This is a genomic window from Archaeoglobus fulgidus DSM 4304 (assembly GCF_000008665.1).
Taxonomy (GTDB): domain Archaea; phylum Halobacteriota; class Archaeoglobi; order Archaeoglobales; family Archaeoglobaceae; genus Archaeoglobus; species Archaeoglobus fulgidus.
This window is the reverse complement of record NC_000917.1, coordinates 1,321,291-1,376,064: the sequence shown is the minus strand read 5'-3', so window position 1 is coordinate 1,376,064 and position 54,774 is coordinate 1,321,291. Positions and strand designations below refer to the sequence as shown.

Here is a 54,774-nt window from a genome sequence, read left to right as displayed (position 1 = left end):
CTGAGTTGCGCAGAGCTTGTATAGCTTCCTCTTGATTTCAATGTCTTCGGGAATTACGATTTCCTCTCTCGAAATTTCCTTCGGCTCAAACTCGTAGTGCTTGATGATTTTTCTTCTGTCCGCATCGAAGATAATTATGCCCTCCGCCTGAAGCGTCCTCCTCATGAACCTCGCAAAAAACCTCCCTGTTACGTCCTCAACTGTGTAGGGCTCGGAAACAAGCTCCTCGTGCCACCTGCTCTTCAGATTCTCCCACTGCTCGATGGGCGGGGAGAAGGCTATGATTATTCCACCCTCCTTGATCGTCTCAACGATTATTCCCAAATCGTTGGGATGAAAACCTTCGGTGAAGTCTATCAAAAGGGAGGAGTAGGTCTGGCCAAGCACCTTCGGCGAGTCCTTGTAGTGCAGAAACTCCCCCTCAAAGTACTTTCGGGTGATATCAAGAAAATCGCTCCTCCCCGCAATGAGGAGGTTGTCCTCGTTCATCCTTTTTCTGTGCTTTTTGTAAATCCTCTTGGCTATTTTAACAACCCTGTCGTTGAGCTCCTTTGAGCATAGAATGACCATAAACCTGTGTCGATTGCTGGCAGCGATTTCCGCCGCCTTTGAAACCTCTTCAAGAAGACTGCGAACGGTCATTGGGCATATTAGGTAAGGAGGGTTAAAAAGCTATGCTGGTGAAACTGGCCAAAGCCAAAAGAAAAAATAATCAAAGACTCCTCTCAAAGACCTTCAGCGCCACCTCCGCAGACTTTCTGTCGTAGATTACAAGCGCGACTTCCTTGACAGCCGAACCCTTGAAGTTCTTCACAGCTTCGAGGAACGTCTCAACAACCTTTTCCAGATCACAGCCGTATATCCCAGCGCTCACAGCAGGGAAGGCTATGGATTCGACGCCCATCTCCTCCGCCTTCTCCAGCGGGCCAAGAAAAGCCTTGTAAAGCTTCTCTTTCAGTTCTTCGCTCCACATGCCGCTGCATATCGGCCCCACGGTGTGGAAAACGTACTTTATTCCCCTCTCCTCGAGGTTCATGGCCGGTGTAACAACGACCTCGCCGTGGTCGATGTAGTCTCTTCCAAACTGCTCTCTCATGGCCTTTTTGCTGATTTCCGTGTAGAGCCCGGCATCTCCTGCACACGCTTTTGCGATGGCATAAGCCACCCCTCCGCCGTGCTCCAGCCTCTTGTTGGCCGCGTTGACAATTGCCTTTGCCGGGTATTGGGTGATGTCCCCCTGAGCGAGCTTCAGAGTGATGTCCCCAACCTTGGCCTCAAAAAGCACCTCCATGATTAAAGTACGCCGTTCCATCAAAAAGGTCTTTCGCTAACAGTTGTAGTGTCTCCTCACCCTTTTCACACCTTCAACTTTCAGCAAGTCCTCTTCACTGCCAGAGTATCTGACGATGTAGTCGTAGTCGTAAAAAACCTCGTGCACCTCCTCGCAAATTTCCTTCAGCTTCTCCAAGGCTTTCTCCCTCTCAAGATGGTTGACCCAAACTTCGAGGTACATGGCTGCCCTAAGCCGCACTCCTTTAAATCTTTTCGATTCTTTTTAAGGTTAATTTTGCATTCGGAATTGAAAAATTCGAAAATCGAGAGAAAGTTTTATAGGAGAGGGAATGAAGTTAATCATATGAAACCTGTTGAGTTGAAAGACGGCGTATTTTGGGTGGGGGCAATCGATTGGGATGAGAGGGATTTTCACAACTTCGTTACGGCAAGGGGGCTGACGTACAACTCCTACCTCATAGTGGATGATAAGGTGGTTCTCGTTGATACGGTAAAGCACAAATTCGTGAAAGAGTCTATGGAAAGGATAAGAAAGCTTGTGGACCCTTCGCAGATAGACTACGTCATCGTTAACCACATTGAGCCGGACCACTCAAGCGGTTTGCCGGACACGATGAGGATTGCGAAGGATGCAACCGTAGTTTGCACGCAGAGAGCAAAGGATGGAATCTGCAAGTACTACGACTGCGACGGCTGGAACATTCAGGTTGTCAAGGGAGGAGACACACTGAAAATCGGAAAGAGGACCTTAACGTTCATAGACATGACCATGCTCCACTGGCCTGACAGCATGGCAACGTACATAAACGAGGACAAAATCTTGCTGTCAAACGATGCCTTCGGGCAGCATGTTGCAAGCGAATACAGGTTTGATGAGGAAATCGGAGTTGAAGAAGCGTTGAAGTGGGCCAAAGTTTACTACGCAAACATTCTCATGCCCCTCGGAGGGCTGATTCAAAAGAAGCTGAAGGAGATAAAGGAGTCGGGGCTTGAGATTGACATAATCGCCCCAAGTCATGGAGTTGTGTGGAAAAATCCCGGAAGGATAATCGAAGCCTACGACCGCTGGTCAAGATTCGAGCCAACAAACAAGGTCGTTATCGTCTTCGATTCGATGTGGCACTCGACGGAGAAGCTTGCGATGGCAATCGCCGAAGGGGCGGGAAGTGAAGGGGCTGACGTCAGAGTGATGCATATCAGGAAGGATTACTGGACTGACATTGTTACCGAGATCCTCGACGCCAAGGCAATTGCTGTTGGCTCACCCACAATCCACAACGGCCTGTTCCCGACAGTTGCCGGCTTTCTCACATACCTTAAGGGCCTGAAGCCACAAAATAAAAAAGCTCTGGCTTTCGGCTCCTACGGCTGGAACGGGAATGCGGTCAAGGAAGTTCAGAAGGTGCTTGAGGAGCTCAAGTTCGAGACCCTCGAACCGTTCATGGTGAAGTTCAAGCCATCCGAAGAGGAGCTGCAGAAGGCTTTCGAGTTAGGAAGGGAGCTGGCACGATGATTGTAGGAATAAGCGGAAGCCCGCGCAGGAAAGCAACGGAGTTCGTTCTCGGCGAAGCTCTGAAAATGCTCGAGGAAAGGGGCTTCGAAACCAAATTTTTTACCGTCAGAGGTAAGAAAATAAGCCCGTGCCAGCACTGCGATTACTGTCTGAAGCATAAGGAGTGCAGAATCAAGGACGACATGTTTGAGCTTTACGAGATGCTGAAAGATGCGAAGGGCATAGTGATGGCCACTCCCGTCTACAACGGCGGTGTTAGTGCGCAGATTAAGGCTGTAATGGACCGCTGCAGGGCTTTGGTGGCTGCGGACTACGACTTTTTCCGGGGAAAGGTTGGGATGGCCATAGCCGTTGGGGGAGACAGAATTGGAGGACAGGAGCTGGCGATACAGCAGATTTTAACCTTTTACATTCTCAACGGAGTTATTCCAGTCAGCGGGGGCTCTTTCGGCGCAAACATCGGGGCAACCTTCTGGAGCAGGGACACGCTTGAAGGTGTTAAAGAGGATGAGGAAGGTTTTAGAAGTCTCAGAAAGACGGTTAAGAGGTTTGCTGAGATGTTAGAAAAGATGGAAGGTGTTTGAAATGGAGGAGAAGAAAAAGAAGAGGGTTGCGTGGGGAATAACTGGAAGCGGAGACAGGTTGCCGGAAACTGTTGACGTGATGCTTGAGGTTAAAAAGGAGTTTCCCGACGTTGAGATTGCAGTTTACCTGTCAAAGGCAGGGGCCCAGGTTGTCAAATACTACAAGCTCATGGACACACTGAAGGAGAACTTCGGGGCTGTTAGAGTTGAAATAGACGCAAACACTCCCTTCCTCGCCGGTCAGATTCAGGTTGGAAGGTATGAGTTCCTTCTAATTGCTCCTGCAACGTCCAACACCGTTGCGAAAATTGCGATGGGCATAGCTGACTCACTTCTCGCCAACGCAGCGATAATGGGGCTGAAGGCCTACGTTCCGCTTTACATAATGCCCTCCGACTACAAGGAGGGGGAGGTGATTACAAAGCTTCCCGACGGCAGGGATTTGAGGCTGAGAGTCAGGAAGGAGGACGTTGAGCACGTAAGAAAGCTCGCCCAGATGGACGGCGTGACAATTTTGGAGAAGCCCGAAGACATACCCAAGGTGTTCAGAAAACACTTCGGAAAATCTTAATATTTTTTTGTCCTGAGTTTCCTCATGGCTAACGATAACCTTTACTCCGAGTTTTATGAGGACAAAGAAGGAGAAATAATATTCGTCACAATTTTCGTTCCCGAGGAGAGGGAGAACCTGATAAAGATGTACGAAGAGTTCAGCCCTGATAGGCGCTGCTGTGGACTGCCGCCTGCCACAAGGAAGGGAATAGAGGTTTGGATTGACGGCTTGCACGAGAACGGCTACGGCTTCATCGCGAAGAGGGGAGATAAAATTATAGGGCACATTGCTGCCGTTCCGGTTGGCGAGGAGGCGGAGTTTGCAATTTTCATGCATCAGGACTACGAGGACAGGGGGATAGGCAGTGAGCTGATAAGGTTCGCCACGAAGTTCTTGAGGGAAAAGGGGATAAAGAAGCTAAAGGCCATAACTGAGAGAACAAACAGAAGGGCCGTTGAAACCTACAGGAGGCTGGGATTTAAGGTAGCGGAGAGGGATGCGGACTACCTCGAGCTTGAAAAAGAGATATGAAGCTTTTTGAGATTGAGAACGCCGTGGATTGCAGGATAATTGGCAGAGTGAACAGGTTTGTGGTGGATGTTGAGGTGGATGGGAGGAGGGAAAGGGCTTACATAAACAACACGGGAAGGCTGAAGGAGCTCATTTTTGAGGGTAATGTGGGGAAATGTTTGACCAAAAGAGGTGGAAAGCTCTCGTACAGGCTTTTTGCTGTCAGTTGCGAAGGCGGTTACGCTCTGATAGATACACAGCTTCAGATGAGAGCCTTTGAGGTAGCCATTCCGAAAATAAGCTGGCTTGATGGAGAGGTTAGGAGAAACGTTAAAGTTGGAAACTCCATAATCGATTACCGCATTGGAGAGAGCTACGTGGAGCTTAAAAGTGCTGCCCTCAAGAAGGGAATCTATGCGATGTACCCCGACTGCCCCACCGCAAGGGGTAGAAAGCACCTCAGGCTGCTTGAGGAGATAGGGAAGAGGTCAAGAGCTTTGGTTGTGTTCGTTGCGGCATTGCCATCAGTGAGGGCCTTCATGCCCAACAGAGAAGGGGATGAGGAGCTTTACAGGCTGATAAAGCGGTCTAAAAACGTCGAGTTCAGGTCGATTCAGGTTGAATACCTTAACGGGAAGGTTTTTCTGAGGAATCCAGACCTGAAGGTTGTGATTTAGGCAGCCTGATAACGAAAGCCGCTCCCTTCCCCTCTAAAAGCTCTATGTCTCCCCCATAGCTTTCTATCAGCTTCTTCACGATGTACAGGCCAAGTCCGCTTCCCCTGCCGGTTGTGAAGCCCTTCTCAAAAACTTTCTCCCGGATTTCCTCAGGTATGCCCCTGCCGTTGTCTCTGAAAATCACCTCGCAGTGGTCTCCCTCATCCCTTACCTCCACGCTAACTTCGGTGGCTCCTCCGTGCTTCACGGCATTTCCGATCAGATTCTCGAATACGCTGTAAATCCCATCGTTCGCCGTGATTACCGCATCCCCTTTCAAGTTCACTTTAACGTCGAAGCCCTTGGAGACCTCCTTTATCACCTCCGAAAGCCTGTAGGACTTCTTATCCTCAGTGGTTGAGGATTCAAGCTCTCTTATTTTGTGTATGAGCCTGACTCCGGATTCGATGCTCTCCTTAATTTTCTCAAGATACTCTGGCTTGAACTCCTCCTCCAGGAGTTCGCAGTAGGCCTGCATCCTCGTGAAGATGTTCAGAATGTCGTGGCGGAGCATGCTGTTCAGGAACTTCAGATACTCGTTTAGCGATTCCACCTGCTTCTGCAGCCTGACCCTCTGGTTAACGTCGGTGTAGGCGAGCAGGCAGTAGGGCTCTCCCCCTATCTCCGCATACCTCGCTCTCGCCTCCAGCCAGACTTCTCCCTCGGTAGCAGACAAGCCTCGAATGGTGATAGCCGGGTCAGGATTCTTCCTTTTCTTAAGAAAAGTTTCAAGAACGTATTGGAAAAGCTTCTCGAAGTCTTCAGGCGGGAAAAACTTTTCCGGGTGTTTGGTAGCCTCCTCAAAGCTGAGCCCGCTTCGCTCAAGAAGGACTTTGTTAACGTAAACCACCTGCCCTCTACTGTTGATTATAATCATCGCGACAGGAGCCTCGTCAACCACTGTTTTCCAGTCCATTGAGAGTTCCATCGAACATATGTTCGACTGTTTGTTTTTATAAAGCTTTTTATTTGGGATTATGTCGTTTGGGGATTATTTCTCGCTAAAAACGCCTTTTTTTAAAAGTATAAACTCCACAGTAGTTTTTTGCTTAAGTAGTTTTCTTAAGCGATTTCCGGTTTTCAAACTTATAAAAGCGGAAAAAGGCTTTTATATATTATAAGCCAAAGTGGAAATCATGGATGAGATTAAAGTTAACCTGCAGAAGGAGGTTTCGCTGGAAGAGGCTGAGAGGTATGCAAAGAACATAGCGTCAAAGTACGGTGATGGGATTCTTTTATCGGTGCACGACTCAAAGACAGGGTACAGAGCGCCGGAGGTTTACTGTTGCGGTGAAAAGCCGTGGGAGGTTTACGCGTGCAACAGAGGCGCCAATCTGAAGATTTCGGTAAACCAGTTTGAATTTTACTTCAGGATTGAGGTTGAGGGACAAGCAAAATATTAAATTCAGCCCCGGCTATGAGGCGTTAGGCCGGGGTTGCCGAGCGGTAAGGCGCACGCCTGGAGAGCGTGTGGGCGTTCGCCCGCGTGGGTTCGAATCCCACCCCCGGCGCTGTTGTATCTTGGCTGTTGAATCTTACCGGAAAATTACTTCTGTGGAATTTCCAAAAAAGCAAGCATAAAAACTCATGTTTTATTCGTATAATAATCAATCAAAAAAGAAAGGAAAACTTTAAATAGTAATTATTTATCGGGAAATTCATGATGCGGAAATTGCTGCTCGGTCTGTTGGTGTTGGTGGTTTCGGCAGCACCTGCAATGGGGCTGATTCCCGGCGATTGGACGGGTGACGGTAACAACCTCGATTTGAGTGTTTTGCAGCCAGGCGACATTCTGCTCTGCAGGGGCTGTGCGGGATGGCTTGAGGACACGTTTGGCAACATCGTCGGCCATTGGCACCACGCTGCGATGTACATAGGCAACGGTCAGATGGTTGAGGCGTGGAAGGATGGCGTGAGGGTTGTTTCGGTCAGCATGGCGAGAAATGCTGATGAGGTTGCTGTTTACAGGGTGAAGACCAGCAATGATATAAAGTCCAAGGCCGTTAGCTGGGCCCTCACGAAGGTTGGCCTTCCCTACGACTACAAGTGGCTGACCTACGTTGGAGGAAAGGAGGTTTACGGAAAAAGCTACTATTGCAGCGAGCTGATCTGGGCTGCTTACAAGGCCAATGGTGGGCCCGACATCGACCAGAATCCGGGATGGAGCTGGAGGTACGGATACAACGTAGCTCCCCAGGAGCTTGCTGACGACGGAGACACCTACCTAGTAGCATACTCTTCCTAACTTTTTTCGAATTATTTTCTAAACGACTGCACCAAAATCAAAGCTTTATTATTCTCAACCAGATTGTTTCTGTGAGTGGCCCGCCTGAGGACAGAGAACTTGAGCTGAGGGAGCACATTGAGGAACTCAGAAAAAGGTTGTTGAGGGTATGTATAATCCTGATTGTAGCGGTATCGATTTCTTACTACGTTTCCTACCCGTATCTGCTGGCCTTCTGGTACTCGCTTGTTGGAGAGAACCCAATCTACGTGTTTTCCCCCATTGAATGGGTCGTGATCAGGCTGGGCTTCTCATTAATCACATCCCTTATCTTCCTGTATCCGTACGTTATCTACGAGCTCTACCTTTTTGCCAAACCGGGGCTTTACGAGCACGAAAGGAGGTTCTTGAAGGCCATTCTGATTCCAAGCTACGGAATATTCCTCTTCGGAACATTTTTTGCCTACAAGTTCGTTGTTCCGACAATTTACAGCATTGCGTTAACAAGTGCTGCCGACCCCTACCTCTCTGCCGAGAAAACGCTGACAAACGCCTTCAAGCTGCTGATTTCCTTCGGGTTCTTCTTCCAGATACCGCTTTTCATGGTGCTGTCCGACAGATTTGGTGTGGTAAAGTACTCCACCTACAGGAGCTTAAGAATTCCCGTCTACATCCTCATCCTGGTTTTTATAACAAATCTGACGATGGATTTTACAGGTTTAACCCAGATTGCCAGCCTTGCCCTTTTCATTATCATGTACGAGGTGGGACTTTTACTGCTCAGGATTCTGTCGGGAAAAGACGAGAAAGGTATTTTAACAAACCGGGAAGCTGAGAGCCAATGAGAGTCAAACTCTACGGTCTGGAAGGAGAAGCTTATCTCAAAGACGGAAGCGTTGTTCGCTTAAGGCCTGTGAACGAGAAAGATTATGAGGGCCTAAAGGACCTCTATCTCTCGCTCTCTACCGAATCGCTAAAAATGAGATTCTCCTACACTCCAAGCGAGGAGGAGGTCTGCAAAATCGTAGAATCTTATCTTGTCTGCAGTGAGGACGAATTCGGAATTGTAGCTCTCTTAGGAGACAAAATTGTTGGGCACGCAGTTTACAGAAAAACTTCCGGAGATTCCGCGGAAGTGGGGTTTGTGGTCAGGGAAGAGTTTCAAGGGAGGGGTTTGGGAACGATACTCCTCGGAGCGCTTGCAGAGATTGCGGAAAAAAGAGGAATAAAGATTTTTGAAGCTGATGTGAGGGCGGACAACTACGCCATCATTGAAGTCTTCAAGGAATCGGGATTTCCGGTTGAGATAACACCAATGGGGGGGAAGATAAGAATTAGGATGTCAACCTCTTTGACGGAGAATGTGATTGAGTACTTCGAGAAAAGGGAGAAAATCGCAACTTTCAACGCTCTGAAGCACTTCTTCAACCCGGAATCGGTTGCAGTAATAGGCGCTTCGAGGGATGTTGAGAAGGTCGGGGGAAGGACCTTCTACAATCTCCTCACATACAGGTTCAACGGTGTCGCTTATCCCGTAAACAGGGCTGCCAAGGCGATAATGGGTGTGAGAGCCTACCCGACAATCTCCGAGGTGCCTGACGAAGTTGAGCTTGCCGTCCTTTCAGTTCCGGTGAAATACGCCCTTGAAGTCGCCGAGGAGTGCGGTAAAAAAGGGGTTAAGGCCCTCCTCGTCCTGACCGCTGGTTTTGCTGAGGTTGGCGGAGAGGGTGTGGAGAGGCAGAAAAAGCTGGTGGAAATCTGCAGAAAGTACGGAATGAGGCTGATTGGGCCGAACTGCATGGGTATCATCAACACGGCTCCCGAAACAAGGCTCCTCGCCACCTTTGCCCCCACCCCACCGAATGAGGGGAGCATAGCCTTTGCCTCGCAGAGCGGTGCGGTAGGACTCGCCTTAATGGACAGGGTTAACAACTACGGCCTCGGTTTATCGTACTTCGTCTCACTTGGCAACAGTGCAGACATTACGAGCAACGACCTCATAGAGTTCTGGGAGGAGGATGGGAGGACGAAGCTGATAATGCTCTACCAAGAATCCATACCCAATCCGAGAAAGTTTGCAAGGCTGGCTAAGAGAATTTCGAAGAAAAAGCCGATACTCGCCATCGCTTCAGGAGTAACTCCCGCAGGAGCAAAGGCGGTCGCGTCACACACCGGAGCCATTGTTTCGTCGTCAGGAATAGCAATTGATGCGCTTTTCAAGCAGACAGGCATAATCAGGGCAAGCTCGATTGACGAGCTCTTCTCAATCTCGGAATTCCTTCTCCATCAGCCGTTGCCCAAGGGAAACAGAGTCTGCATCGTCACGAACGGTGGGGGGCTGGGCGCAATAACCTCTGACTGGTGCCATCAGGTAGGCCTCGAAATCGCCGAGCTGAGTGAGAGAACGCAGGAATCGCTCAGAAATCTTTTGCCGGAAATAGCGAGCGTGAAGAACCCCGTTGACATGACCGCATCGGCAGACGTCAGAATGTATGGACAAACGCTGAAAACAGTGGCGGAAGACGAGAACGTTGATGCGATAATTTGCATCTTCGTCGCTGCGGTGAGTGAGGAGAAGAGCGAGGAGGTCGAGAAGGCGGTAATCTCCGCCGCAAAGTACGCAAATTCCGTAGGGAAGCCTGTTGTTTACATCTACATAAGCAGCGACTCGAAGGATGGCGTCATAGGTGATGAGGTCAAGGTTCCGGTTTACGTCTTCCCGAACACAGCGGCAAAGGTTCTTGGGAAGGTTGTAGAGTATGCAAAGTGGAGGGAAAAGAGCGTCGAGCCCGTTCCAACATTTGAGGTGGACAGGGCAAGAGCGGCGTCGATAATCGCGGAGGCAATAGGCAGGAGGGAGTGGCTATCTCCGCCTGAGGCTTTCGAGCTTCTGAGATGCTTCGGCATTTCGTTCCCTGAGTACGAGTACGTGAAAACACCCGAGGAGGTTTACGAAGCCGCGAAAAAGTTTGGAAGGGTGGCGCTGAAGGCTCACGCTCCAAATCTGATACACAAAACCGAGAAGGGGGCTGTGAAAGTAAACCTCACTCCGAAAGAGGCCAAGAAAGAAGCCGAGGAAATGCTGAAAAGAATTGGTGAGGTCGAGGGCTTTCTCGTGCAGAGAATGAGCAGAGGAGTGGAGATGTTCGTAGGTGTCGCCGAAGACCCGTCCTTCGGGCCTTTGATTACGTGCGGGGCTGGGGGAATTCTTGTTGAGCTCATGAAGGATGTCTCTGTGAGGGTTACGCCGATAACGAGGCAGGACGCGGTGGAGATGGTCAGGGAGCTAAAGGCATACAGGCTTCTTGAGGGATACAGGGGTGGGGAGAAGGCCAACGTTGAGGCTTTCATTGAAACGATACTCAGGATAAATTACCTGATAGAGGAGTTTCCGGAAATCGTTGAAATGGACTGCAATCCGGTCATGGTGAGTTCAAGTGGTGCGGAGGTTGTTGACGCCAAGATTCGCATAAGGCGCAACAGTTAAATACTTACTTTTTCACGTTTAATAATGAAACCTTGGTTCAGGCACTGGCCCCCTCTTTTGACAAAAACACTTGACTACCCAAGGGTTCCCCTCTTTGAGTTTGTCGAGACGTCTGCGAGGAGATTTGGCGATAAGGCTGCAATAATCTACTATGGCAGGGAGATAACGTACAATGAGCTTCTTGACGCTGTTGAGAGATTTGCCACTTTTTTAAGCAATGCCGGGGTTGAGAAAGGGGACAGAGTGGCAATCTACGCCCAGAACTCCCCGCAGTTCGTAATCGCATTTTTCGGAATAATGAGAGCCAATGCTGCTGTCGTGCCAGTTAATCCGATGCTTGTTGAGAGGGAGCTTGAGTACGTTCTGAGCGACTCTGGCAGCAAGCTTGTTGTAGCAACTTCAGAGCTTGCAGGCAGGGTTCTGCCTGTGGCAAAGAAGCTTGGAATTCAGGTGGTTTGCGGAAACCTCTCTGACTTCATACCCGAGCAGCCCACACTGCCAGTTCCAGACTTTGCCAAGCTAAAAATTGACGTTGAGGGGACAACAAGCTGGAGTGAGGCAATGAAGGAGAGAAATCCGCCTGAAGTTATGGTAGGAAGCGATGACCTTGCCCTGATTCCCTACACAGCGGGCACAACTGGGTTACCGAAGGGCTGCATGCACACGCATTTTACAGCAATAGCAAACGTTCTGAGCTCAGTTCACTGGTTTAACCTCACCCCCTCAGCCATATCACTGGCAACCCTGCCGTTTTTCCATGTCACAGGAATGGTGCATTCAATGCTCGCTCCGGTCTACATAGGTGCCACAATGGTCTTGCTTACGAGATGGGACAGGGAGACAGCTTTGCAGGCGATTGAGAGGTATCGCTGCACCCACTGGGTGAACATAACGACGATGGTAATTGACCTGCTCAGCGACCCGAAAATTGCTGAGAGGGATTTGAGCTCTCTGCTTGTAGTTGGTGGTGGGGGAGCGCCGATGCCCAAAGCCGTGGCTGAGAAGCTGTATCAGCTTACGGGGATAAGGTACATGGAGGGTTACGGCTTAACCGAGACCATCTCCCAGACGCACATGAACCCTCCCCAAAATCCAAAGCTTCAGTGCCTTGGCATTCCTGATTTTGGTGTTGATGCCCTCGTGATTGACATCGAGACGGGAAAGCCGCTCCCACCAAACGAGGAAGGAGAGATAGTTGTTTCAGGGCCTGAGATTTTCAAGGGATACTGGAACAAGCCTGAGGAGACGGAAAAGGCATTTATTGAGATAGATGGGAAGAGATACTTCAGAACGGGAGACCTCGGCTACATGGATGAAGACGGCTACTTCTTCATTGTTGACAGGATTAAGAGGATGATTAACCGTTCTGGCTTCAAAGTCTGGCCTGCAGAGGTTGAAGCGGTTCTCTACAAGCATCCCGCAGTTAAGGAGGTCTGTGTTATAGGAGTTCCGGATGAGAGGGTTGTTGAGGAGGTTAAGGCCTTCATCGTCGTCAATCCTGAGTACAGGGGCAAAATCACAGAGGAAGAGATAATCCAGTGGGCGAAGCAGCAGATGGCCGCATACAAGTATCCGAGGATTGTAGAGTTTGATGATGAGCTTCCGAAGAGCGGGGCTGGTAAGATTTTGTGGAGGTTGCTGCAGGAAAGGGAGAAGGAGAAATTGGAGAAGGGAGGTGGTTGAATGTATAAGATAATGCCTTTGAAGGTTGCTGAAATAAGCGTCCCCCTTGGAGTAACTATCATGATGGGGGACATGAGAGTTATGGCCACTGGACCCGTTTACGTCTGGGTTATTGATGGCGGGGATGAGAAGATAGTTGTGGATTCAGGAGTTGAGGAGGCTAAGAACGGAATGTTCCACGGATTTCCGGGAAAAGGTGGGGGAGAGAAGGGTTTGAGAGAGGCTATGGAGAAGGTAAATCTAAAGCCTGAGGATGTTGACAAGCTCATAATCACGCACCTTCACTTCGACCACGCTGCCAATGCCAAGCTTTTCACCAATGCGAGGATTTACGTGCAAAAGAGGGAGTGGGAGTCTGCCCTAAACCCTCCTCTGCACTACCGCCAGACCTACGATTCAAGCATGCTTTATCCACTTGAGGAGATGGACCTCTGCTTAATTGACGGCGATGTGGAGATTGCCGAAGGAGTTAAGGCTGTGCTGCTGCCGGGACACACCAAGGGGCTGCAGGGAGTAGCTGTGGAGACGGAGAAAGGGACATACCTGCTCGCTGCAGACCACTTCTACACCTACTTCAACTTCTTCCCGCCAAAGCAGCCCATTCAGATGACCGACACTGCAGGAAACACCGTTGAGATTCCCACCTCACCCCTCCCCTTCCTCCCGCCGGGGCTTCATGTTGACCTATCTGAGTGGTACGAAAGCTGCTTTAAGGCGTTGAGTGTGGCGAAGAAGGCAAACATTCTTCCCGGCCACGACCCGAGCCTTGAGGGCAGAGTTTTTCCATAATTTTTCGTATTAATTTTTAATAAATGGAAAGATTTATCATTACTTCTTCCTACAGTTTATTATGGGTGGTGCATTCGCTCAGGGCGGAAGTGCGATGACGCCCGACATGTTCATACATATTGGCCCCTTTGAGGCACTCTTTCTCTTAGCTCTCGGCTTCTTTGGCGGGATGCTGAGCGGTTTTATCGGAACTGGAGGAGCTTTCGTTTTAACTCCGGGGATGATGTCCATCGGCACTCCCGGGCCCATTGCTGTTGCATCCAACATGTGCCACAAGTTCCCCAAGGCGATGATTGGTGCTTACAGAAGGTATAAGCTGAGGCAGCTCGACCCGAAGCTCGCTCTTTTAATGGCCACCTCTGCTATTTTTGGCGTTCAGGTTGGTATTCAGGTTCAAAAGCACATTTATGAGCTTTTAGGACCTACTGGAACGAATCTTTACGTAAGTGTTGCTTTCCTAATTGTTTTACCAACTGTTGCGGCAGTTCTAATAAGGGATGTCGTGAAAGCGAGGAGGATGGGAATTTCTGACCTCGAACCTCGCTTTGCAGCCAAGCTGGAGCAGAAGTTCAGAATCCCACCAGTGATTAAGTTCAACATCGTCGGGAGGGAGCAGTCTGCGTGGCTAACCATCCCTCTCGGCTTTGGAACGGGATTTCTTGCTGCAACCATTGCTGTTGGAGGATTTATTGGAGTGCCTTCGATGATTTACCTCATTGGCGCTTCGAGTGCTGTTGCCAGTGGAACTGAGCTGGGTATAGCCTTTGTGATGGGCTCAACTGGAACATTCACGTGGATTTACTTACTCGGAGCGGTGGATTTGAGACTGACAACGCTGATTCTTGCAACGTCTCTCATTGGTGTGCAGATTGGGGCTGTTGGAACAACCTACGTGAGACAGTACTACATTAAGATGGCGATGGCGACCGTGATGCTGCTCGTAACGCTCAGCAGGGCTCTGGCTGTTCCGGGCTATCTGGTTGAGCTGGGTTGGGTGGAGCTGGATGAGAGTGTTGTCAATCTGTTAAACGCCTTCGTGCTTCCAGTAATGACCGTAGCCTTCCTTTCGTCAACTCCAATAGTTCTCTACCCGATGATGAGGGTAAGGAGAAAGCTTGCAAGGGCGGGAATTCTCGACAGTTCTCTTGACGGCATTTCCGTTGGAAAATTCAACTGGAAAAGGATTGGTATTTTTGGCCCCCTGACGGCCCTGAATTACTTCATCCTCTTCCACGATCCGGACTGGTGGCCGAGGTTCGTGACTTCGATACCACAGCATGAACCTCTCACCGCAGCTCTGCTTTCTATCGGGGTGATTCTATTTGCCATTTACTGGAGCTTCGTTCACGGCAGCTTTGCCTACGGTATCCTTGATTTCATAAGAATAGCACCTTTAAAGAGAGAGGTGGCAGATATAATTGCGAAAGACGGTATATCGGGTTTGGAGGCGTGGATAGACTACATGGAAAGGGAATTTGGGAAGGATAAGTGGCCTGTCTGGTGAGTGTTCAGCTATGCACAAACAACCAGAAGATTTATCTTTAGCCTCGCTTACAATCACATCAGATGGAAGCTGTTGAGGAGACGGATACCAACTCGAAGCTTGCTGATACTATCATGGAAAACCTGATGAAGGTCTATACCATCGAGGAAATCATGCAAACGGTAAGGAAAAACAAGGATAAGTCGGTTTACCTTTGCGTGAAGAGAAGTAAGCCCGAATCACCGAAGATTTATGTGGACTCCAACGGGAATCACTGCTACCGCTGCGATGAGACACTTCTCGTACCAATTCCGAAGAAGTTCGTCGTCCTTGAGCCCGACAAGCTTTACTTCGAGATGACTCTGAGGGCAAACATAATGCTCGCTTTGAACGGGGCAGAGGAGAAGGAGTTGCACCACTAACTTTTTTAAATTGCCCCCTGTCCTTCAACCATGCGATACAGTGTCGGAGTACTTGGGGCTACCGGAATGGTGGGGCAGAAGTTCATCCAGATGCTTGCAGAGCATCCCTGGTTCAAGCTGACGAGCCTTGCAGCGTCGGAAAGAAGAGTGGGGAAGAAGTATGGTGAAGAAGTGGACTGGATAGTCTCCAGAGAGGTTCCGGACATTGCCAAGGACATCGAAATGGTGCCAATGGACCCTAAGCATGTGGATGCTGACATCGTCTTCTCAGCGCTGCCCTCAGACATCGCAAGAGAGGTTGAGCCGAAGTTTGCCGAGGCTGGATTTGTCGTTGCGAGCAATGCATCAGCCTACAGAATGGCTGAAGACGTCCCCCTTGTCATTCCTGAGGTGAATCCCGAGCATCTCGGCCTGATTGAAGTGCAAAAGAAAAACAGGGGCTGGGATGGCTTCATCGTGACGAATCCCAACTGCACGACCATCGTTCTCGTCCTCTCGCTGAAGCCGCTGATGGACCTCGGCCTCAGGACTGTGAGGGTTGCTTCAATGCAGGCCTTGAGCGGTGCAGGTTATCCTGGCGTCCCCTCCCTCGCCATAACCGACAACGTGATTCCCTTCATAAAGGGTGAGGAGGACAAAGTGGAGGAGGAGCCGCTCAAGCTTCTCGGCAAGTTTAACGGCCGGAAGATTGAGTTTGCGGACATAAAAGTCTCAGCCTCCTGCCACAGAGTCCCCGTCATTGATGGTCACACTGAAGCTGTCTGGGTTGAGTTTGACCGGGAGGTGAGCGTTGAAGAGGCCAAGGCAGCCTTCGAGTCCCTTAAGCCCCTCGACCTGCCAACTTCGCCAGAGAAGGTCATAATTGTCAGGGAGGAGCCGGACAGGCCCCAGCCCAGACTCGACAGGGATGCTGGAAACGGGATGAGCATCACGGTTGGCAGGATAAGGAAGGATGGTGAGAGGGGGCTGAAGTACATAGTATTGGGCCACAACACCGTCAGAGGAGCAGCGGGAGCAAGCATCCTTAACGCTGAACTGATGATAAAGGAGAAGATTATCTAACAAAACTGAAATATATTTGAACCACTTCTATTTTTTGAGGTGCTTGGTTGCAGCCAGAGAGAGAGCTTACAATATCTTCTGCACTTAAGCAGGTTCTTGTTCCCTTAGCCCTCTGCCTTATTTTCGACTTAGGGGCCGGTATCTTCCTTGGAATCAGCTTCGAAAAGCTTCTCACAACCTACCCCGAAATCCTCATCGTGATTCCGGGTTTGATGGGGCTGAGGGGCAACGTCTTCGGCTCTCTTGGCTCAAGGATTTCCACATCCCTCTACCTCGGCTCGTCAGATCCAACAATCAAGGATGAGTACGTCTCAAAAAACGTCTTTTTCAGCATCTGGGCTGCGACGATTCCCGCCCTAATTCTTTTCCTCATCGCTGCGCTGAAGTTCTTCGGAAAAGAGGGGTTAACAACATCTTTTCAGGTGATTCTCGATTCCAGCGTTGTAATTTCTGCAATTCTCGCTGTTATGACTGCATTAATTGTAATCGGAAGCTTCAGGAGAGGTCTTGACCCGGACAACATAATGGGCCCAGCAGTAACGACCTTCGCAGACTTGGTTTCAATACCCTCAATCGTGCTCTTCATCTTCCTTTTTGAAAGGTACACAGGAGCGTGGATTTCAACCGTTGCATGCGTAATTGCTCTCGCAATGTCTGTTTACCTTTCAATAAGGGGAGGGTATGACGGAAAAGCGTACAAGGAGACGCTTTTGATAGTTTCCCTGCTCGCGCTCATCCAGAGCATTACTGGTAACGTTCTGCAGGAGTTCAGCGAAGTGATACACAGGGCGTTGTTTCTGAGCTTTGCCTATCCTGCGGTAATAGGGAGCATAGGAAACTACGGGAGCATTATGGTTGCGAGAACCTCAACAAAGCTGCATCTCGGGGAGTTGTCGGTCGGAAAGCTAAGCGATGCACCCTACGTGTTTCTCACCTCAGTGGTGATAGCTCCAACAATATACGTTCTTGCCTCTCTTTTCGCCAGCACGTTTACAGGAGCGCCTTTTCCAGAAGCGAAAGATTTCCTTTACTTCATGATTGTTTACCTTGCATTAGCTGCCTTCGTTCTGCTCTTCTCAACAACGCTTTCAATCTGGCTTCACAGAGTGGGTGTTGACCCAGATAACGGCGGAATCCCACTCACCACAACGCTAACAGACATCGTTGGAACAACAGCCGTTGTGGTTTTGGCATATTTAATTGCATAAAGTTTTTATTTGAAGACCACCAAACACATTACAATTATTAGGAGGTGTTGTACATGGACGACGAATGTCAAAAATTGCTGGCAGAGAAAGAGGCTATTATCAGAGAACTTCAAGAAAAAGTCAAGGAGCTTGAAGCAAAGTTAAAATCCTACGAGATTAGAGAAGTTTATAAAGGAATAATACCCGATGATGTTCTGGAAGAGTTCGTGAAGCTTCCACCAGAACAGATGATCATAGAAATAGGGAGGTATCTGAGGGAGAAAGGGTCAACAGGACAGGTTGAGGCCAAGAAAACAGTTAATGACGTCAGGCAGGAAATAGCCTCGGTCGAGGAAGAGGTCTCAAAAGCCGAAAAAGAAATTGAAAAAACAATATCAACCATAACGGGTGCGGCAAAGACGAAGGTTGGTGTTGACCTCACCTTCACACAAAAGTACGATTATGAGGGAAGCGACGTTGCTTTTCTGGCGGAGGACATCATGAACGCCATTGGCGTCAAAGAGGGTGAGTACGTGAGCGTTAAGAAAAATGGAACCGTGAACCTGAGGGTTTTACCCTACTCCAAGGAGGGATTTATTGTTGTCCCCACGTGGGTTAGGGAGAAGCTTGGTGTTAAGGTTAACGACTTTGTGGAGGTGGTTAGGAGATGAAGTTGACGCCCCAAATTGTTTTGATAGTGGTTGTTGCAAGCCTTGTGCCCCTGAGCGTTCTTGGTTATCTTACCATAGCTGGGATGACATCCTCTGCTGAAGAGGCGAAGCAGGGCGTTACAACAGTCAGCCAGGAATACCTGACCAAGGCCGGTGAGGAAGCTGTCAGGATGAAGGCACAGGATTTGGCCTTGGCAGTTCAGACCTACATTGAGGCAAAGATGAAACTCGAGAACAAAACCATGCTCACAACCTTTGACTTAATTCAAGACCCGAAGTTCAGAAGTCTTGGAGCACAACGCTGGGGTGCGAAGGAGTACACCTGGGTTGGTGCTGGTAACAAAGTTGCGGGTAGGGATGTGGCAGTTATCCTAACGCATCCCGCCTTCACCGGACAGTACGAAAAGTACCTTGGTGTTGACGTTGCGATGCTGAGATGGAACGAAACAATGCCTGAGCTTTACAACCTGCTCCTCAAAATAACCGAAAACCCTGAAGCTCCAAAGCCGGTTTGTGGCTATTACCACTGGGATGACCCCGAAACACCTGAAAAGGAAGAAATTCCGAAATATCTCTGCCACTATCCCACGACCATAAAGGTCTATGACCCGATTTCCAAGGGTCAGCTGTGGGTTGTTGTGGGAACCTCAGCCTACATCGACGGTTACTTCCAGTACCTCACCCAGAACCCCGCCAATCCTGCAGAGAACATCGCCAGTGAGATAAGCAAGAGTGTTGAGGGTGCAATTCAGCAGGTTTACTACGCTTTGGGTATTGCAGCGGCAATTGCTATAGTTTTCGTCATCGTTCTGGCGGTGTTCACAACCTCGACCATTACGAGACCCATAATCGAGCTGAGCAACACTGCCGACAAGATTGCCGAAGGAAACCTTGAGGCTGAGGTTCCGCACCAGAACAGGGCTGATGAAATCGGTATTCTTGCAAAGAGTATCGAAAGGCTGAGAAGGAGCCTCAAGGTCGCCATGGAGAGCCTTGAGGAGGCACTGAAATGATAACCTACAAAAAACTTTTAGATGAGCTCAAAAAGGAAATCGGGCCGATCGCAAAAATCTTCCTGAACAAGGCAATGGAAAGTTTGGGCTACGATGACGTGGACGACTCAAACTACAAGGAAATTCTCAGCGTTCTGAAAATGAACAAGGAGCTTAGGGAGTATGTCGAAATAGTCGAGGAAAGGCTTGAAAAAGAGGGTTAAATACTCTCCCCGATTAGCCTCTCCATTTCGGAGAGCATCTCATCTATTTTTTTCCTCGGGATGAAAATGACCAAAGATTTTGCAGCGCTTCTAATTTCGTCAAACCTCTCCACAAGCTCCTCAGCCGACTTGCAGTCGTTTATCACATCAACAACCTTCTTGGACATTTTTCCGAGATAAAGCTCGGCCGTGCTTATAAGCGAATTCTTGAGGGATTCGAAATCGCCGGGAGCAGAGGTTGTGGCGGCAATGACATCGTAGCTGCCATCGAGGGCGTTCATGATTATCTGGTCGATCTCTTCTTCGGAAGGCATTTTTATTCCGTACTTTTTGAGAATTGCTTCCCTCTCGTCGGGGGTGGTTATAATCTCCTCTGTCAGCCCACCCTCTACCTCAACCTCCGTTTCGGGGAGGTGCTCCACCACAGCATTCCTGTTCCACTCGAGAGCCTTTGCCACCTTTCCTTCATCGAGGGCGTAGACGTCAACAACACAGCTTTCAAGGCCGAGCAACTCTTCAAGCGCCTTTTCTCCTACGATTTCACTTTTGCTTATCACCCTCTTGATACCGGCAGCAACAATTTTACCGTTGCTAAAAAGTACCTTGGCCCTGGAAAGCTCTCCTTTTTTGTACGAGACCTCCAAATAGCCGGTAAACCCCGTAGCGGATAATTCCTTAAGAATGTCTCTGAAGTTCCCCCTCTTGCCAAGCTCCACTACCTCTCCCTTCGGAATCATCATAGCTCTACACCATGGCCGTTATTTTTTCAACCGCCTTTTTGATTTCTATTTTCAGCAATCCATAATTGGTTTTCTGGTCGGCAATTATGCCGAAGATTAAGTCCCCCGCCCTTGAAGCCACAATCCGGTCTTTTTTACCGTCTATCATCAAAAGCTCCGGCTCATCGGAGGATATTTTACTCAAAACTTCTGAGGCTTTGTTAAAAGCGTCGGCAATCAGGGCAGCATAGACCTCATCATCGTCAGAAAAAATCGACTCGGCCTCGATCAGGGCCCCCTCAGCATCAACGATGTACACACCTTTAACACCATTAACACTGAGCATATCGGCTATCACGTTTTCGAACATGTTATCACCAGCAATAAAAGTGTTATAAAAATAACTATTTAAAAGTTATGTCAAGTTAAATCCTCTAGAAATTGCGGTTTGAAGAATTCCTCCCCTTCTGAAGGCCAGAGCGTAGGCTACGGTAATTGTGACAATCACTCCAACCAGCATCCCTGCCTGCGTGGTGAGGTGCAGCGAAATTACTGTCGCACACGCGGCCATCAGAAAAGCCACGAAGACTCCGAGGAGATATATAGCAACTCCCTTCACAGCCAAACTGGAGGCTCTTGCCCCATCCAAACCTGCAAGAATGTGACCGTTCCTGAGCCAGATGTAGCCTCCAGCAATCATCGGGACTATCGTCGGCAGGGCCATTGCGTAAAGCGTAATGGCAACGTTGCTCGTTGCAAAATCCACCCACATCGTTCTCCCCGGCTCCCATGGCATGCCCGTCACCGTGGGGTCCCAAGTGAACCTCTGCCATCCCGTTCCATCCCATCCGTGAGCCAAAACGAAGAAAAAGGCGAAGTATCCGGCTATCCACTGGATGTGGGCTGCGTAATCTCTCCCGGACCTTATTAGCTTTGCTGCAACCCAGAAGCCGATTACAGCGAGCAAAGCGTCTCCAGAAATGAAAGCCGTAACATAGGCGGTGGGTATCTCGCTGAGAGAATTCCATACATGCATGGTTTCCCAGTGTGGGAAGCTCCAGAGAAGCCATATTGCCTCAGGAACGAAGATAGCTGAAATGTAGAACAGAAGGGCAGCCATATACGCGTTTCCGAGCAGACTCCTTTCCTTCTTCAACTGCTTGGCCGCGTTCGATAGTGTTTTCAACAATAAGTTGTTGGGGAATGCAATGGAAGTAATGAGAGGTGTTAGAGTTATCGAGGGTATGAACGGGGGGAGATTTCCCTACTGCAACGTTGTCGTGGTTGGGGATGTGGTTATCGACGCCGGAGCAGGACTTGAGGTTATGAGGAAAGTCAACGCGAGCTTGCTAGTCCTTTCCCACCTCCACCCTGATCATTCCAGTGGTGCATGGCTCTTTAAAGACGTCCTGGCTCCTGCGGAGGGCAGGATTACGCTCGACACCCTCGCAAGGCGCTTTGTTGCACCCGATTTGGTAGAAAGCTGGAAGAGGTTTATAAGCGCCGCCACAGGGCTGAGGGAGTTTGAGTGTGAAAGATACGAGGAGGGTGTTGTTGTAAAGGAGCCCGAAATAGTTGCAGTACCCGTTAAAGGTCACACCATGGACCACCACGTTTTTCTGATCGAGCAGAAGGTTCTTTTTGGGGCCGATGTTGATTTAACCTCCTTTGGACCCTTCTACGGGAATCCAGAAGCAGATCCCTACCTCTTTGAGAGGGAAATGGACAAGCTCCTCGACATCGACTTCGAGATTTTCGTGTCGGCCCATTCGAAGCCAGTATTCGGAAAGGAGGAGGCTGAGGGAAGAATCTTGGAGTTCAAGAGGAAGATAAAAGAGAGGGAAGAGATAATTCTAAGTCTTCTTGAGGAACCGAAGAGCTTGGATGAGCTCGTCGAGCTTTCCCCCATTTACGGGAGAAAGCCCTACGCAAAGGAGATACTGGACTTCTTTGAGAGGGTTATGATTGAGAAGCACATCGAAAAGCTCGAAATGGAAGGGAGGGTAAGAAAAGAAGACGGGAAGTACGTCAGAGTCTGATTACGCTGGCTCCCAAGGACTCAAGCACTCTGAAGTAGCCCGGAAACGAGACAGAAACGACCTCCGCATTCCTGCATTTCACCTCCCCGAGAAGGCCGAGGAGTGAGAAGGCAAGGGCCATTCTGTGGTCTCCGAATGAGTCCACCACTCCCCTGAACTCCCCCTTGCCCCCTTTTATGATTAATCCATCCTTCAGGGGTTTCGACTCAACACCCAAGGCCTTCAGGTTCTGATGGATTCCCTCTATCCTGTCTATCTCCTTTATCCTCAGGTGCTCGGCGTTGTAAATTCTCGTTTTTCCTTTGGCCACAGCAGCCAGAACGGCGATTGTTGGCACGAGGTCGGGGATGTCAGAAGCGTCAACCTCAACGCCCTCCAGCTCCGACCTCTCCGCTCTGATGACACCTCTCTTTTTATCCCACTCCACGCTGCCACCCATTTCCCTGCAGATGTCGACAATTTTTCTGTCGCCCTGAGCGGACTCGAACATGCCCTCCAGAACGACCTCTCCTGCAATCAAACCAGCAGCGATGAGGTAGCTTGCAGAAGAGAAGTCCGCCGGGACGTCATATCTCCGCAGCTTGAAGCTCTGTGAGCCGGGTATGTGGTAAAAATTCCCCTCTCTCTCAACCTTAACGCCGCTCTCCCTGAGAACGTCGAGAGTCACGTCTATGTATGGCTGTGATTTCACCTTCTCCACCCTAAGCGAAGAATCGCCCTCAGCCAGCGACAGCGCAAAGAGGAGGGAAGAGACGAACTGTGAGCTCGGAGCTTCAATCTCCACCTCTCCTCCCTTAATCACCCCCTGAACCGAGAAGGGTGGTGTGTAAGGCTCCCTACCCTTGAACCTTGCACCGAGTTTGGAGAGTGCGAGCACAAGCTCCCCGTTTGGCCTCTTCCTCAGAGACTCGTCGCCATCAACAACGCTTCTGAAGGGCGACAGGGAGAGAAGACCTGTGAAAATTCTCAAGGTCGTTCCCGAGTTCGCGAAGTTGAAGTACCCTTCAGCTTCAACACCATCAACTCCGCTGAAAAGCCACTCGTTTCCTTTTTTTAGCACAGCCGCTCCAATTCTCTTACATGCATTGAGCGTGGAAATCGTGTCCTCGGAGATTAGCGGATTCACAACTCTTGCCGATGGGGAGAGGGATGCAGCTATGAACGCTCTGTGCGTGTAGCTTTTGGAGGCGGGCGGTTTCGCCTTCCCTCTAATCTCGCCTTTCCTGACAATCACATCCATATCTGCTCAGCCTCTCCAGCATCTTTTTCTTTTCAAAATCGCCGATTTCGGCCTGCTTAACAGTCTCGCGCATGAACTCAATAATTTCATCGTAAATGTCCCTTCTTACCGGAAAGGGCACTCCGTCCTTACCGCCAACAGCAAAGCAGTACTTTGCCGGATCAGTCTTGTCGTACTCAGTGTTGTAAATAATCTCAGCAACAAGGGCGAGAGCTCGAATCGTCTCTCTCCCAAAGCCCCTAATCAAAAGCAACTCCTCGAACCGCTCCGGCTGTAGGTTGTAGGCCCTCTCAACCACTTTCCAGTCGAGCTTTTTAGGGACTCTCAGCCCTTTTCTCCACCTCAAAACCGAAATCATCCGCTCGTAGTCCCTCCTGAAACTTCCGTCCCTGACAATATCAACACAGAGCCTTTTAGCATCTCTGCTGATGTCGGAGAGCATGTTCACAACTTCATTTTCTCTTCTCTCGGTAATGATTCCTTCGTGCACGTTTTCCAGCTCGGGAACGCTTGAGTAAACGTTCCAGTGGTATCTGCGAGCCATTCTTTCAGTCTCGTTCATCCCCTGCTGAATGACGGTGAAGTACCTCGGCGTGAATATTACCGCGTGATGGTAGAGGGAGTAGCCGTCGATGAGAGCAGCGTTGTCAGCCTTTGCCGCCAGCCTGCTGAACTCAACCAGCTTTTCCCCATCAGCCCCGATCTGCTCAGAGTAATTCATAATCTCCTCTGGTGTTTTGAGAGCATTGCCTCCCTTGCCCCCTGCAATCCTTATGTCGAATTCCTCGTTGTTGATTACCGCTTTCAGAACTCCTGTAAGGACCGTCGTAACACCACTTGAATTCCAATCAAATCCGAGGACGTTTGAAAGAGACTGGAAGAATATAGGATTGGAAAGCCTTTCGAGAAACTCCCTTTCTCCGTATTCGAGGACTATTAGCTTGACTATGGGCTTTGCCAGCTTTTTCATTCTGCTGAGCAGCCAGTGAGGTGCCTTTCCGTGGTGCAGGGGAAGATAGATTTCCTTCATATGTCCACAACGACGAAAGCAACGTATCCCTTATCTGTTTTCTCCACTCTGAACTTGTGCAGAGTTATCGCCTTGGGCTCAACCTTGACCATTTCGGCGCTGAACCTCCCTCCCCTGAGCTTTCCCGACGCCTTGACCCCATCACCCTCCTCAACCTCAACCTCCACATCCTTTGCGGCGAAGAATTCGGTGTCAAAGAGGTAGAGCAGCTCGTTCAGCCATCTGTAAAGCGTGATCTCCACATCCTCCCCCTCGCACTCAACCCCAACTTCCCTTTCTATTCCAATTCCTGATGTGTCAACAAAAGCATCATAAAAGGCGAGAGCAGCATTCTCGAATAACTCCCTCAAGTTTGAACCGTAAACCTCGAAGGCTATGTCTGCGGTGTGGTCTATGAATCTGTATTTCATGTTAATTCTTCACACAACCTGCTATAATACCTTTCTGAACAAGCTTTAAATACATCCGGCTCTTTTTTTAATCATGGAGTTTGTTTTCGGAAAGAAGGTTTTTCAGTCAGAGGTTAGAAAAGCCTCTGATTTAAAACCCGTTCTTGCTTTTCCCGAAGCACTTAAGGAAGATTTTGACGCTTACTACATGTTCAGGGATTCCTTCAAAACAGACGAGGAGGCGGAGATTATCAGAAATGCAGGGCTGAGATACGACTACACGGTTATACCGCCAAACAACATAGGTGGAGAGAGCATTAAAACTTACGGCCACTATCATCCGGAAGTTGTAAGGGGCTTTACCTATCCTGAAGTTTACCAGGTGCTTGAGGGAGAGGCCCTTTTCATACTGCAAAAGCCTTCAAACGGAAAAATCGAGGATGTGATAGTCGTTGAGGGGAAGAAGTGGGACACAGTAATAATTCCACCAAACTACGGTCACGTGACCATTAACCCGACTGAGAGCGATTTAATCACCGCAAACTGGGTGTGCAGGAACTTCAGCTCCATCTACGAACCCTACACGAAGAGGAGGGGCGCTTGCTACTACTACATCAACGGGGAGTGGGTCAGAAACAGGAACTACGATGATGCTCCAGAAATAAGGTTTGCGAAACCCAAAAACGTGCTGGATGTTAAGGGGGACATGTACGACCTCGTTTACACCATAGAAAAGCTAGAATTTCTGGTCAAGCCCCACGAGCATCAGGAAATCTTCGAAAACGCTTTTGAAGTCGTCTAAAAAATTTAAGGTAAATTTAAAATTTTTACATCGAGAGAGCGAGCTTAATGTCGTCCGCAGTGACGGTCTTTCTGCCAGAGTGCTTCGCAATTTCCACAGCTTTCTTAGCAACGGTAATTGCGTAGTCCTCAAGCACTTCGACCATCTTTTCCACTGCATCTGCACTTACTCTCTCAGCCCCAGCCTTCCTAATCAATCTGTCAACCGGTGCCATCGGCAACTCAGCCATCCAACACACCTCCTATCTCTTTTCGATACAAAATTTAGTATTAGGTATATATATACTTTTCTATCGAACTTCCATCAGAACAATATTTTCTCAAACATGTGATGTCTGCAAGCCCCTAAATGGGAACGAAGTTAAGATGTTGATGCAATGTTGGGATGAGGGAAAAATGAAAATCGCAGAAAAGAAATATATCTAAAAATTTTAAATTTTTACAAAAAATTAACCAAAGAGGGCTCCGAGCCCCTCGATGGCCTCTTCTTCCTTGACTTCCTCTTCCTCCTCTTCCTCCTCTTTGGCCTCTTCTTTCGCTTCCTCCGCCGGTGCTGCCGCTGCAGCTGCTGGCGCTGCTGCCACTGCCATCGGCATTGCTGCCTTCTGGATGGCCTCGTCGATGTTCACACCCTCAAGCGCGGCAACAAGGGCCTTGACTCTGGCCTCATCCACTTCCACGCCCGCAGCTTCAAGAACTGCCTTTACGTTGTCCTCGGTTATCTCCTTACCAGCGGAGTGCAGCAGGAGAGCCGCATACACATACTCCATTCTCAACACCTCCTTTTAACCAAATAATGCACCTAAACCTTCAATTGCCTCCTCTTCCTTCTCCTCTTCTTCTTCCTCCTCTTCAGGTTTTTCTTCCTCTTCCCTTTCCTCTACTGACGGAGTAGCCTGAGCCGCAGCTTCTGCGATTCCGGAAAGCATTGACTTGAGCTCCTCGTCCAAGGCCTCGTCTGGTAGCAGTGATGCGAGGGAGAGCATCTCCGCATGGGCCTTCATAAGTATGTCTTCCATCACTCCCTTCTCGAAGATTCCTGCGTTGATTGCAAGGTTTCTGGCATCCATCACAGCCTTCATTATGAGTATCTCGGCAGTCTCTTCAGTGACGTAAGCGGAGTTAACGGCAAGGTTGAGCGCCATCTGGTACGCTCTCTGGAAGTCTTCAAGCACCTTCTCAGTATCTATGGCCAGCGTCTCAGGTGTGAGAATGACTCCGGAATCAAGCATTGCCTTAACATCAAGCCCTATTTTGATTGGCTTAATGTCGAGCCTTTCTAACGCTCTGGCAACTTCCGGCCTAACGACCTCTCCGGCCTTTACGACGGTTGTGGTGGCCTTAACGACAACTTTGCCCTTCTCAATGGCAACGGGCAATCCTGCCATCTGAAGCTCAGCCATCAGCGGGCCGGGAGGTATTGGCGTTGGCCCCTCGTTGACGACGACATCGACAGGAGAAACCTGATTCGGCTTGAGCGGAGAGGGAACCTTAGTATCCTCAATCATTCTGAAAAGCCTGAAAGGATTTTCGTCCGCAGTAATTATGGCAATCTGGTCTCCCAGATAATCTTTAAGCTTGAGGTAGTCCCCTCCGAGGGCATCAAGCGCCCTTTCAAGAAGGGTGTTCTTAACGACCTTTATCTCGGCTTTACCCCTAAACTCCCTCCTTATTTTTTGCATCTGGCCAGCAGGTACGTTTCTGAAGCTTACTATAGCCACAACTGGCTTTGACGAAATCATCCTCTTGATTTCCTCGACAGCCCTAACCTTATACTCTGGAGGAGAGCCTCTAACTGCGGCCATTTACACCACCCTCACTGCAGGACCCATTGTTTTCTTCACATACACTGACTTGACAACCTGCGTGGGATTCTCATACTTGTTTTCCACGACTTTTAAAATTTCCATAGCATTCTCCGCTATCTTCTCGACGTCCATGTTCTCGCTGCCGATGGGTGCGTGGAAAGTTGTCTTATCTCTCGTCCTTATCTTCACAGAGTTTCTCAGTCTGTCAATGAAGGGCTTTGGGTCAGCGAGCGGGGGAATCGGCTGCGGAATCTTGCCCCTCGGCCCCAAAACAGGGCCGAGCTTTCTACCGATTTCGGGCATCAGCGGAGCCTCGGCAATGAAGAAGTCGATTGAATTCGCAAGCTTCTTCGCTCTTCTCTTGTCCTTCGCAAGCTCATCGATCTCCTCTGGAGTAATAACAACGTCTGCACCCGCCTCCTTAGCCTTCAGGGCTGTGTCACCCTTCGCAAAAACGCCGATTTTCCTTGGCTTCCCCAAGCCATGAGGTAGGTTTACGACAGTGTCAATTCTGTTCTCAGGCTTCTTCATGTCCACATTTCTGAGGTTAACTGCCATCTCAACCGTTTCTACAAATCTCCTTTTCTTTCCGTTCTTAATAGCTTCCTCTATCGACTTGACAAGTTTATCCTTATCCACTATCATCTTACCACCCCGTAGTCCCAGCGGCCGTAGCCTCCTACGGACTCCTTAGGGAGTAGTGGAGAGGTATTTTAAGTTATCGGTTCTCTGAAATGGGCAGATAAAATTTCAAAATTAAAAAGCACAGACAGAAGGGGAAACGTTTTAATTCCTCTTATAAACTGCCGCCATGCTCAACGATGTTGTCAGAGACGCAGAGGGTGAAAAGGTATTTCTGCTCGGCAATGAAGCCATTGCGAGAGGAGCAATAGAGGCTGGAATTGACGTTTTTGCCGCTTATCCCGGCACCCCCTCATCTGAAATTGCCGATACTCTGAGCGATGCTTGCAGGCTTCTGAGAGGAAAGATGGATTTTTACATGGAGTACTCTGCAAACGAAAAGGTTGCCTTTGAGGTTGCCGTTGGAGCTTCTCTTGCTGGAAAAAGAGCAATGGCAACGATGAAGCACGTTGGAGTTAATGTTGCTGCTGACCCTCTCTTCAGCTTTGCCTACGTTGGTGCGAGAGGTGGGTTTGTGCTTGTCACCGCAGACGACCCATCAATGCACAGCAGCCAGAACGAGCAGGACAACAGGTGGTACGGAAAAGCTGCAAAGCTTCCTGTTGTTGAACCGTCAAGCGTGCAGGAGGCTAAGGACTATGCAAAGCTCTGCTTTGACCTTTCCGAAAAATTCGGCCTGCCAATGATTTTGAGGAGCTACACGAGGCTGAGCCATGCAAGCGGTGTCGTTGAGCTTGGAAAAATCCCTGAGAAGGAGTTCAGCAGGGTTGAGTGGGAGAGGCATCCCGAAACCGATGTGGTTTTGCCCGCTCATGCGAGAAAGTTGAAGCCAATTTTGCTGGAGAAGCTGGAGAAGATTGAGAGGTATTTCAACAGCTCTGAGATGAACTGGGTTGATGAGGGGGATGGGGATGTTGGCATTATTGCCTGCGGTCTGAGCTACGCCTACACCAAGGAGGCTCTCGAGAACCTGAATCTAAACCTGCCCGTTTTGAAGCTCTCGTCAATGCACCCTCTGCCAGAGAGGCTTATTGAGAATTTTGTATCCCAGATGAAGAAGGTCATAGTCGTTGAGGAGGTTGACCCATTTGTGGAGCTTCATGTTAGAGCGATGGGACTGGCCGAGGTTTACGGCAAGATGAACGGCTACATGCCCATGAACTATGAATACAACGTGGGGAGAGTTGAGACGGGGATTGCCAAGGCTCTTGGAATTAAACCGAGCAGAGATTATGAGGGCATTGTTGCAGAATCGCAAAAGCTTGCCGCAAAAGCTCCGCCAAGACCTCCAGTTCTCTGTCCCGGCTGTCCCCACTCGGCCTCCTTCTATGCGATACGGAGAGTTGTTGACGAGCTTGGAGATGCAGCTTTGCCCAGCGACATCGGCTGCTACACTCTCGGGATAAATAAGCCCCTTGAGGGGGTGGACATAACAATCTGCATGGGTGCAAGCGTTGGAGTCTCAAATGGCCTTGCTCATGTTCTTAACAACAAAATCATAGCAACGATTGGGGATTCTACCTTCATCCACGCTGGCATTCCACCGCTGATAAATGCCGTGTACAACCACGCTGATTTCGTGCTGGTAATCCTCGACAACTCCACCACAGGAATGACGGGACATCAGCCACATCCGGGGACGGGCTTCAGGGGATGCGGAGAGGCAGGAAAGGCTGTCAGGATTGAGGACATTGTGAGGGGATGCGGTGTTGAGTTTGTTGAGGTGGTGAACCCCTACAATGTCAGAAAGATGGTTGACGTGCTGAGGAGGGCTTTGAATCACGATGGAGTTGCGGTGGTTATTGCGAGGCAGCCCTGCGCGATACTTTGGTCGAGGGCGAGGAGAAGGGAGGGTAAGATTGTAACTTACAAGGTTACAGAGGACTGCACTCTCTGCATGGAGTGTGTCAACACCTTCGCCTGTCCGGCACTGATTTTTGACGGTGAAAAGGTCAGCATTGACCAGTCCCTCTGCGTGGGATGTGCTGTCTGCGCGAAAATCTGTCCGAACAGAGCGATTAAGCCTGCAAAAAGTAATTAAACTTTCTACCTATTTATTTCATGGCCAGACCATTGAGGGCCCTGATATTTGGCAGGTTTCAGCCCTTCCACCTCGGCCATCTTAAGGTCACGAAATGGGCACTTGAAAAGTTCGATGAGCTGGTTCTGCTGGTTGGTATGGCCAATGAAAGTCACACAGTCCTCAATCCATTCACGGCAGGAGAGAGAATCTGGATGATGAGAGAGGCTTTGAAAGATGAGGGAGTTGATTTAAGCAGAATTATAACCGCGACTGTTCCAACGATGAGCGTGTACGTTGGCCACGCTTTTTACATAATAAACCTCGTTCCGAAAGTGGATTCGATAATAACGAGAAATCCCGTTATAGCTCAGGTTTTCCACGACGCTGGACTGGAGGTTATTGCTCCCCCCGAATTTGACAGAAACCTCTACAGGGGCAGCTACATCAGAAAACTCATGCTCGAAGATGGGAACTGGAGAGAGCTCGTCCCCAAAAAGGTTGCAGCAATAATCGACGAGATAGGCGGAGTGGAAAGGCTGAAAAAGGCTGCTAGCAGGGATTAGCAAAATTTTTAATACCAGCGGTTTAAAGGCTGATGAGCCGCCGTGGCTCAGCTGGCAGAGCGGGTGATTCGTAATCACCAGGTCGCGGGTTCAAATCCCGCCGGCGGCTTGCAATATTGTTCCTTAAATCGCAAAGTTTAATTTTTCAAGGTAAAATGAGCGATATGAGGAGGCTGATGATTCTATTCTTGCTTGTAGGATTGGCAGTGGTTCTTAGCGGTTGCGCAACGCTAAGTGTTCATTCCAAGGTAAACAAGGACGGAAGCGTTGAGAGCTACAAACTGGTTATCAACACGAGCTCCTTTGTTTACGGACTGCTGGCTGAAGGTGCAAAAAAGGAGGGTTATGAGTCGCTGAGAGAGTCCTTCCTTAGTGAAATACCTGAAGAGATGAGGGATAAAGTATCTTACGACGAGGTGTGGTCTGGGGATCAGGTTTCGATAATTATCGAGGCAAGAGATTACGTTCCCGCAGATGACGACAAGGTTAAAATCAGGAAGGAGAACGGCTTCCTTATTTACGAGGACCTGTCTTTTGCCTCAGAGAACAACCAAACGAGCTCGAATGAACTGGGTAATGCTCTTCTCAGCTCATTCTCGCTCCACTACTACCTGGAGATGCCGGGCAAAATTGTGGAGTCAAATGCCAATGTCGTAAAGGACAACAAGGCGGAGTGGCATTTAACCGGTGCGAGTGCTTTTAATACAAGAATTTATGCAAAGAGCGAAGTTCCCGGAATTCCGGGATTTGAAGCCGCCTTAGCGATAGTAGGACTGCTGGCTGCAGGACTTCTTTTTGGGAGAGTTAAGGGGTGATTAAGCTCCTTATTTTATTTTATTGGCCAGAGTTTGGAATAGAGCTTTTCCCTTGACTTGTTCGACGAAATAAGCAGAAAAGAGCCGCTTAAAAGGCTTGAGGAAAAGCTAGAGAAAGACTGTTTACTGTTGCAGGAGAAAAAATTGGCAGCATTGCTGAAAAGGCTGAAATTTACGTTAAGGACGTCATCAGACCCCTGAGCGATCTAATTGGTGCGTTGGGCTTTCACCTGGAACTGCAGAAAAAGAGGGATATTGCAGTGCCGACAGATGAGGTGTTTTGCTCTAAAAAATCATTAAGATACATACTTTTTCAATCGTAAGTATTTTAATCAAAACGTATTGGCACGTATCATGGTTCCGAGGGTGATGAGCACGCAGCACCCAGACAACGCCAGAATTCCCTTCTTCGCAGCATCTGAGGTGTTGAACGGCGAGGATGAGGTAAGAGAGGCTTACTACGTTTTTTCTCACTTTAAGTGCGACGAGCAGATGTGGGACTTCGAGGGGAAGGAGGCAGATGCACACATTGTGAGAAAACTTCTTTCCAGCTACTACGACTTTTTCAGCTCCAGACCACTTGGCAAAGATTTCAGGCTCACGATGAGAGTTCCTAATCCCGAGATTGAGAAGGGAGAAGCCAAGCTTCTTGCAGAAACTCTCGAAATGATTCCTCGCAGTTACGACTACGTCAGAAGCTTGGGGATCGAGCATCCACCTATTTTCGAGGTTATTTTGCCGATGACGAGAAGTGCTGAGGAGGTTATGAAGGTTCACGCCTTTTACAGAGATTTTGTTGCAGGTAAGGGTCGATTTGAGCTGTTGGGTGAGAAAGTTTCAGACTGGCTGGGGGATTTTTTGCCGGAGGAGATAAAAGTCATTCCGCTCTTTGAAGACAGGGATTCGCTGATGAGAGCAGCAGAAATATCGGAGAGGTATGCAGAGTGGGCTGAGCTTGACGAGCTCAGAGTTTTTCTTGCGAGGTCGGACCCGGCAATGAACTATGGATTTGTTGCTGCGACAATCTACGTCAAAAAGGCTCTTTACGACCTTTCACAGCTCGGGATTTCCACGTATCCTATTTTGGGTGTTGGCTCGTGTCCCTTCAGGGGAGGGTTTTCTCCGAAGAACCTGAGTGTGCTGGATGAATTCCCGTCCGTTTACACCTTCACCGTCCAATCTGCCTTTAAATACGACTACGAGTTTGGGGACGTGAGAAGGGCGATAAAGAGGGCTAAGGAAGCAGCAAGGAGGAAGTCAGACTATGTTGACGAGGAACACCTTCAGGTGGCCGAAAAGCTGAAAGATGGTTACAGAAGAAGAATCGCCAAGATTGCGGAAATCGTCAACAGGATTTCTTCCAGAATTCCGAGAAGGAGAATGAGAAAGCTTCACGTTGGCCTTTTCGGATATTCAAGGGGAGAGGAAATTAAGTTGCCAAGAGCCATAACCTTCTGCGCGAGCCTTTACTCCATCGGCCTGCCGTCTGAGATAATCGGAATTGCGGAGATGAGCGACAAGGATTACGAAGCAGTATGCGAGGTCTTCAAGAACTTCGACGGAATGATGGAATCCGCAATGAGCCTTTTCAATCCTGAGAGCCTGAAAATTGTTGACCTCTCGATGGACTTTGAGAGAGCAAAGGAGCTTTTCGGCTATGAGCCTGATGAAAGACATCTGGAAAAGACAAACGAGATAATAAAGCAAATTGATGGAGATATTAAGAATCTGGTTGTCGAGGCAGGGATTTTGAGAGGATTTCTGGGATAGCCTAAAATCCAAGCCACTCTCTCTTCAGCTCATAAAAGCTCCCATCTGCAATGGACTCCCTTATCCTCTCCATCAGCTTAACGACAAAGTAGATGTTGTGGTAGGTTGCCAAGCGGAAGTAAAGAAGCTCATTTGCCTTGTAGAGATGCCTGAGATAGGCTCTGGAGTAGTTCTGGCAGACAAGGCAGTCGCAGGTTCTGTCAACTGGCCTGTTGTCTATCCTGAAGGCTGCGTTCTTGATGTGAATCCTGAACTTGTTCCTGACATTCCCTCCTTCTGCTGGAGAGACGTAGAGGTGCCCCCTCCTCGCCCATCTTGCTGGAGCTACGCAGTCGTACATGTCCACTCCTTTTTCAGTGCAGTTGAAGAGGTCTTCAATGGCCCCAATTCCCAGCAGGTGCCTCGGCTTCTCTTCTGGCAGAAGAGGAATAACCCAGTCGAGGATGTTCAGCATATCCTGCTTGCTCTTGCCAAGAGAACCGCCAATGCCGTAGCCCGCAAAGTCCCTCTCGGCCATGAACCTCGCCGACTTCTCTCTCAAATCCCTGTACTCTCCTCCCTGCACAACGCCGAAGAGAGCCTGTCTCCTGTCGTAGTGCTGCAAACACTCCTCAGCCCAGCGGTGCGTGCGTTCCAGAGCCTTCTCTGTATAATCTCTGTCTGAGAGCGGGGAAGTGCACTCGTCGAAGGCGAAGATTATGTCGGAGCCGAGGTTGGACTGAATTTCCATGGATTTTTTTGGCGTAAGCTCAACTATCCTGCCAGACTTGGGGTCTTTGAACCTCACACCTCTGTCAGTAACAACTGCAAGCTTTTTCCTCTCGTTCTCCGCTTCCCTCAACCTTTCCTCCCTCAACTCCTCAAGGAAGATGTTGTTTGCAATCTTCCCCACTCCGTGCTCCATTCCAAAGCCGAGGGAGAAGGCCTGAAATCCTCCTGAGTCGGTCACAATGACTCCATCAAAGTTCATGAACTTATGCAGCCCTCCAAGTTCCTTGATCAGCTCATCACCCGGCCTGAGGTGGAGGTGGTAGGTGTTGGCCAGAATGACCTCAACCCCCATGTCCTTCAAGTCCCTGTTGTCCAGACCCCTTATTGCCGCGAGAGTGGCAACGGGAATGAAGACGGGAGTTTCAAAGCTGCCGTGCCTCGTCTTCACCTTCCCGACTCGCATTCTGTCGAGAGTGTGCTTTATCCTGAATTTCAGAGGCATTCGAACTAAATTGACAGAAAACTTAAAAGATTATTCCCTTTCGGTGACCTCACAAAATCTTTTATTTTCAAATAGCAACAATAAACGATGAGAGTTTCATCCGGTGTTGACGGCCTTGATGAAATTCTCAATGGTGGATATGTTAAGGGGAGAGCTTACCTGATAAGGGGAGAGCCGGGCTGCGGGAAAACAACCCTTGGACTGCATTTTTTGATTGATGGTGTTGGAAGAGATGAGGATTCGAATTGACATTTCAAACGAGCAGAACAGAAAGATGCTCGTTGACTTTCTGGGCAAAAGATACGAGATAGCGGAGGATAACTTTGACTTGCTGATTATTGATGGAGTTACGCTTAAGCGGAAGTGGAGGGAGATAGAGAGAATTAAGGCTGAAAGCAGAGCTTTTCTGCCAGTTCTGCTTGTTACGACAAGGAAGGATTTGAAAATTGCGGAGAAACACCTCTGGAAGAGAGTTGACGAGCTAATTATTGAGCCAGTAGATAAGCTTGAGCTTCTTGCAAGAATAGAGATTCTTCTGAGGGCGAGAAAGCAAGCACTACAGCTTGAAGAGCACGCAAGGATTATGGAGATCGAGCTTGGCACCCTCTTCGAGACAATCGCCCATCCCATCGTGGTGATTTCTCCAGAGTTTGAGATTTTGCATGCGAACAGATATGCTCAGAAAATCTTCAGGGAGCAGGGCATAGAGAATGCCATCGGTAAAAAATGCTATAAAGTTTTCCACGGCAGGGAGGAGCCAGCGGAGAACTGCCCATGTGTTGCAACGTTCAGGAACCATAAACCAGAGACGAGGGAGATTGAGATTTTTGGCAGAATGTATGCGGTCAGCACCACGCCAATTTTCATTGACGGAGAGCTGAGAAAGGTTGTGCATCTCGCATTTGACATAACAGACTTCAAGAGAATGGAGAGAAGGCTGGAAAGGCTTTACAAAGCCAACCTGCTTCTGCATGAGGTCGAGAGGGCAATTCTCTCTGCTGATGAAACTGAAGAGATTCTGAAGATGACTGCTGAAAAGCTGGCTGAGATGCTTCCAGTAAGGGGGGTGGGAATAACAGTTTTCGAGAATGGCAGAGCGAGGGTTGTGGCTGTGACTGACAAAAAGATGCCCGGATTCAGAGAGGGTGAGATGATAGCGGGAGAGGACGTGGCAAAGGTGATGCAAACGCTCTCACAGGGAAAGCCGTGGGTGAAAAGAGTTGAAGGCAGGGGGGAGGGAGAGAGGAGGCTGATGGAGCTTGGAATTAAATCCTACGCCCTCATTCCTATAGTTTCAGATTCCCTTCTTGGCTCAATAAACGTTCCTTCTGAAGAAGAGGATGCCTTTGATGAGGAAACAATTCAGATTCTGATGGAGGTTGCTCATTCTGTTGCCCTCGCAATAAGGAGTGCGAGGATGAGGGAGGAGCTTGAGGAGAGTGAGGAAAAGTTCAGGAAGCTTGCAGAACATTCTCAGGTGGGCATTGACATAATTCAAGAGGGGGTTTTTGTCTATGTCAACGAAAAGTTTGCAGAAATATTGGGCTATGAAAGGGAGGAACTGATAGGAAAGAGTCCAGTAGATTTCATCCACCCGGATGACAGGGAAAAATTTGAAAGGAATTACAGAGCCAGAATTCTTGGTGAAAAGAATCATGTCAATTACAGACTCAGAGTTCTGACTAAGAGTGGTGAAGTGAGAATTATCGACGCCTATGGCTCAAGAGTCATACTGAGGGGTAAACCCGCAATTGTCGGGGTATCGGTTGATATTACAGAAAGAGAAAAAATGAGACAGGAACTCGAAAAATACACTCAGGAACTGGAAAAACTTGTCGAGGAGAGAACGAAACAGCTTGCGGAAAGCGAAAAAAGATACAGACTGCTTGTTGAGTCGCCAATCGTTGCCTTCTGGGAGGCTGATAGCAATGGTGTCTTCAGATTCGTCAACGACCGCCTTCTTGAAATGTCAGGTTATTCGAGAGATGAGGTTGTTGGAAAGATGACGATGTTCGACCCGATTGCTCCCGAACAAAGGGAATGGCTGGCTGAGAGGATAAGACTGCATAAAGAGCACAAGCTCTATGGGGATGTTGTTGAGGCCGAGCTTGTGAAAAAGGATGGGTCGAGGTTCCATGTTCTCGTCTCTCCAGCACCCATTTACGACGAGAAGGGGAACCTTGTGAGGATTGTTGGGGCGATGATTGACATAACCGACAGGAAGATGGCTGAGGAGAAGCTTAAGCAAACTCTTGAGGAGCTTAGGAAAGCCAACGAAGAGCTTGAGGCTTATGTCCATGCAATTTCACACGATTTGAGGGCTCCATTGAGGAATTTGCAGGGGTATGTTTCAGCACTTGTTGAGGATTACGGGGAGAAGCTTGAAGAGGATGCGAGGTTCTACCTTTCGAGGCTTAAAGCTCTAACGGAAAAGATGGATGGCCTCATCAACGACCTGCTTGAGTATGCGAGGGTTTCCAAGGCAAAGGCTGAGGTTAGAAGGGTTGACCTCAATCTGATTGTTGAGGACGTGCTCGATTACCTTAAGGATGAGATAAGGGGGAAGTCCGCTGTTATTGAAATTGAAAAGCTTCCAGCGGTGAAGGGGGACAGGAAGCTCCTCTTTACGGTAATGCTCAACCTGATAAGCAATGCCATCAAGTTTGTTGAGGAGGGGGTGAGGCCAGAGGTTAAGGTGTGGGCTGAAGATGTCAACGGGAAGGTGAGAGTTTACGTTAAGGACAACGGCATAGGCATTCCTGAAGAGTATCACGAGAAAATCTTCAACATCTTCGAAAGGCTTCATGGCGAGGAGGTTTATCCCGGAACTGGAGTTGGTTTGGCGATTGTCAAAAAGGCCATGGAGGTTATGGGAGGCAGATATGGGGTGAGGTCGAAGCCGGGAGAAGGCAGCATTTTCTGGATTGAGCTTGAGAGGGGCTGAGTTTATGGGATGGTGGAAGGTATTTGCACTCTTTATCGGGATTTATTTCCGGTGAAGTTATGAAAGCCGGGAAATCATTAAAGGAGTTTTCAGGAAAATTCAGTAAGGAAACTGCTGAGGCGGTTATCTCAATTAGATTAACAGGAAAATTGCGGAGGAACTCGGATGATATGCCTTGATACCAGCGTCAGGATGTGGACACGAGCGAACTTGAAAGGAGAGCCAAAATTTGCTTAAGTGTTGTAACTTTTTCGACCTCCTACTCCCTTGATGCAGGCGTAGTTGTTCTTGCATTTCTTGGCATTCAAAGGTTCAGAAGATCGTCGAAAGGGGCAAAGATTCCAGAATTCCTGTGGGTGACTTGGCAAAGTTTTATTAAAGTACTCTCTCTACTCAATGGTTTTGTCCAACATCAGAAAAGATATATATTTATTCGTGTATGCATATATTAATGCATGAAAACTATTTCGATAAGAGACGATGTTTACAGGAAGCTTCTTGAAATGAAAGACGAAGAGGATAGCTTCAGCGATGTGATAGAAAAACTATTGAAAAGAAAGAAAACAGACATTAGAAGGTATTTCGGGGTTTTGAAGGACAGTGAAGTCCTCGATGAAATTGAAAAGAGCTTAAACGCAAGGAAATCAGCGAGGTTCAGGGTATGATTGTTCTTGACACGAGCATCATCATAGATTACTTCAGAGGCGTTGAAACCACTTACAACTTGATTGATGAAGAAAGTGAAATTGCAGTAACCACCATTAACTGTTCGCAAATTATTCGGGGCGATACCTTTCAACTTCAAGCCCCTTTATCCTGCTGAAGTGCTCATCTCTCGTTACAAGTTTAAGACTGTGTTCCATTGCAACAGATGCAATGAGCACGTCTATTAGATTAACTTCCATGCCTTTCTCTCTCAAATCTTTTTCAATTTCTACGGCAATTTTTGCCGAATTGAAAGAGAACGGAAGAACATCAAGACTCTCAAGCAGCTCAACAGCCACTTCAAATTCTTTATCTTTCCCAATGAGCTTTGGCCCTCTTAGGAGCTCCCACGCTGAAATGGACGTGGTGTATAGCTTCGAATCTCTAATTTTTGCGTAGAACTTCAATGCCTCATCTCTCCCTCTCAGCAGATCAATTAGAAACGTGGTTTCAAGACAGAACATGTTTATCGAACTCCTTCCTGCCTTCTAAGATTATCTTCTCGATTTCCTCTCCAGAATCTTTCCATTTACCGGCAAATTCAAGCAAATCTCTCCTTTTCTCTGTGAGCCTGATTATAACGTCGCTGAAGCTCTCTCCCTCTCTTTTTTCTCTTTTCAATCTTTCGTAGGCTTCGAGAGTTATGGTTATCGTTTTGGTTGGCATAAGTGTATGTTTACGTTTATGTTTATAATGTTTTCCACTTCCTAACTCGCTTCATTTTTCCGCAACCTCAAAACCCAGACTTTCAAGTTTCTTCACCGCCTTCGCTAAATCCTCTTCTCTCACAAGAATGTGGTCTGTTGAATAAGCGGAAATAACAAAGATGGGAATTTTTTCATCCGCAAGAGCCTGAGAAATTTTCGCTAAAAATCCAACCAGTCCAAAGGGCAGCACCATATCAAATGTCAGTATTTTCCAGCCCCTTTCAATTTCGATAACATCATCTTCGTTAACTTTTGGCTGCTCTATAATCACAGTTATTTCGTTTTTATCAACAATATTCGCAAAGGCATTGGGGCAGGCTTTCTTTGATTTTACGATTGCAAAAGTTTCTTTCCAGACATAAACCCTGCCATTTTTGAAGTAGTTTTGGAGTTTCATTATAGAGGTGTAAATCCCGTCGAGTTAAATCATTATCGAGCCTGTAAATCCTGATGAAATCTTATTAAATTACCGCATGTGTCCTCAAAATCAACCTGCAATCCCCACTCGGTTTTCTGGGGCTCTCCTCTGAATTTAACCCCCTTCTGCTTTAACCTCTCGTAATCTCTGTAAATGTCATCTGTCCCGAAAACCATAACCGGTATCCCTGCCCTGAAGAGAGAGGTCTGATAATTCTTTGCAATCGAATTTTCATTTGGTTCGAGTAAAAGGGCAGTCCCATCTGGATCTTCTGGGGAAACAACGATTGCAAGCCCGTATTCTGGCGTGTGGAGTTTTTCCTTAAAACCTAAAACCTCAGTGTAGAATCTAAAGGCTTTTTCGACGTCATCCACGTAAATGCTAACCATTTTTATTTTCATTTTAAACCCCCTCTGATGAGTTTGTAGCTTCGTGAATATTATGGTTTCTGGAACAGCGAGGGCCGAAATTTCATTTGGCTTTTCAGGTAAAAAAGTTTGAAGTTGGCTTTGAGCGAGCTTATAGCCCGAAAGCTTATCCTCCATTAAGCAAAGTGGCTTTTAAGCTCGATTGAAAGCGATTTTTCTTTTTTAAAAAGCACTCGTAAATTTAAAACCTCGCCAAATCTTTTATACTTTAAATTTAACTATACCCATGAACATACTGAAGCTTGTGGCATCCATCTTAGCAGTTCTGGCAATAGGTTTCGCTGGCTCCTTTTTCACAGCTCAATCTGTGCAGACTTGGTATGCAGGAGTTGAAAAGCCCTTTTTCACTCCCCCCAACTGGCTTTTCGGTCCAGCTTGGACATTGCTCTACTTCCTGATTGGGATAGTTCTTTACATCGCATGGGAAAATGGGTTCTGGAATGATTCCAGAGTGAAAGCCACATTCTTCACGCAGCTCGGACTCAACTTCCTCTGGTCTATCCTCTTCTTTGGTCTCCAGAATCCTCTCGCCGGATTGGTGGACATTATCGCTCTGGACATCGCCGTAATACTGACGATTGTTTACATCTATCATCACTCCAAGGCTTCATTGCTTCTCCTGCCCTATCTCGGCTGGATACTGTTTGCAAGTGCCCTGAACTTCGCCATCTATCTTCTGAACGCATGATGGACTTTGACCGTAAAGTTCAGGAGAGAATAAGAGAGATAGCCCATGCAGTGAGTTTTAAAAGGCCAGAGTGGCGTGAATGGCCCCATTTATCGGCAGAGGAGTTTGAAGAGCTCGCTGGGAAAAACACGGGCAGGGATTTCGATGAAGTCCCGAATACGACAGCAAATCCAGCCAGCTTCGCCCTGAAGTCACTGGAGGGCGTTGAGAACTCGGTTATACTCCACACCTCTGGAACGTCCGGAAGCCCAAAGTATTACCTTCTCAGCCGAGATATGCTTGTTAAAAACTGGATGCCGGGCATGTATGCGATTTTCAACTCTGCAGGGCTTGAGAAGGGAGGAGGAGGGACGGTGATATTTGTTGCCGGGAGAAGGGAGGGGGATGGAGTTGATGAGAATGGAAACGTCGCGTTGCTGTCATCGGAATTCTCGCAAAGGCTGGCTTTGGCCATGTTTGATGCCGACTACGTAATCTCCACATATCCGAATTCAAGGAGACTCGATGTTCTTTCCGCCATCCTTGAGATGGAGAGAGTTGATGTGGTTTCAGCTCCGGCCTCAACCATAGCGAGGTGGGCTGACATAAATCTGCTGGCAAAGGGATTAAAGGCGAGTTTAGCAGTGAGAAGTGAGATTGGCGAGGATTTGCGAAGAATTCTGAAACTAACCTTTGAGAAGGCTGTAAAGGAAATACACGCCATGCTCTGGGACAAAATCAAAAATGCGACCTTCATCTTCAGCTTCTCATCCCTGACAAAAAAGAGGTGGGAGCTCATAAACAGGTTTGTGAAGAAAAAGTGCAACCTCTACGTTTCCAGTGAGATTGGGCCTTTTGCAAGCAGTCTGTGCTTAGGCGATAACCTCTTCGTCTTTCCGCTGAACATTCCAGTTTTCAGAGAGGACTTCAAGCCCTTAACGAGAACCAAAAGGTATTATGGGGAGTTGCTGGTGTGCAATGCTGAAAGAATAAACATTGAAACGGGAGATGCGGTGATTCTGGAGAGCAAAAATCCCCCAACTCTTTACAGAGAGATTCTGAGGATGCCCATAAAGGTTGGCGAAGATAGAGGAAGAGAAATTTACGCTGGAGGATACTGGAGAGAGGGGTGTGAGATTTTGAACAGCTACGAAATCAGGAATGCCATTGCCGAGATTTACGATGGCAGGATATTCTTCGACATCAGGGAAAGGAAAATTATTGTTGAGAGCAATGCTGTGGAGGTGGAGAGGGCTTTGAAGAAGGCCAGGGGGAAGTTCAGAATTGGATGCGAGTTCAGAGTCGCTGAAGGAAGCTTTGATGTCAGAGCGAAAAGGGAGTGGTGGGTTTACTTTGTCGTCTGAAAGTTTTTGATTATGTTGGCGGAGCAGCGGTAATCACACGAAAAATATTTAATTTTGAATGGGATAGTGTCAATCGCAGGATAATCAGAGGTGTGAAGATGGACAGAATCCTGCTGGTTGAGGATAATCCAGACGATGTTTTCATGATTAAGAGGGCTTTTGAGAAGGCCAAGATAATCAATCCCCTTGATGTGGCGAAGGATGGGGAGGAGGCGATAAGCTACCTGCAAGAAAACAAGCCCGTGCTGATTCTCCTTGACTTAAAGCTTCCAAAGGTTTCGGGTTTTGAAGTTCTGAAGTGGGTTAAATCGAAGGAAAGGCTGAAGAGGATTCCCGTGGTTGTTTTAACTTCATCAAGAAATGGAGAGGACATAAACAGAGCTTACGACCTCGGAGCAAACTCCTACCTTGTGAAGCCTGTCCGCTTTGAGGATTTACTGAATCTCACCAAACATATGAATATTTACTGGCTAATTCTTAATGAGAAACCGGAGGTTTGAGATGAGAATACTTATAGCCGATGACAACCCGGATGACAGAATTCTGGCTGTGAGAGAGCTTAAAAAAGAGTTTGCGGATTTGGAAGTGGTTGAAATACTCTCAAAAGAGGATCTGGAGAAAGCTCTCGAAAACTTCAACTTTGATGCTGTCATCACCGACTACAGGCTGAGGTGGGGGACAGGCTTCGACGTTTTAAAGGCTGTAAAGCAGGTTTCGCCCTTTACGCCAGTGATTATGCTCACACTGACAGGCGATGAGGAAATTGCTGTTGAGGCGATGAAAGAGGGATTCGACGACTACGTTCTAAAATCGCCCAAGCACATTCGCCGCCTCCCGCTGGCTGTGAAAAACGCTATTGAGAAGAAGAAAAGGGAGAAAGAGATAGAAGAAGCCTACAGAAAGCTTGAGGAAAGTGAAAGAAGGTATAGAGACTTATGGGAAAACGCCAATGACTTTCTTTATGTCCACGACCTTGAGGGGAGGTTCACAGCCGTAAACAGAGCAGCAATAGAGGGATTCGGCTACTCTCTTGAAGACCTTGGAAAGCTTACCATCTGGGATGTGCTGGTAGGCGATTCTGCTGAACTCGTAAAAGAGAGAATGAAAAGAACTCTTCAGAGCGAGCCAAATGAAGAGCCCTTCGAGGTTCTATGCAAAACCAAGGATGGAAGATTGCTGTGGCTTGAAGTGAAAACAAGACCGATTTACGAGAATGGAAAGCTGGTGGGGGTTCAGGGGATAGCGAGAGATGTAACCAAGAGAAAGGAGTATGAGGAGGAGATTAAAAGGCTGAACAGGCTTTTGAGAATTGTCAACGACATCAACGACCTTCTTGTCAGAGAGAGGGATGCAGACGACCTTGTTGAAGCAATAGTGGAAAAGCTCTCGGAATTTTACCCCTCAGTTTTCGTCGGAGTGGCTAAGGATGGCGAGATGGTCTTCTATCCAAAGGGTGCTGAGGGTTCTGAGTGCGTAAAGGAGGCCATTACAAGCAAGAGAACCGTGAGACTTGAACCTGACAGGCACATAAAGGGCTGCAAGCACATCAGCGTTCATGGCAGCTTTTATGCCCTCACGATTCCCATGGTTTACGATGAAAAGGTTAAGGGAGTCATTATAATCCACTCGGACAGACCCTTCTCCGAAGACGAGGTTGAAATTCTAACTACGCTCTCAGCAGACGTGGCTTTTGCCCTGAACGCCATTCAGCTCGAAGAGGAGAAGTTTCTCGCCTACGAGCAGATTGAGAGGAACATCGAGCAGTTCGCCATTCTCGTTGACCACATCCGCAATCCACTCGCAGCCTTGCAGCTCATAACAGAAATGGAGGTTGAAGACGAGAAAGTCAGGAAGAAGATTATCGAGCAGGTAAAGAGGATTGAGAAGCTCATCAGGGACCTTGACAGGGGATGGATTGAGTCGGAAGTGATAAGGGAGTTTTTAAGGAAGACGTGGGAGAGATAGCCCCCATCGAGCTTTTGCCCAGAAGTGCCCTCGCAGCCTTGCAAGCGCTATCCAACTGCGAAAAGAGTTGTAATTGCAATGGGAGAATATTAAGTGCTCAGCAGACATCTTTCGAGCCTTCTCACAGTCAATCTTACCCAGCTGAAACCTGTAAAGCATCCAAGCGCCTCCCCCAGAACGAAGCCAAGAAGAACTCCGTCGAATCCAAATGGCACGGCGAGAACGTAGCAAAGCGATACCTGAAAAACAATCGCCCTCAAAACGGTTATCGCAAAGCTCCTCTCTCCCTTTCCCATCCCCTGAAAAACGGCAGATGAGGAGACTCCGAGCGGAGCGAAAAGCAGAACGAATGCCGCAATCCTGATTGTTCGGACTATCTCCTCATACATTACGGCTGAAACTTCGGTGTATGTGAAAATCAGAGCTATCTGAGGGGCGAAAGCTACCATTAAGGCGAGTATCGCTGCATCAACTGCCAGCAGAAGCTTCACGGTGTAATTCAGGGACTCACCAATCTTCCTCGGATTTCTCGCCCCGTAAGCTGCGCCTGAAACTGCCGTTAAAGCAGCACTAACTCCAAAAAGCGGGACAAAGCCGAACTGAATCAGCCTCCACGCACTCGTGTATGCTGCCAGCCCCTCACTTCCTCCCGTTTCGATGACGACGCGGTTTATCAGCATGAAGGCAACAGACATCGTCAGCATCGAGAGAGAAGCCGGCATGCCGACTCTAAGAAGGTCGAACACTGTCGGCAAGTTCCATCCCGCAACCCTGAACCTCACGTAGCTTCTCCCGCTCAAAAACCAGAATGAGAAAACGATTGAGGAGAGAGCCATGGAAATTACGCTTGCAATCGCCGCACCCGCAATACCGTAGCCGAGCAGGTAGATGAAAATGGGGTCGAGAACCATGTTCAGAAGGCTTCCGGCAGCGTTGGCATACATGGCCATTCTCGCATTCCCCTCTCCGTTGAGAATCCCTGCCGAAACGTTGCTGAAAACCAGAAAAACGCTTCCGAGAACCATGATGCTTCCGTAATCGACGGCCAGCCTCAAAATCTCCCCGTCCGCACCGAGAAACACCATCACACCATTGAGGAACACTACCGACAGGGTCATGGGAATCGATACAAGGATCCCCATTGCCACCGCGAGAGTGGCGGCAACGCATGCAGCATCGTATCTCTTCGCGCCGATTCTTCTCGATACCGCAGAATTTGCCCCAACGCTCAGACCGAACGATATTGCGATGAAGACGAAGAAAATGGGGAAGAACAGGCCCACAGCGGAGAGCGCATCCGGGCCGAGTCCCGCCACCCATATGCCGTCCACGAGGTTGTAAAGAGTGAAAATCAAGTTGCTGACTACCATCGGTGCCGAAAGCTTCAGAATGGCCTTTTTCGGGTCTCCTGTAAGAACCTCCACGTTCTTCATTCCGTAGTCTTCAACCCCCCTCTGCTTTTATTAGTTCCTCTCTTTTCAAGGTAAAAATACCGGCAAAGGTCATTCGTACCTCAGCGCCTCAATCGGCTCAAGCTTGCTCGCCTTCCATGCCGGGTAAAGACCGCTCGCAACTGCTGTAAGAACTCCCACCGCAAAGCCCTCTGCAATGTAGAGTGCGGAGGATGGATGGAGGACGTATGCTGTGGAGAAACCCATCATCGAGATTATAGCATAACCGCCCGCAACGCTCATAACAGCCCCAAAAACGCTGCCCGTCAATCCGAGAATCAGCGCTTCAAGCAGAAATATCATCATAATGTTTTCTCTGAACGCTCCTATGGCTCTCATAACACCAATCTCCTTCGTCCTCTCGATCGTTGACATCAGCATGATGTTCAGGATGCTCACTCCAGCAACGAGAAGCGATACTGCGGCTATTGCCATCAGGAACTGCGTCATCGAGTTCAGGCTCTCTTCAACGCTCTCTATCAGCGATTCGAAGTCTCTTATGTCCACCTTCTCATCCTTTTTGTTCAGCGTGCTGTCAATTTCCTCCTCGATCGCTTCGATGTATTCCAGACTCTCCGCCTCCACTATAACCGAGGTGTAGCCCTCCTGATCGTAGAGCCTGTCGAAGTCCTCCATTGAGATGAAAACGGCCATGTCCGGGTTGATTCCTCCCCCCATCCCCTGTTGCTCAAGTATAGCTGCAACCTTGAACGTTTTGCCCTCGACAGAGATTTTGTCCCCCACCTCCAGCCCGAAGTCCTCCGCAAGCCTGTATCCCACGACCGCAGTGCCCTTGAGCTTTATGCTGCCCTCGTAGGCGTCGTAAAGCAGCTCAAGGTCATCCCCGTCCACTCCGTAAACCGTAAGGAAGGCTTTCCTGTCCTCGTACTCGACCTCCCCCCTCTCATCCTTTACCGCAATGGCGTACTCTATTCTCTCAACCCTCTTTATCAGCTCGAAATCGTCCTCCTCTATCCCGGAATAACCCTCTGTGTATCTCGGAGTTATCACTATGGTATCCGCCTGATCCTCGAACCTTTCCAGCACGGTCTGCTTCATCGCGTTGCCGAAGATGCCGATGGAGGCTACAGCCACAACTCCGATGATTATTCCGACCACGGCCAGAATACTCCTCGCCCTCGCCCTCTCGAGGTTTCTGACGGCGAGCTCAATATACATCCTCCACCACCTTCCCGTCCCTGATTCTGATGACTCTGTCAGCGTATTCCGAAAGAGATGGGTCGTGGGTGACGAGAACGACGGTAACCCCATTCTCCTCATTCAGGTTTTTGAGAATGCCCATAACCTGCCTCCCAGACTTGGTGTCGAGGTTTCCAGTGGGCTCATCACACAGCAAAATTTTCGGGTTGTTTGCCAGAGCCCTTGCAATTGCCACTCTCTGCTGCTGCCCTCCACTCATCTCCCTTGGCCTTCTGTCCGCAAGCTCCTCAATTCCCACCACTTTGAGAAGCTCTTTCGCCCTCCTCTCCCTCTCCGCCCTCGCAACACCGCGGAAAATCATCGGCAGCTCCACATTCTCCAGGGCGGTGAGAGTAGGTATCAAATTGTACTGCTGAAAGATGAAGCCAATCGAATCTCTGCGAAGCTTGGTGAGCTCTCTGTCGCTCAGCCCTGACGTTTTGACTCCGTTTATGATTACCTCGCCCTTCGTCGGTTTGTCGAGGCAGCCTATCATGTTGAGCAGCGTTGACTTGCCGCTGCCCGACGGCCCCATTATCGCAACGAACTCCCCTGCTTCAACCTCCATGCTCACACCATCGAGGGCGTGGACCTCGTAGTATGCAGTCCTGTAAATTTTGTAAACATCAACCAGCTCTATTACTTTCATTCTTTCTCCTGCTCCTCCATTTTCTGAAAACCAGAACTCCACCGACGGCAGCAATTGCGACTGCTGCCAGATTCAGAGGTGTCAGAAGGCTCTGGCGCTGCGGTGGTGATGTTGTGCTTACCGTTATGGGATTGAGCTGGTAGCTCTTGGAAATGCTGTGCACCTCTCCAAGCTCGTTGGTCCACTCCACAACAACCTTAACACTCCTCTCACTTCCGCTTGCGGGAATGCTGAAGCTGTCCGAGTCTGAGGGCTCCACCTCTCCCACAAAGTACTCCTCGGTATCGCTTCCGAAGTCAAGGTAAACGAGGACGTTCTTTGCGTAGCTGAATCCCCTGTTCACAACTTCGCCGCTTACAGTTATCTCCACTCTCGTTGAGACCGAGCTTGATGTGGGACCAAACATCCCCCTCGGCGGAGCGGAGGCTGAGGATGTCGCCTTTGCCTCTATTTCAACTCCCGAAACGTCGACGGCGGAGCTGTCCTGAACATCGATGTTTACAGCCTTCTCCAGCGTCCTCTCTTTTCCCATCCCGTCTTTGTAGCTGATTGCAAGGGTTATCACATCCCTCCCACTCCGTTCTGGGGAGTAAAGGAGGGTGACTTCCGAGCTTTCGCCGCTTTCAAGTTCAGCAATTTCGTCGGTGGAGAGCAGGACCTTTCCGTTGTTCGACGAGGCGGAGAATTTGATTGCGCTGACAGCATCATCTTTCAGGTTGGTGATTGTTGCGGAAATCTCCACCACGTCGTAGAGGAAGGCCGAGGACTGAGGAACCGAGACGCTCACGGCAAGCTCACTCCCCTCTTCAAAGGCAGGTGTGAGCTTAGCGGTGTAGCTGTGGTAGTTGTTGCCGCTGTAGAAGGAGACTCTGAACTCGTAATCGCTCCGCTCGCCGAAGAATCTGATGGGGACTTCAGCGGTTCCCGAAACCGACGAAAGGATGATTCTGTCGGGCTCTGACTCGAAGAGGGGGTCGATGACGACATTCTCTATCTCTACGGGAGAGGAGATGATGAGGCTCAGGTTGTTGACCTCCCCAACCTTCACGTTCTCGCTAAAGGCGATTTCAGGCATCCTGTTTTCAACAAAAAGCGTGAAGTAGCTCCTCACCGCACCGCTTTCCGTGTAAAACGCAACCTCTACGTTGTGCACACCTTCCTTTACAGCTTTAACGGCGAAGCTGAAGGTGTGAGTGGACTTCGGCGGTATGTAGCCGAGCTCGAAGGAGTCGTAGGATATACCGGATCCCAAAACGCTCACTGAGGAGACCTTAACAGCGCTTTCGAGGGGGTTGTAGAGAGTCACGGTAACGATTGCGGAATCTCCTACGAAAAGCCTCTGCGGCTCCACGTTGAGGTTCTGGATAGCAATGCTGCTGTTTTCCTCCGCCACCGAAGGGACAATTAAGAGAAGCATTACGAGTCCAGCAATCCAAATTCCTCTCATGCCTTAACTGGCAGCGGGGAGTATATAACCTGGGAGAAAGAAAGATGTGCATTTTTGGTCCATTTTTCCAGATTAAGTTCATTATAGATGAAAACAATAAAGGATTTTATCTGCAAAGGGCGAAGGTTGTGGTTGTCGGAAGTCTGAGAAAAGGAGCAACTTGGAAATTCTCGTCAGAGAAGCTCTTGAAGCCGTAACCGCACAGACCAGAATTGTTTGAACCAAAATGCTTTAACTCAGGAAGAACCTTCGCGGGAACTCCATGACGAATACTGCCCCACACGGCTCGTTATCCTCGACCCATATTTTCCCTCCAATACTTTCAACAATCTCCTTAACGAGGTGCAGCCCCATTCCTGATCCTGCCGAGTCTCCGCTGCTGAATCCTGCACTGAAAATCTTGTCCTTAATCTCGTCAGGAATTCCCTTTCCGTAGTCCTTTACTCTAATAAAGCACTTCCCCCGCTTTCTCTCCACCTTAACCACCACTCTGTCAGTCCCTGAGTGCTGGACGGCGTTCTGGAACAGGTTCTCGAATATCGCCCCGAAAATCCCCCTATCGCCAAATACCTGGCACTCCCCCTCAACCAGAACGGGTATGCTGAAGTTCCTCGCAACTTCCCTCGCAATTTCCTCCACCTTAATGTATCTTGGCTCTTCTCCAATGGCAAGCTCTTCGACGAACTTGGAGTTTCTCACAGCAAAAACTGCTCTGTTTATGGATGCTTTCGCCCTTTCCAAGTGCTCTTCCCTCCCCGTCTTCTCGAAGAGTTCCAGAAAAAGCAGTGCAGAGGTCACGGCATTCATCACGTCATGCCTCAGCATTCGATTGGACAGCAAGATCAACTTCAGCACCTTCCTCTCAGCCTCCTCGAAGCTGGTCAGATTCATTTCACTCACCAACCAACAAAGGGTTCAAGGGCATTTAAGAAAGAGGAAAAGAAAATGTGCATCTTTTGTCCATCTGCACTCAGCTCATACCTCCGAATTCCTCATAAACCTCAGGCAAAATCTCTGCCAGATTGTGATACTCCTGAGAGCAGTGATGGAACATGTGCTTTCCAATATTTCCGGGAATCATTCTTTTCTTCACTGACAGTATATTGAGCAATCTTGTTAGGATCGAGGTGAGAGGGCCGCTAACCTCTATCTCTTCCCCGATCCAGAACCTACTCCTCAGCTCAACTCCTTTCTCAGCCTCTCTGGCGCAGTGACACATCCAGGTGTGCCACACTGCATGTCCGGGAATCTCTGCCCCGACTCTGGCGCATATAATGGCATTTCTCTTCAGATCAATCATTTCAAGCTTTTCCTCGCTGAATCCGAACTCTGCAGGAGTCATGAACCTGATGACAATTCTTTGCTTTCCCGTGCCGACGTCTTCCGTTACGTAGTGAGTGGAGCCGGTCTCATCTGTTCTAACGTCAAAATGTTTGCCGGGATACCATATCTGGTAGCGAATTGCATCTTCAGAATGCCACCTGAACCACCAGTAAATCATCTCTGCACTAACCTTCGGCATCTTCGTCAGACAGGCGACGTAAGCTCTGCCGTCAGGGAAGTGGTGGAAGCCGTTCTCGTAGGGCAGATAGCCCTCATCGAGCAGTTTGTCCTTTTCCAAGAAGCTAAAAACTCCTTCTAAAGGGATATCTTCTCCTTTCTCCAGTATCAGTCGATGTTCCCACGGCAATGGTGTTAGCGGTTTTTTCAGGTATTTTTCATAGGCTGATTTCCTCATGAACTTTCACCAGGTAATTTTAGGTTGATGACTCCTAAACCTTTATCCGTACTCTTATGTCGATGGGAAAAACTGCTGACCGTAAACTCAAGTATCCCTAACCAACCTAAGGAAGTTGCATATTCTTACAACATCCCCCTGCGGGCCACGAGCGTGCGGATAGCTGGAAACATCGCCCCCCTCGTTGATTATTGGAGTCACGTTGAATATCGGGTCTATCGCAGCACCACGCTTTGAGGGGTCCCTTGCATCCAGTGCCCTCGTGTAATCTACAATTGATTGTAGCTCCTTCGCATTTGGAGCCTACAATCGCTGTAGCCGAGATAGCTCTGCTCGTTCATCCTCTGAACGTGCTCCAGAGCCTCCTTCCAGTTCATGCAGTAGCCGCTGTCATCCTTGACCCACATCAAACCCGTGGCTTTATCAGTAACCGTCCATCGCCGTTATCAGCATATTCCGGCGGGTTTACTGTAAACTGCGCATCCTACCCGTAGAATGGCTCTCCGGGTTCAGGGCAGGGAATTTCTTTAAAATTGCATTTTGTCTGGTTTGTGTCCACAATCGGGAAAGCTGGTTTTTCTGCAACAAAAACTCTCCGACTCGTGATACAACCCATTCCAGCGACTGTCAGCCCACCGATAGCCATACACTTTAAAAAATCCCTCCTCATCCCAGGGACACCTCAAAAAATGAGTTTAAAAACTTCTCCATCCGAATTCGGAAAAATTAAGGCGCTCTGGGAGCGCTCTTGGGCATCTCAGGATTCGGGATTCCGGCATCGTCCTGTATCGCCCTGAACTCCTCCATGATTTCTCTCAGCTCTTCCATGCTCGTTGCGCTGCTTACCTTCTCCTTCAGAGATTCGAGTTCCGAAATTATGTCACTTCTTGCCCCTTCTCTCTCAAGCATGTCAATGGTTCGGTTTATCATGTCCAAGAGAGCCTCTTTGCCCCCTTCAAGGTCGTTTACGGGGGGTACTGGAGAAGTGGAGTTCTTTAGAGGGGGCATTGGTGCAGAGATGTTTGATGTGGTTTCAGGATTCGGAACTGTCACTTTTTCGTCAACCTCAGGCTTGGGTTCAGGTTTAACGTCCTCGCCTTGCGAAGTGCATCCGGAAAGAATGGCTGCGCCAGAGAGCATTATTATTAAAATGAAGGTCAGTTTCCTTGCCGGCATTTCATTTTCACCTCAAAAAAATAAAAAAAGTTGTTAGGCATTTGCAGAGTTTGCGTTAGGCATTCTTGGCCCATCCTCAGGCATCCCACCGCACGGCATCTTCGGAGGCATTCCATCATTCATGAATCCAGCATCCTCCATTATTCCCCTGAACTCCTCCATGATTTGTCTCAGCTCTTCCATGCTCGAAGCACCGCTTACCTTCTCCTTGAGCGATTCAAGCTCGCTTACCGCATCACTGTTTCCGCTGCTCTCCAGCCTCTCAATAGCCCTGTCAATTTTTCTAAGCGTCATGTCCTTCGCCCTGCTCAAAGCATGCTCCTCCATAACGCTCTTCAGCTCATCAGCTGAATTTGCATTTTCAACGTCCTCCTTCAGCTTCTGCAGGTCCTCTACTCTCTCTTCAAGGTGGCTCAGAATCTTCGCCTTCACGTCCTCAAAGTTGCTCTCGTTTATTTCCAGCTTTGGCACTGCCGGATGAAAGCCTTGGGCAGATACTGCAACAACCCCAACCACTACCAGAGCCAGCAACGCCGCCAGCACTTTCCTCATTCCATCACCTCCTTAATCTCTATAATTTGTAGGAAATCAGGCTATAAAAGCGGGAAGAAAGGAAAATGTGCATCTTTTGTCCATTTATTGGGTGTTGAGATAAAGCTGAAATCGGCAAAAATGGAAAAATCACTCAATGGGGTCCCCATTCGGCCAGTAGCCAAAGGGCTGTTTCTCCAGCTTCATTTTGCCGTCAGAACCCTTGTAGATGTTAACCCAAACGCTCCAGTTTTCATCGTCAATTTCCGGATAGTCAAGGCGGTAGTGGCTCAAACGGCTTTCCTCCCTGAAAAGTGATGCTCTCAGCTTCATTTCTGCATTCACTATCATATTCTTGGTTTCATGGGCTAAACGCAGCTCGTGCAGGTCTCTTGCCACGAGCATCGGAACGTGATGGTCTCTAAGCTCCTCTACGTATGCCAACGCAGCGCTGAGTATGCTGGCTTTCTTGATGTAGAGCACGAAGTTGGGAACCATAACTCCCTGCAAAACCTGAGTTACCCACGCCGGGCTGTAGCCGGAATCCCTGTTTAGAGGGGCAAGAATCTCCTCCCTTATCCTGCTAACCGTGGATTCGGGAATGCTCTGGAGGTCTATGTCCTTGGCGTAGTTTGCAGCCTCCTCCCCCGCAATCGCCCCCTGAACTGCTGAACCCGCTAAGGACGATCCGATTTGCGTGTAAATCCCACCTGACATGTGGGATCCGAGAGCGTCGCCGGCAGCGTAAAGGCCCGGAATGTCGGTGGCACATCTGTCGTTGATAGGCACCAGCCCCTCAGACTTGTGTATGGACATTCCCGCAGAGGCTCCTCCGACGACATAACCGCCTCCTCCTGGTGGTGGACGTTCACCTCTTTCTGGTGGCCCCTGCGTTCGACCTTCGGATGGCGCTGCCCTGCGAAACTCCTCAGGAACGTATGGGCCACCCGACACCTCTGCCATCTGTCCCCCCATCGATACCGGACCGCCTCTTATGTAGGTAGCATAATTCAGCTCCACTCCCAAATCGTGGTGAATCTCAACGCCCGTAATTGAGGGCTTGTTCTCGAATATCCCGTGCCAGCTGTCGTAGCAGGCTGCGGGATACTGTGAACTCGTGGTGTGGCCGTCGTTCCACTCCTTGCCTGTTATTCTCGCACCAATCTCGTAGGCCATGACACTTCCATCGTGCGTCAAATCCCGGATGGGGAAGCCGTAAGGCTTGAATCCCCCTGCACCGGTGCAGAGAACGACGCTTTTGGCGTTGAAAAAGTACAACTTCTCCTCATCAAGGCTGAAGCCAGCTGCACCTGCAATAACTCCATTCTCCCTTATCAGATGCGTAATCATAATTCTCTCCATGACTCTGATCCCCCTCTCGTCGATAGGTCTGCGGAAAGGCTCGTGGTAAAGGGAGGAGTCGAAGAATCCCCACTTCCTCAGCTCTTCAGCCCTGTCCTTCGAATACATGGCAAGCTGTCTCGTGTATGCCCTGTTGTTAGACCCAAGAGCGGATTGAGACACAAGCTCCACGAACTCGTCAAGAGAGACTGGGCTTGTCTTTGAGTCAAACACAAAGAAGCCCTTTGCAAAAGGCGTCTGACCCGAACATCCCAATCGCCCCTTGGAGACCATCAGAACCTTCGCACCTGCATCATGAGCTTTCACCGCAGAAAACAGCCCTGCCATTCCCCCTCCAACCACAAGCACGTCGGTTGTGATGAACTCCTCCCTGAACTTATCCGAGTCAATGGTATAATCTCTTTCAACATATGGCTCATTACCAGCAAAGAATCTGACGCCCAAAGCAGCAACCCCCGCAGCTCCCGCTAAGGCGAGGAACTGTCTTCTGCTAATTTTAAACCTCGATTCTTCCATTTCTCTTCCCTCCTTAAGTCAAAAACATAGGTTTTAATCATCGTCACATAACCTCCAGCCAGCAAAACGGCATAGAACGCCTTCATAGCCAGACTTGAGTGCCTCCCCAGAACCAAAACGTGGTATCCCACCACTGTAATCAAGACAACAGCGAGAATACCGTGAAACGTCCTCCATTTCCTGTAATTTTTGAAAAGCCTTTTTCGCAAAACTGATGTTACTGCCAGCGTTAGCATGACAGCCCATCCAGCGATTCCCAGCAGTATGGCCGAATTGTCTGTGGTGATTATTTTCCAGAAAGCATCGAATGGCTGTATGCTTCCTTCAAACTGCCTCGGAAGAACCTCAAGAAGAGGATGGAATAGCAGAAAGCCGACTGAGATGTATCCGAACAACCTGTGCGCTTTTACGATGTAGCTCATCCTTCCCTTCCCTTCGATTAGCCTAAAGCCCCTCGTGAGGTAAAACTGGTTGACCATCAGTGTGAAGGAGAGAACGGTCATAAAGGAGATAGCCTCCTTTAACGCAGTCCGCCTTGGAAAACCGTCAAGCGAGTAAATTGTTACCGCAAAAAAAAAAAAAAACGAACAGGAGGCTCTTCCAGAGGAAACCGTATTTTTTCAAAAGCTCTTTCATAAATCATCCCCACGCAACGATTACAGGAAGTGACTTCTCTGGCGAGATTGTGATTGCATCCACCGGACAGTAAAGCCGGCATAGGTGGCAAATCTGACAGTCTTCGGGATACTTGATTACTGCCCTCCCACCTTCAAGCCGGAAAACATCGGTAGGGCACACTTCAACACATGTCCCGCAACCAATGCATCCGCTTATCTGCTCCACGACCACTTCTGAATCACCTCCTAACCGCAATCGCTGAGGTGCTATAAAAGCGGGAAGAAAGGAAAATGTGCATCAAAAGTCCATTCTCTTTATAAACTTCCCCGTCTAATTGGGCTCATGCCACCACCGATGATACCACCCAAGCTACCACCGCTGGAGTTCATCGCAGCTGAAGCCCTCTACTCCTCGATAATTTTCCTAATCTGCTTTTTGATTTA

General features: G+C 48.8%; 64 protein-coding genes and 2 tRNA genes (2 of these 66 cut by a window edge). 34 read left to right on the top strand and 32 right to left on the bottom strand.

Translation table 11 applies throughout. The features are described from left to right. From AF_RS07680 to AF_RS12905, 3 genes are all read right to left on the bottom strand, one after another. Window positions 1-642: the start of a tRNA(Met) cytidine acetyltransferase TmcA gene (locus AF_RS07680; RefSeq protein WP_010879019.1), read on the bottom strand. It extends 1,656 nt beyond the left edge of the window; 642 of the gene's 2,298 nt are visible here — the first part of the coding sequence; it begins with the start codon at window positions 640-642; the stop codon falls past the left edge of the window. A 70-nt stretch (window positions 643-712) separates the two neighbouring features. Next, window positions 713-1,291, bottom strand: a complete 579-nt coding sequence (locus AF_RS07675) for a [protein ADP-ribosylglutamate] hydrolase (RefSeq protein WP_048064404.1) — start codon at window positions 1,289-1,291, stop codon at window positions 713-715. A 36-nt stretch (window positions 1,292-1,327) separates the two neighbouring features. Continuing rightward, a complete protein-coding gene (locus tag AF_RS12905; RefSeq protein ID WP_048064403.1) occupies window positions 1,328-1,513 on the bottom strand; it encodes a hypothetical protein in 186 nt (61 codons plus the stop codon). Window positions 1,514-1,636: 123 nt separating this feature from the next. On the opposite strand from AF_RS12905, the gene AF_RS07665 reads away from it, so the two are divergent. From AF_RS07665 to sfsA, 5 genes are read left to right on the top strand one after another with little or no spacing between them, the layout of a single operon-like run. Next, window positions 1,637-2,806, top strand: a complete 1,170-nt coding sequence (locus AF_RS07665; protein ID WP_048064402.1) for an FprA family A-type flavoprotein — start codon at window positions 1,637-1,639, stop codon at window positions 2,804-2,806. Next, a complete protein-coding gene (locus tag AF_RS07660) occupies window positions 2,803-3,390 on the top strand; it encodes a flavodoxin family protein (RefSeq protein WP_010879016.1) in 588 nt (195 codons plus the stop codon). Before AF_RS07665 ends, AF_RS07660 begins: the two co-directional genes overlap by 4 nt. A 1-nt stretch (window position 3,391) precedes the next feature. Further along, complete coding sequence (gene afpA, locus AF_RS07655; protein ID WP_048064401.1) at window positions 3,392-3,961, top strand: archaeoflavoprotein AfpA; 570 nt, start codon at window positions 3,392-3,394, stop codon at window positions 3,959-3,961. Window positions 3,962-3,985: 24 nt separating this feature from the next. Beyond that, entirely contained in the window at window positions 3,986-4,474 is a 489-nt protein-coding gene (locus AF_RS07650; RefSeq protein WP_010879014.1) for a GNAT family N-acetyltransferase, read from the top strand. Further along, window positions 4,471-5,130 (top strand): DNA/RNA nuclease SfsA, encoded by a 660-nt coding sequence (gene sfsA, locus AF_RS07645; protein WP_010879013.1) that lies wholly within the window; start codon window positions 4,471-4,473, stop codon window positions 5,128-5,130. The genes AF_RS07650 and sfsA overlap by 4 nt, the downstream gene beginning before the upstream one ends. Here the strand turns inward: sfsA and AF_RS07640 are convergent. Beyond that, window positions 5,081-6,097, bottom strand: coding sequence for a sensor histidine kinase (locus AF_RS07640; protein WP_010879012.1), 1,017 nt, complete (start codon window positions 6,095-6,097; stop codon window positions 5,081-5,083). The genes sfsA and AF_RS07640 overlap by 50 nt on opposite strands. 208 nt (window positions 6,098-6,305) lie before the next feature. On the opposite strand from AF_RS07640, the gene AF_RS07635 reads away from it, so the two are divergent. The 14 genes from AF_RS07635 to AF_RS07570 all read left to right on the top strand — a co-directional run bounded on the left by AF_RS07635 (window position 6,306) and on the right by AF_RS07570 (window position 19,393). Continuing rightward, window positions 6,306-6,572, top strand: a complete 267-nt coding sequence (locus tag AF_RS07635; RefSeq protein ID WP_048064400.1) for an AF1514 family protein — start codon at window positions 6,306-6,308, stop codon at window positions 6,570-6,572. Window positions 6,573-6,598: 26 nt separating this feature from the next. Beyond that, window positions 6,599-6,680: transfer RNA gene (locus tag AF_RS07630), tRNA-Ser, on the top strand. Window positions 6,681-6,829: 149 nt separating this feature from the next. Then, a complete protein-coding gene (locus tag AF_RS07625; protein WP_010879010.1) occupies window positions 6,830-7,414 on the top strand; it encodes a YiiX/YebB-like N1pC/P60 family cysteine hydrolase in 585 nt (194 codons plus the stop codon). Between the two features lie 71 nt (window positions 7,415-7,485). Further along, a complete protein-coding gene (gene tatC / locus AF_RS07620) occupies window positions 7,486-8,238 on the top strand; it encodes a twin-arginine translocase subunit TatC (protein ID WP_010879009.1) in 753 nt (250 codons plus the stop codon). Further along, window positions 8,235-10,880 carry an acetate--CoA ligase alpha subunit gene (acs, locus tag AF_RS07615; protein WP_010879008.1) on the top strand — a complete coding sequence of 882 codons (2,646 nt, stop codon included), beginning with the start codon at window positions 8,235-8,237 and terminating at the stop codon, window positions 10,878-10,880. Before tatC ends, acs begins: the two co-directional genes overlap by 4 nt. Before the next feature lie 24 nt (window positions 10,881-10,904). Continuing rightward, window positions 10,905-12,563, top strand: coding sequence for a long-chain fatty acid--CoA ligase (locus AF_RS07610; RefSeq protein ID WP_010879007.1), 1,659 nt, complete (start codon window positions 10,905-10,907; stop codon window positions 12,561-12,563). After that, entirely contained in the window at window positions 12,564-13,352 is a 789-nt protein-coding gene (locus AF_RS07605; RefSeq protein WP_010879006.1) for an N-acyl homoserine lactonase family protein, read from the top strand. Between the two features lie 61 nt (window positions 13,353-13,413). Then, window positions 13,414-14,856, top strand: coding sequence for a sulfite exporter TauE/SafE family protein (locus tag AF_RS07600; protein ID WP_010879005.1), 1,443 nt, complete (start codon window positions 13,414-13,416; stop codon window positions 14,854-14,856). Between the two features lie 62 nt (window positions 14,857-14,918). Then, entirely contained in the window at window positions 14,919-15,257 is a 339-nt protein-coding gene (locus tag AF_RS07595; RefSeq protein WP_010879004.1) for a hypothetical protein, read from the top strand. 30 nt (window positions 15,258-15,287) lie between these two features. Continuing rightward, a complete protein-coding gene (gene asd, locus AF_RS07590) occupies window positions 15,288-16,319 on the top strand; it encodes an aspartate-semialdehyde dehydrogenase (RefSeq protein ID WP_010879003.1) in 1,032 nt (343 codons plus the stop codon). A gap of 47 nt (window positions 16,320-16,366) precedes the next feature. After that, window positions 16,367-17,527 (top strand): magnesium transporter, encoded by a 1,161-nt coding sequence (locus AF_RS07585; protein WP_048064399.1) that lies wholly within the window; start codon window positions 16,367-16,369, stop codon window positions 17,525-17,527. A 53-nt stretch (window positions 17,528-17,580) separates the two neighbouring features. Then, complete coding sequence (locus AF_RS07580) at window positions 17,581-18,177, top strand: hypothetical protein (protein WP_048064398.1); 597 nt, start codon at window positions 17,581-17,583, stop codon at window positions 18,175-18,177. After that, window positions 18,174-19,190: a HAMP domain-containing protein gene (locus AF_RS07575; RefSeq protein ID WP_010879000.1), complete on the top strand. Its 1,017-nt coding sequence runs from the start codon at window positions 18,174-18,176 to the stop codon at window positions 19,188-19,190. The genes AF_RS07580 and AF_RS07575 overlap by 4 nt, the downstream gene beginning before the upstream one ends. After that, complete coding sequence (locus AF_RS07570; RefSeq protein WP_010878999.1) at window positions 19,187-19,393, top strand: hypothetical protein; 207 nt, start codon at window positions 19,187-19,189, stop codon at window positions 19,391-19,393. Before AF_RS07575 ends, AF_RS07570 begins: the two co-directional genes overlap by 4 nt. Here the strand turns inward: AF_RS07570 and AF_RS07565 are convergent. From AF_RS07565 to AF_RS12420, 3 genes are read right to left on the bottom strand one after another with little or no spacing between them, the layout of a single operon-like run. Next, the gene (locus AF_RS07565) at window positions 19,390-20,133 is read right to left on the bottom strand and encodes a DUF2226 domain-containing protein (RefSeq protein ID WP_010878998.1); all 744 of its coding nucleotides are present in this window, start codon (window positions 20,131-20,133) and stop codon (window positions 19,390-19,392) included. The two genes, AF_RS07570 and AF_RS07565, sit on opposite strands and share 4 nt — an antisense overlap. A 4-nt stretch (window positions 20,134-20,137) precedes the next feature. Continuing rightward, the gene (locus AF_RS07560) at window positions 20,138-20,482 is read right to left on the bottom strand and encodes a roadblock/LC7 domain-containing protein (RefSeq protein WP_010878997.1); all 345 of its coding nucleotides are present in this window, start codon (window positions 20,480-20,482) and stop codon (window positions 20,138-20,140) included. A 45-nt stretch (window positions 20,483-20,527) separates the two neighbouring features. Further along, window positions 20,528-21,268, bottom strand: a complete 741-nt coding sequence (locus AF_RS12420; RefSeq protein WP_143274430.1) for a hypothetical protein — start codon at window positions 21,266-21,268, stop codon at window positions 20,528-20,530. A gap of 52 nt (window positions 21,269-21,320) precedes the next feature. On the opposite strand from AF_RS12420, the gene AF_RS07550 reads away from it, so the two are divergent. Next, window positions 21,321-22,151, top strand: coding sequence for an MBL fold metallo-hydrolase (locus AF_RS07550; protein ID WP_010878995.1), 831 nt, complete (start codon window positions 21,321-21,323; stop codon window positions 22,149-22,151). Here AF_RS07550 and aroA read toward each other — a convergent pair. Genes aroA through AF_RS07535 form a run of 3 tightly spaced genes read right to left on the bottom strand, consistent with a single transcriptional unit; the run spans window position 22,141 to window position 24,831 of the window. Next, window positions 22,141-23,391, bottom strand: coding sequence for a 3-phosphoshikimate 1-carboxyvinyltransferase (gene aroA, locus AF_RS07545; protein WP_010878994.1), 1,251 nt, complete (start codon window positions 23,389-23,391; stop codon window positions 22,141-22,143). The two genes, AF_RS07550 and aroA, sit on opposite strands and share 11 nt — an antisense overlap. Beyond that, a complete protein-coding gene (locus tag AF_RS07540) occupies window positions 23,360-24,421 on the bottom strand; it encodes a DUF763 domain-containing protein (protein ID WP_010878993.1) in 1,062 nt (353 codons plus the stop codon). Before AF_RS07540 ends, aroA begins: the two co-directional genes overlap by 32 nt. Continuing rightward, window positions 24,418-24,831, bottom strand: a complete 414-nt coding sequence (locus AF_RS07535) for an archease (protein WP_010878992.1) — start codon at window positions 24,829-24,831, stop codon at window positions 24,418-24,420. The genes AF_RS07540 and AF_RS07535 overlap by 4 nt, the downstream gene beginning before the upstream one ends. A gap of 73 nt (window positions 24,832-24,904) precedes the next feature. Here AF_RS07535 and AF_RS07530 point away from each other — a divergent pair, with 73 nt between their 5' ends. Then, window positions 24,905-25,612: a glucose-6-phosphate isomerase family protein gene (locus AF_RS07530; protein ID WP_010878991.1), complete on the top strand. Its 708-nt coding sequence runs from the start codon at window positions 24,905-24,907 to the stop codon at window positions 25,610-25,612. Window positions 25,613-25,637: 25 nt separating this feature from the next. On the opposite strand, the gene AF_RS07525 is transcribed toward AF_RS07530, so the two are convergent. The 4 genes from AF_RS07525 to AF_RS07510 form a co-directional block, all read right to left on the bottom strand. Then, window positions 25,638-25,841, bottom strand: a complete 204-nt coding sequence (locus AF_RS07525; RefSeq protein ID WP_010878990.1) for a histone family protein — start codon at window positions 25,839-25,841, stop codon at window positions 25,638-25,640. A gap of 219 nt (window positions 25,842-26,060) precedes the next feature. Further along, window positions 26,061-26,381, bottom strand: coding sequence for a 50S ribosomal protein P1 (rpl12p, locus tag AF_RS07520; protein ID WP_010878989.1), 321 nt, complete (start codon window positions 26,379-26,381; stop codon window positions 26,061-26,063). 15 nt (window positions 26,382-26,396) lie between these two features. After that, the gene (locus tag AF_RS07515) at window positions 26,397-27,416 is read right to left on the bottom strand and encodes a 50S ribosomal protein L10 (RefSeq protein WP_010878988.1); all 1,020 of its coding nucleotides are present in this window, start codon (window positions 27,414-27,416) and stop codon (window positions 26,397-26,399) included. Further along, window positions 27,417-28,064 carry a 50S ribosomal protein L1 gene (locus AF_RS07510; RefSeq protein ID WP_010878987.1) on the bottom strand — a complete coding sequence of 216 codons (648 nt, stop codon included), beginning with the start codon at window positions 28,062-28,064 and terminating at the stop codon, window positions 27,417-27,419. It abuts the gene before it with no gap. A gap of 166 nt (window positions 28,065-28,230) precedes the next feature. Between AF_RS07510 and iorA the strand changes: the two genes are divergently transcribed. The 5 genes from iorA to ppcA all read left to right on the top strand — a co-directional run bounded on the left by iorA (window position 28,231) and on the right by ppcA (window position 33,232). Further along, a complete protein-coding gene (gene iorA / locus AF_RS07505; protein ID WP_010878986.1) occupies window positions 28,231-30,102 on the top strand; it encodes an indolepyruvate ferredoxin oxidoreductase subunit alpha in 1,872 nt (623 codons plus the stop codon). Between the two features lie 20 nt (window positions 30,103-30,122). After that, entirely contained in the window at window positions 30,123-30,647 is a 525-nt protein-coding gene (locus AF_RS07500; protein ID WP_010878985.1) for a nicotinamide-nucleotide adenylyltransferase, read from the top strand. Window positions 30,648-30,683: 36 nt separating this feature from the next. Next, window positions 30,684-30,756 (top strand) — tRNA-Thr (locus AF_RS07495). Between the two features lie 55 nt (window positions 30,757-30,811). After that, on the top strand, window positions 30,812-31,462 hold the full coding sequence (locus AF_RS07490; RefSeq protein ID WP_052270488.1) for a PGF-CTERM sorting domain-containing protein: 651 nt from the start codon (window positions 30,812-30,814) through the stop codon (window positions 31,460-31,462). Between the two features lie 354 nt (window positions 31,463-31,816). Beyond that, the gene (gene ppcA / locus AF_RS07485) at window positions 31,817-33,232 is read left to right on the top strand and encodes a phosphoenolpyruvate carboxylase (RefSeq protein WP_010878983.1); all 1,416 of its coding nucleotides are present in this window, start codon (window positions 31,817-31,819) and stop codon (window positions 33,230-33,232) included. A gap of 1 nt (window position 33,233) precedes the next feature. On the opposite strand, the gene tgt is transcribed toward ppcA, so the two are convergent. Next, entirely contained in the window at window positions 33,234-34,445 is a 1,212-nt protein-coding gene (gene tgt / locus AF_RS07480) for a tRNA guanosine(34) transglycosylase Tgt (protein WP_010878982.1), read from the bottom strand. Window positions 34,446-34,532: 87 nt separating this feature from the next. Here tgt and AF_RS12710 point away from each other — a divergent pair, with 87 nt between their 5' ends. The 3 genes from AF_RS12710 to AF_RS07470 all read left to right on the top strand — a co-directional run bounded on the left by AF_RS12710 (window position 34,533) and on the right by AF_RS07470 (window position 38,054). Next, window positions 34,533-34,694, top strand: a complete 162-nt coding sequence (locus AF_RS12710; protein WP_010878981.1) for an RAD55 family ATPase — start codon at window positions 34,533-34,535, stop codon at window positions 34,692-34,694. After that, entirely contained in the window at window positions 34,678-37,389 is a 2,712-nt protein-coding gene (locus AF_RS12415) for a GAF domain-containing sensor histidine kinase (protein WP_052270487.1), read from the top strand. Before AF_RS12710 ends, AF_RS12415 begins: the two co-directional genes overlap by 17 nt. 455 nt (window positions 37,390-37,844) lie before the next feature. Next, a complete protein-coding gene (locus AF_RS07470) occupies window positions 37,845-38,054 on the top strand; it encodes an antitoxin VapB family protein (RefSeq protein WP_010878978.1) in 210 nt (69 codons plus the stop codon). Window positions 38,055-38,165: 111 nt separating this feature from the next. On the opposite strand, the gene AF_RS07465 is transcribed toward AF_RS07470, so the two are convergent. Genes AF_RS07465 through AF_RS07450 form a run of 4 tightly spaced genes read right to left on the bottom strand, consistent with a single transcriptional unit; the run spans window position 38,166 to window position 39,764 of the window. Beyond that, on the bottom strand, window positions 38,166-38,558 hold the full coding sequence (locus tag AF_RS07465) for a type II toxin-antitoxin system VapC family toxin (protein WP_010878976.1): 393 nt from the start codon (window positions 38,556-38,558) through the stop codon (window positions 38,166-38,168). Further along, window positions 38,545-38,760, bottom strand: coding sequence for an antitoxin VapB family protein (locus tag AF_RS07460; protein WP_010878975.1), 216 nt, complete (start codon window positions 38,758-38,760; stop codon window positions 38,545-38,547). Before AF_RS07460 ends, AF_RS07465 begins: the two co-directional genes overlap by 14 nt. A gap of 51 nt (window positions 38,761-38,811) precedes the next feature. Next, window positions 38,812-39,198 carry an ACT domain-containing protein gene (locus tag AF_RS07455; protein WP_010878974.1) on the bottom strand — a complete coding sequence of 129 codons (387 nt, stop codon included), beginning with the start codon at window positions 39,196-39,198 and terminating at the stop codon, window positions 38,812-38,814. Between the two features lie 32 nt (window positions 39,199-39,230). After that, the gene (locus AF_RS07450) at window positions 39,231-39,764 is read right to left on the bottom strand and encodes a VOC family protein (protein ID WP_010878973.1); all 534 of its coding nucleotides are present in this window, start codon (window positions 39,762-39,764) and stop codon (window positions 39,231-39,233) included. A 109-nt stretch (window positions 39,765-39,873) separates the two neighbouring features. Between AF_RS07450 and AF_RS07445 the strand changes: the two genes are divergently transcribed. The 4 genes from AF_RS07445 to AF_RS07430 all read left to right on the top strand — a co-directional run bounded on the left by AF_RS07445 (window position 39,874) and on the right by AF_RS07430 (window position 43,643). Further along, entirely contained in the window at window positions 39,874-40,335 is a 462-nt protein-coding gene (locus AF_RS07445) for a translocator protein TspO (protein WP_010878972.1), read from the top strand. After that, complete coding sequence (locus AF_RS07440) at window positions 40,332-41,678, top strand: hypothetical protein (RefSeq protein WP_010878971.1); 1,347 nt, start codon at window positions 40,332-40,334, stop codon at window positions 41,676-41,678. Before AF_RS07445 ends, AF_RS07440 begins: the two co-directional genes overlap by 4 nt. 98 nt (window positions 41,679-41,776) lie before the next feature. Further along, a complete protein-coding gene (locus AF_RS07435) occupies window positions 41,777-42,178 on the top strand; it encodes a response regulator (RefSeq protein WP_010878970.1) in 402 nt (133 codons plus the stop codon). Between the two features lies 1 nt (window position 42,179). Next, complete coding sequence (locus AF_RS07430; RefSeq protein ID WP_158296889.1) at window positions 42,180-43,643, top strand: PAS domain S-box protein; 1,464 nt, start codon at window positions 42,180-42,182, stop codon at window positions 43,641-43,643. A gap of 89 nt (window positions 43,644-43,732) precedes the next feature. On the opposite strand, the gene AF_RS07425 is transcribed toward AF_RS07430, so the two are convergent. The 13 genes from AF_RS07425 to AF_RS12700 all read right to left on the bottom strand — a co-directional run bounded on the left by AF_RS07425 (window position 43,733) and on the right by AF_RS12700 (window position 54,562). Beyond that, window positions 43,733-45,076, bottom strand: coding sequence for an MATE family efflux transporter (locus tag AF_RS07425; RefSeq protein WP_010878968.1), 1,344 nt, complete (start codon window positions 45,074-45,076; stop codon window positions 43,733-43,735). 69 nt (window positions 45,077-45,145) lie between these two features. Beyond that, on the bottom strand, window positions 45,146-46,273 hold the full coding sequence (locus AF_RS07420) for an ABC transporter permease (RefSeq protein ID WP_048064397.1): 1,128 nt from the start codon (window positions 46,271-46,273) through the stop codon (window positions 45,146-45,148). Next, entirely contained in the window at window positions 46,263-46,943 is a 681-nt protein-coding gene (locus AF_RS07415) for an ABC transporter ATP-binding protein (RefSeq protein WP_010878966.1), read from the bottom strand. The genes AF_RS07420 and AF_RS07415 overlap by 11 nt, the downstream gene beginning before the upstream one ends. Continuing rightward, window positions 46,921-48,390 carry a COG1361 S-layer family protein gene (locus AF_RS07410; RefSeq protein ID WP_010878965.1) on the bottom strand — a complete coding sequence of 490 codons (1,470 nt, stop codon included), beginning with the start codon at window positions 48,388-48,390 and terminating at the stop codon, window positions 46,921-46,923. The genes AF_RS07415 and AF_RS07410 overlap by 23 nt, the downstream gene beginning before the upstream one ends. Window positions 48,391-48,621: 231 nt before the next feature. Further along, the gene (locus tag AF_RS07405; protein WP_052270486.1) at window positions 48,622-49,281 is read right to left on the bottom strand and encodes a sensor histidine kinase; all 660 of its coding nucleotides are present in this window, start codon (window positions 49,279-49,281) and stop codon (window positions 48,622-48,624) included. A 79-nt stretch (window positions 49,282-49,360) separates the two neighbouring features. Beyond that, a complete protein-coding gene (locus AF_RS07400) occupies window positions 49,361-50,011 on the bottom strand; it encodes a DAPG hydrolase family protein (RefSeq protein ID WP_148183467.1) in 651 nt (216 codons plus the stop codon). Between the two features lie 386 nt (window positions 50,012-50,397). Continuing rightward, window positions 50,398-50,535, bottom strand: coding sequence for a hypothetical protein (locus AF_RS12705; RefSeq protein WP_081423267.1), 138 nt, complete (start codon window positions 50,533-50,535; stop codon window positions 50,398-50,400). A 77-nt stretch (window positions 50,536-50,612) separates the two neighbouring features. Further along, window positions 50,613-50,798: a hypothetical protein gene (locus tag AF_RS12900; protein ID WP_148183465.1), complete on the bottom strand. Its 186-nt coding sequence runs from the start codon at window positions 50,796-50,798 to the stop codon at window positions 50,613-50,615. A 56-nt stretch (window positions 50,799-50,854) separates the two neighbouring features. Further along, window positions 50,855-51,304, bottom strand: a complete 450-nt coding sequence (locus AF_RS07395; protein ID WP_010878962.1) for a hypothetical protein — start codon at window positions 51,302-51,304, stop codon at window positions 50,855-50,857. Window positions 51,305-51,337: 33 nt separating this feature from the next. Further along, on the bottom strand, window positions 51,338-51,856 hold the full coding sequence (locus AF_RS07390) for a hypothetical protein (protein ID WP_010878961.1): 519 nt from the start codon (window positions 51,854-51,856) through the stop codon (window positions 51,338-51,340). Window positions 51,857-51,985: 129 nt separating this feature from the next. Beyond that, the gene (locus AF_RS07385) at window positions 51,986-53,713 is read right to left on the bottom strand and encodes an FAD-dependent oxidoreductase (protein WP_010878960.1); all 1,728 of its coding nucleotides are present in this window, start codon (window positions 53,711-53,713) and stop codon (window positions 51,986-51,988) included. Further along, window positions 53,665-54,216, bottom strand: a complete 552-nt coding sequence (locus tag AF_RS07380) for a ferric reductase-like transmembrane domain-containing protein (protein ID WP_010878959.1) — start codon at window positions 54,214-54,216, stop codon at window positions 53,665-53,667. The genes AF_RS07385 and AF_RS07380 overlap by 49 nt, the downstream gene beginning before the upstream one ends. Before the next feature lie 136 nt (window positions 54,217-54,352). Continuing rightward, window positions 54,353-54,562: a 4Fe-4S dicluster domain-containing protein gene (locus AF_RS12700; RefSeq protein WP_081423266.1), complete on the bottom strand. Its 210-nt coding sequence runs from the start codon at window positions 54,560-54,562 to the stop codon at window positions 54,353-54,355. 111 nt (window positions 54,563-54,673) lie between these two features. On the opposite strand from AF_RS12700, the gene AF_RS07375 reads away from it, so the two are divergent. Continuing rightward, window positions 54,674-54,774 carry the beginning of a hypothetical protein gene (locus AF_RS07375; RefSeq protein ID WP_010878957.1) on the top strand. 583 nt of this gene lie beyond the right edge of the window, so the window shows 101 of its 684 coding nt (coding positions 1-101); it begins with the start codon at window positions 54,674-54,676; its stop codon lies off the right edge, out of view.

Bases quoted from the DNA above. Each gene is read 5' to 3' on its own strand.
- asd (WP_010879003.1), top strand. From the start codon at position 15,288: ATGCGATACAGTGTCGGAGTACTTGGGGCTACCGGAATGGTGGGGCAG.
- AF_RS07635 (WP_048064400.1), top strand. From the start codon at position 6,306: ATGGATGAGATTAAAGTTAACCTGCAGAAGGAGGTTTCGCTGGAAGAG.
- AF_RS07640 (WP_010879012.1), bottom strand. From the start codon at position 6,097: ATGGAACTCTCAATGGACTGGAAAACAGTGGTTGACGAGGCTCCTGTC.
- AF_RS12705 (WP_081423267.1), bottom strand. From the start codon at position 50,535: ATGTGGGTCAAGGATGACAGCGGCTACTGCATGAACTGGAAGGAGGCT.
- AF_RS12710 (WP_010878981.1), top strand. From the start codon at position 34,533: ATGAGAGTTTCATCCGGTGTTGACGGCCTTGATGAAATTCTCAATGGT.
- AF_RS07470 (WP_010878978.1), top strand. From the start codon at position 37,845: ATGAAAACTATTTCGATAAGAGACGATGTTTACAGGAAGCTTCTTGAA.
- AF_RS07395 (WP_010878962.1), bottom strand. From the start codon at position 51,304: ATGCCGGCAAGGAAACTGACCTTCATTTTAATAATAATGCTCTCTGGC.
- AF_RS07405 (WP_052270486.1), bottom strand. From the start codon at position 49,281: ATGAATCTGACCAGCTTCGAGGAGGCTGAGAGGAAGGTGCTGAAGTTG.
- AF_RS07410 (WP_010878965.1), bottom strand. From the start codon at position 48,390: ATGAGAGGAATTTGGATTGCTGGACTCGTAATGCTTCTCTTAATTGTC.
- AF_RS07455 (WP_010878974.1), bottom strand. From the start codon at position 39,198: ATGAAACTCCAAAACTACTTCAAAAATGGCAGGGTTTATGTCTGGAAA.
- AF_RS07385 (WP_010878960.1), bottom strand. From the start codon at position 53,713: ATGGAAGAATCGAGGTTTAAAATTAGCAGAAGACAGTTCCTCGCCTTA.
- AF_RS07435 (WP_010878970.1), top strand. From the start codon at position 41,777: ATGGACAGAATCCTGCTGGTTGAGGATAATCCAGACGATGTTTTCATG.
- AF_RS07560 (WP_010878997.1), bottom strand. From the start codon at position 20,482: ATGTTCGAAAACGTGATAGCCGATATGCTCAGTGTTAATGGTGTTAAA.
- AF_RS07540 (WP_010878993.1), bottom strand. From the start codon at position 24,421: ATGAAGGAAATCTATCTTCCCCTGCACCACGGAAAGGCACCTCACTGG.
- AF_RS07650 (WP_010879014.1), top strand. From the start codon at position 3,986: ATGGCTAACGATAACCTTTACTCCGAGTTTTATGAGGACAAAGAAGGA.
- AF_RS07525 (WP_010878990.1), bottom strand. From the start codon at position 25,841: ATGGCTGAGTTGCCGATGGCACCGGTTGACAGATTGATTAGGAAGGCT.
- AF_RS07575 (WP_010879000.1), top strand. From the start codon at position 18,174: ATGAAGTTGACGCCCCAAATTGTTTTGATAGTGGTTGTTGCAAGCCTT.
- iorA (WP_010878986.1), top strand. From the start codon at position 28,231: ATGCTCAACGATGTTGTCAGAGACGCAGAGGGTGAAAAGGTATTTCTG.
- rpl12p (WP_010878989.1), bottom strand. From the start codon at position 26,381: ATGGAGTATGTGTATGCGGCTCTCCTGCTGCACTCCGCTGGTAAGGAG.
- AF_RS07675 (WP_048064404.1), bottom strand. From the start codon at position 1,291: ATGGAGGTGCTTTTTGAGGCCAAGGTTGGGGACATCACTCTGAAGCTC.
- aroA (WP_010878994.1), bottom strand. From the start codon at position 23,391: ATGGATGTGATTGTCAGGAAAGGCGAGATTAGAGGGAAGGCGAAACCG.
- AF_RS07595 (WP_010879004.1), top strand. From the start codon at position 14,919: ATGGAAGCTGTTGAGGAGACGGATACCAACTCGAAGCTTGCTGATACT.
- AF_RS07625 (WP_010879010.1), top strand. From the start codon at position 6,830: ATGATGCGGAAATTGCTGCTCGGTCTGTTGGTGTTGGTGGTTTCGGCA.
- AF_RS07550 (WP_010878995.1), top strand. From the start codon at position 21,321: ATGGAAGTAATGAGAGGTGTTAGAGTTATCGAGGGTATGAACGGGGGG.
- AF_RS07610 (WP_010879007.1), top strand. From the start codon at position 10,905: ATGAAACCTTGGTTCAGGCACTGGCCCCCTCTTTTGACAAAAACACTT.
- AF_RS07535 (WP_010878992.1), bottom strand. From the start codon at position 24,831: ATGAAATACAGATTCATAGACCACACCGCAGACATAGCCTTCGAGGTT.
- AF_RS07530 (WP_010878991.1), top strand. From the start codon at position 24,905: ATGGAGTTTGTTTTCGGAAAGAAGGTTTTTCAGTCAGAGGTTAGAAAA.
- AF_RS07570 (WP_010878999.1), top strand. From the start codon at position 19,187: ATGATAACCTACAAAAAACTTTTAGATGAGCTCAAAAAGGAAATCGGG.
- AF_RS07425 (WP_010878968.1), bottom strand. From the start codon at position 45,076: ATGAAGAACGTGGAGGTTCTTACAGGAGACCCGAAAAAGGCCATTCTG.
- AF_RS07380 (WP_010878959.1), bottom strand. From the start codon at position 54,216: ATGACCGTTCTCTCCTTCACACTGATGGTCAACCAGTTTTACCTCACG.
- AF_RS07665 (WP_048064402.1), top strand. From the start codon at position 1,637: ATGAAACCTGTTGAGTTGAAAGACGGCGTATTTTGGGTGGGGGCAATC.
- AF_RS07420 (WP_048064397.1), bottom strand. From the start codon at position 46,273: ATGTATATTGAGCTCGCCGTCAGAAACCTCGAGAGGGCGAGGGCGAGG.
- AF_RS12905 (WP_048064403.1), bottom strand. From the start codon at position 1,513: ATGTACCTCGAAGTTTGGGTCAACCATCTTGAGAGGGAGAAAGCCTTG.
- AF_RS07490 (WP_052270488.1), top strand. From the start codon at position 30,812: ATGAGGAGGCTGATGATTCTATTCTTGCTTGTAGGATTGGCAGTGGTT.
- AF_RS07600 (WP_010879005.1), top strand. From the start codon at position 13,414: ATGGGTGGTGCATTCGCTCAGGGCGGAAGTGCGATGACGCCCGACATG.
- AF_RS07460 (WP_010878975.1), bottom strand. From the start codon at position 38,760: ATGCCAACCAAAACGATAACCATAACTCTCGAAGCCTACGAAAGATTG.
- AF_RS07465 (WP_010878976.1), bottom strand. From the start codon at position 38,558: ATGTTCTGTCTTGAAACCACGTTTCTAATTGATCTGCTGAGAGGGAGA.
- acs (WP_010879008.1), top strand. From the start codon at position 8,235: ATGAGAGTCAAACTCTACGGTCTGGAAGGAGAAGCTTATCTCAAAGAC.
- AF_RS07390 (WP_010878961.1), bottom strand. From the start codon at position 51,856: ATGAGGAAAGTGCTGGCGGCGTTGCTGGCTCTGGTAGTGGTTGGGGTT.
- AF_RS07580 (WP_048064398.1), top strand. From the start codon at position 17,581: ATGGACGACGAATGTCAAAAATTGCTGGCAGAGAAAGAGGCTATTATC.
- afpA (WP_048064401.1), top strand. From the start codon at position 3,392: ATGGAGGAGAAGAAAAAGAAGAGGGTTGCGTGGGGAATAACTGGAAGC.
- AF_RS07440 (WP_010878971.1), top strand. From the start codon at position 40,332: ATGATGGACTTTGACCGTAAAGTTCAGGAGAGAATAAGAGAGATAGCC.
- AF_RS07605 (WP_010879006.1), top strand. From the start codon at position 12,564: ATGTATAAGATAATGCCTTTGAAGGTTGCTGAAATAAGCGTCCCCCTT.
- AF_RS12900 (WP_148183465.1), bottom strand. From the start codon at position 50,798: ATGAGGAGGGATTTTTTAAAGTGTATGGCTATCGGTGGGCTGACAGTC.
- AF_RS07445 (WP_010878972.1), top strand. From the start codon at position 39,874: ATGAACATACTGAAGCTTGTGGCATCCATCTTAGCAGTTCTGGCAATA.
- ppcA (WP_010878983.1), top strand. From the start codon at position 31,817: ATGGTTCCGAGGGTGATGAGCACGCAGCACCCAGACAACGCCAGAATT.
- AF_RS07415 (WP_010878966.1), bottom strand. From the start codon at position 46,943: ATGAAAGTAATAGAGCTGGTTGATGTTTACAAAATTTACAGGACTGCA.
- AF_RS07565 (WP_010878998.1), bottom strand. From the start codon at position 20,133: ATGATGATTCCGAAGGGAGAGGTAGTGGAGCTTGGCAAGAGGGGGAAC.
- AF_RS12415 (WP_052270487.1), top strand. From the start codon at position 34,678: ATGAGGATTCGAATTGACATTTCAAACGAGCAGAACAGAAAGATGCTC.
- sfsA (WP_010879013.1), top strand. From the start codon at position 4,471: ATGAAGCTTTTTGAGATTGAGAACGCCGTGGATTGCAGGATAATTGGC.
- AF_RS07660 (WP_010879016.1), top strand. From the start codon at position 2,803: ATGATTGTAGGAATAAGCGGAAGCCCGCGCAGGAAAGCAACGGAGTTC.
- tgt (WP_010878982.1), bottom strand. From the start codon at position 34,445: ATGCCTCTGAAATTCAGGATAAAGCACACTCTCGACAGAATGCGAGTC.
- AF_RS07515 (WP_010878988.1), bottom strand. From the start codon at position 27,416: ATGGCCGCAGTTAGAGGCTCTCCTCCAGAGTATAAGGTTAGGGCTGTC.
- AF_RS07430 (WP_158296889.1), top strand. From the start codon at position 42,180: ATGAGAATACTTATAGCCGATGACAACCCGGATGACAGAATTCTGGCT.
- AF_RS07500 (WP_010878985.1), top strand. From the start codon at position 30,123: ATGGCCAGACCATTGAGGGCCCTGATATTTGGCAGGTTTCAGCCCTTC.
- AF_RS07510 (WP_010878987.1), bottom strand. From the start codon at position 28,064: ATGATAGTGGATAAGGATAAACTTGTCAAGTCGATAGAGGAAGCTATT.
- AF_RS07450 (WP_010878973.1), bottom strand. From the start codon at position 39,764: ATGGAGGATAAGCTTTCGGGCTATAAGCTCGCTCAAAGCCAACTTCAA.